The sequence below is a fragment of the Spirosoma horti genome, from assembly GCF_054776595.1.
The window spans coordinates 57,672-99,322 of sequence record NZ_BAAHBQ010000014.1; the positions used below are offsets into that span (position 1 = coordinate 57,672).

General features: G+C 49.1%; 45 protein-coding genes and 1 tRNA gene (1 of these 46 only partly in view). 4 read left to right on the forward strand and 42 right to left on the reverse strand.

The window, feature by feature from the left end; translation table 11 throughout:
- Both ACYVAM_RS30470 and ACYVAM_RS30475 read left to right on the forward strand, forming a co-directional pair.
- Positions 1–360 carry the end of a glycoside hydrolase family 18 protein gene (locus tag ACYVAM_RS30470; RefSeq protein ID WP_461073935.1) on the forward strand. It extends 780 nt beyond the left edge of the window, so only the last 360 of its 1,140 coding nucleotides appear in the window; its start codon lies off the left edge, out of view; its stop codon occupies positions 358–360.
- Positions 361–442: 82 nt separating this feature from the next.
- Positions 443–1,072, forward strand: a complete 630-nt coding sequence (locus tag ACYVAM_RS30475; RefSeq protein WP_461073936.1) for a DNA-3-methyladenine glycosylase family protein — start codon at positions 443–445, stop codon at positions 1,070–1,072.
- Positions 1,073–1,077: 5 nt separating this feature from the next.
- Here ACYVAM_RS30475 and ACYVAM_RS30480 read toward each other — a convergent pair whose 3' ends face one another.
- The 5 genes from ACYVAM_RS30480 to purL form a co-directional block, all read right to left on the reverse strand.
- Positions 1,078–2,472, reverse strand: coding sequence for a DUF4403 family protein (locus ACYVAM_RS30480; protein ID WP_461073937.1), 1,395 nt, complete (start codon positions 2,470–2,472; stop codon positions 1,078–1,080).
- A gap of 51 nt (positions 2,473–2,523) precedes the next feature.
- On the reverse strand, positions 2,524–2,679 hold the full coding sequence (locus tag ACYVAM_RS30485; RefSeq protein WP_461073938.1) for a FeoB-associated Cys-rich membrane protein: 156 nt from the start codon (positions 2,677–2,679) through the stop codon (positions 2,524–2,526).
- Positions 2,680–2,780: 101 nt separating this feature from the next.
- Positions 2,781–3,317, reverse strand: a complete 537-nt coding sequence (locus ACYVAM_RS30490; RefSeq protein ID WP_461073939.1) for a YfiT family bacillithiol transferase — start codon at positions 3,315–3,317, stop codon at positions 2,781–2,783.
- Between the two features lie 200 nt (positions 3,318–3,517).
- Positions 3,518–4,318, reverse strand: a complete 801-nt coding sequence (locus ACYVAM_RS30495) for an inositol monophosphatase family protein (protein ID WP_461073940.1) — start codon at positions 4,316–4,318, stop codon at positions 3,518–3,520.
- Positions 4,319–4,424: 106 nt separating this feature from the next.
- A complete protein-coding gene (purL, locus tag ACYVAM_RS30500) occupies positions 4,425–6,689 on the reverse strand; it encodes a phosphoribosylformylglycinamidine synthase subunit PurL (RefSeq protein ID WP_461073979.1) in 2,265 nt (754 codons plus the stop codon).
- A 178-nt stretch (positions 6,690–6,867) separates the two neighbouring features.
- On the opposite strand from purL, the gene ACYVAM_RS30505 reads away from it, so the two are divergent.
- Together ACYVAM_RS30505 and ACYVAM_RS30510 are read left to right on the forward strand one after the other, a co-directional pair.
- Positions 6,868–6,952, forward strand: a tRNA-Ser gene (locus tag ACYVAM_RS30505).
- 260 nt (positions 6,953–7,212) lie between these two features.
- Positions 7,213–8,490: a site-specific integrase gene (locus tag ACYVAM_RS30510; RefSeq protein WP_461073941.1), complete on the forward strand. Its 1,278-nt coding sequence runs from the start codon at positions 7,213–7,215 to the stop codon at positions 8,488–8,490.
- 54 nt (positions 8,491–8,544) lie between these two features.
- On the opposite strand, the gene ACYVAM_RS30515 is transcribed toward ACYVAM_RS30510, so the two are convergent.
- The 37 genes from ACYVAM_RS30515 to ACYVAM_RS30695 all read right to left on the reverse strand — a co-directional run bounded on the left by ACYVAM_RS30515 (position 8,545) and on the right by ACYVAM_RS30695 (position 41,447).
- A complete protein-coding gene (locus ACYVAM_RS30515) occupies positions 8,545–8,790 on the reverse strand; it encodes a hypothetical protein (protein ID WP_461073942.1) in 246 nt (81 codons plus the stop codon).
- A 396-nt stretch (positions 8,791–9,186) separates the two neighbouring features.
- Positions 9,187–10,692, reverse strand: coding sequence for a hypothetical protein (locus tag ACYVAM_RS30520; protein WP_461073943.1), 1,506 nt, complete (start codon positions 10,690–10,692; stop codon positions 9,187–9,189).
- Complete coding sequence (locus tag ACYVAM_RS30525) at positions 10,676–11,209, reverse strand: hypothetical protein (RefSeq protein WP_461073944.1); 534 nt, start codon at positions 11,207–11,209, stop codon at positions 10,676–10,678. The genes ACYVAM_RS30520 and ACYVAM_RS30525 overlap by 17 nt, the downstream gene beginning before the upstream one ends.
- On the reverse strand, positions 11,196–11,597 hold the full coding sequence (locus ACYVAM_RS30530; protein WP_461073945.1) for a hypothetical protein: 402 nt from the start codon (positions 11,595–11,597) through the stop codon (positions 11,196–11,198). Before ACYVAM_RS30530 ends, ACYVAM_RS30525 begins: the two co-directional genes overlap by 14 nt.
- A 47-nt stretch (positions 11,598–11,644) precedes the next feature.
- Positions 11,645–12,073 (reverse strand): hypothetical protein, encoded by a 429-nt coding sequence (locus tag ACYVAM_RS30535; RefSeq protein ID WP_461073946.1) that lies wholly within the window; start codon positions 12,071–12,073, stop codon positions 11,645–11,647.
- A gap of 63 nt (positions 12,074–12,136) precedes the next feature.
- A complete protein-coding gene (locus ACYVAM_RS30540) occupies positions 12,137–12,385 on the reverse strand; it encodes a hypothetical protein (protein ID WP_461073947.1) in 249 nt (82 codons plus the stop codon).
- 73 nt (positions 12,386–12,458) lie between these two features.
- Complete coding sequence (locus ACYVAM_RS30545) at positions 12,459–13,184, reverse strand: hypothetical protein (RefSeq protein WP_461073948.1); 726 nt, start codon at positions 13,182–13,184, stop codon at positions 12,459–12,461.
- An 88-nt stretch (positions 13,185–13,272) separates the two neighbouring features.
- Positions 13,273–14,250, reverse strand: a complete 978-nt coding sequence (locus tag ACYVAM_RS30550; RefSeq protein ID WP_461073949.1) for a hypothetical protein — start codon at positions 14,248–14,250, stop codon at positions 13,273–13,275.
- Positions 14,251–14,322: 72 nt separating this feature from the next.
- On the reverse strand, positions 14,323–14,760 hold the full coding sequence (locus tag ACYVAM_RS30555; protein ID WP_461073950.1) for a hypothetical protein: 438 nt from the start codon (positions 14,758–14,760) through the stop codon (positions 14,323–14,325).
- Between the two features lie 10 nt (positions 14,761–14,770).
- Positions 14,771–15,538 (reverse strand): S49 family peptidase, encoded by a 768-nt coding sequence (locus tag ACYVAM_RS30560; RefSeq protein ID WP_461073951.1) that lies wholly within the window; start codon positions 15,536–15,538, stop codon positions 14,771–14,773.
- Between the two features lie 185 nt (positions 15,539–15,723).
- On the reverse strand, positions 15,724–16,557 hold the full coding sequence (locus tag ACYVAM_RS30565; RefSeq protein ID WP_461073952.1) for a hypothetical protein: 834 nt from the start codon (positions 16,555–16,557) through the stop codon (positions 15,724–15,726).
- Between the two features lie 36 nt (positions 16,558–16,593).
- On the reverse strand, positions 16,594–19,095 hold the full coding sequence (locus ACYVAM_RS30570) for a hypothetical protein (protein ID WP_461073953.1): 2,502 nt from the start codon (positions 19,093–19,095) through the stop codon (positions 16,594–16,596).
- A complete protein-coding gene (locus tag ACYVAM_RS30575) occupies positions 19,092–19,646 on the reverse strand; it encodes a hypothetical protein (protein ID WP_461073954.1) in 555 nt (184 codons plus the stop codon). The genes ACYVAM_RS30570 and ACYVAM_RS30575 overlap by 4 nt, the downstream gene beginning before the upstream one ends.
- 157 nt (positions 19,647–19,803) lie before the next feature.
- Positions 19,804–20,301, reverse strand: coding sequence for a hypothetical protein (locus ACYVAM_RS30580; RefSeq protein ID WP_461073955.1), 498 nt, complete (start codon positions 20,299–20,301; stop codon positions 19,804–19,806).
- Positions 20,302–20,386: 85 nt separating this feature from the next.
- Positions 20,387–25,216: a hypothetical protein gene (locus ACYVAM_RS30585; protein ID WP_461073956.1), complete on the reverse strand. Its 4,830-nt coding sequence runs from the start codon at positions 25,214–25,216 to the stop codon at positions 20,387–20,389.
- Positions 25,216–25,779 carry a hypothetical protein gene (locus ACYVAM_RS30590; RefSeq protein ID WP_461073957.1) on the reverse strand — a complete coding sequence of 188 codons (564 nt, stop codon included), beginning with the start codon at positions 25,777–25,779 and terminating at the stop codon, positions 25,216–25,218. Before ACYVAM_RS30590 ends, ACYVAM_RS30585 begins: the two co-directional genes overlap by 1 nt.
- Positions 25,780–25,885: 106 nt before the next feature.
- Positions 25,886–27,313, reverse strand: coding sequence for a hypothetical protein (locus ACYVAM_RS30595; protein WP_461073958.1), 1,428 nt, complete (start codon positions 27,311–27,313; stop codon positions 25,886–25,888).
- A gap of 12 nt (positions 27,314–27,325) precedes the next feature.
- Complete coding sequence (locus tag ACYVAM_RS30600) at positions 27,326–29,398, reverse strand: DUF5977 domain-containing protein (RefSeq protein ID WP_461073959.1); 2,073 nt, start codon at positions 29,396–29,398, stop codon at positions 27,326–27,328.
- Between the two features lie 61 nt (positions 29,399–29,459).
- Positions 29,460–29,735 (reverse strand): hypothetical protein, encoded by a 276-nt coding sequence (locus ACYVAM_RS30605; protein ID WP_461073960.1) that lies wholly within the window; start codon positions 29,733–29,735, stop codon positions 29,460–29,462.
- A gap of 110 nt (positions 29,736–29,845) precedes the next feature.
- Complete coding sequence (locus ACYVAM_RS30610) at positions 29,846–30,247, reverse strand: hypothetical protein (RefSeq protein ID WP_461073961.1); 402 nt, start codon at positions 30,245–30,247, stop codon at positions 29,846–29,848.
- Positions 30,248–30,396: 149 nt separating this feature from the next.
- Positions 30,397–30,741 (reverse strand): hypothetical protein, encoded by a 345-nt coding sequence (locus tag ACYVAM_RS30615; RefSeq protein WP_461073962.1) that lies wholly within the window; start codon positions 30,739–30,741, stop codon positions 30,397–30,399.
- A 333-nt stretch (positions 30,742–31,074) separates the two neighbouring features.
- A complete protein-coding gene (locus ACYVAM_RS30620) occupies positions 31,075–31,539 on the reverse strand; it encodes a hypothetical protein (RefSeq protein WP_461073963.1) in 465 nt (154 codons plus the stop codon).
- Positions 31,536–32,234, reverse strand: coding sequence for a hypothetical protein (locus ACYVAM_RS30625; protein WP_461073964.1), 699 nt, complete (start codon positions 32,232–32,234; stop codon positions 31,536–31,538). Before ACYVAM_RS30625 ends, ACYVAM_RS30620 begins: the two co-directional genes overlap by 4 nt.
- Positions 32,235–32,473: 239 nt before the next feature.
- The gene (locus ACYVAM_RS30630; protein WP_461073965.1) at positions 32,474–32,770 is read right to left on the reverse strand and encodes a hypothetical protein; all 297 of its coding nucleotides are present in this window, start codon (positions 32,768–32,770) and stop codon (positions 32,474–32,476) included.
- 6 nt (positions 32,771–32,776) lie between these two features.
- Positions 32,777–33,391 (reverse strand): hypothetical protein, encoded by a 615-nt coding sequence (locus ACYVAM_RS30635; RefSeq protein ID WP_461073966.1) that lies wholly within the window; start codon positions 33,389–33,391, stop codon positions 32,777–32,779.
- On the reverse strand, positions 33,319–34,134 hold the full coding sequence (locus ACYVAM_RS30640) for a hypothetical protein (protein ID WP_461073967.1): 816 nt from the start codon (positions 34,132–34,134) through the stop codon (positions 33,319–33,321). The genes ACYVAM_RS30635 and ACYVAM_RS30640 overlap by 73 nt, the downstream gene beginning before the upstream one ends.
- Before the next feature lie 6 nt (positions 34,135–34,140).
- A complete protein-coding gene (locus ACYVAM_RS30645; protein ID WP_461073968.1) occupies positions 34,141–35,112 on the reverse strand; it encodes a DUF6712 family protein in 972 nt (323 codons plus the stop codon).
- Positions 35,113–36,396 carry a hypothetical protein gene (locus ACYVAM_RS30650; RefSeq protein WP_461073969.1) on the reverse strand — a complete coding sequence of 428 codons (1,284 nt, stop codon included), beginning with the start codon at positions 36,394–36,396 and terminating at the stop codon, positions 35,113–35,115. It abuts the gene before it with no gap.
- A gap of 2 nt (positions 36,397–36,398) precedes the next feature.
- Entirely contained in the window at positions 36,399–36,692 is a 294-nt protein-coding gene (locus ACYVAM_RS30655) for a hypothetical protein (RefSeq protein WP_461073970.1), read from the reverse strand.
- Between the two features lie 382 nt (positions 36,693–37,074).
- Entirely contained in the window at positions 37,075–37,485 is a 411-nt protein-coding gene (locus tag ACYVAM_RS30660) for a hypothetical protein (protein ID WP_461073971.1), read from the reverse strand.
- A gap of 330 nt (positions 37,486–37,815) precedes the next feature.
- A complete protein-coding gene (locus ACYVAM_RS30665) occupies positions 37,816–38,259 on the reverse strand; it encodes a M15 family metallopeptidase (protein WP_461073972.1) in 444 nt (147 codons plus the stop codon).
- Positions 38,260–38,342: 83 nt separating this feature from the next.
- A complete protein-coding gene (locus ACYVAM_RS30670) occupies positions 38,343–38,861 on the reverse strand; it encodes a hypothetical protein (RefSeq protein ID WP_461073973.1) in 519 nt (172 codons plus the stop codon).
- Entirely contained in the window at positions 38,862–39,422 is a 561-nt protein-coding gene (locus ACYVAM_RS30675) for a hypothetical protein (protein ID WP_461073974.1), read from the reverse strand.
- Between the two features lie 683 nt (positions 39,423–40,105).
- Complete coding sequence (locus ACYVAM_RS30680; RefSeq protein WP_461073975.1) at positions 40,106–40,510, reverse strand: DUF3850 domain-containing protein; 405 nt, start codon at positions 40,508–40,510, stop codon at positions 40,106–40,108.
- A 12-nt stretch (positions 40,511–40,522) separates the two neighbouring features.
- Entirely contained in the window at positions 40,523–40,762 is a 240-nt protein-coding gene (locus ACYVAM_RS30685; RefSeq protein ID WP_461073976.1) for a hypothetical protein, read from the reverse strand.
- Between the two features lie 65 nt (positions 40,763–40,827).
- Complete coding sequence (locus ACYVAM_RS30690) at positions 40,828–41,157, reverse strand: LytR/AlgR family response regulator transcription factor (protein ID WP_461073977.1); 330 nt, start codon at positions 41,155–41,157, stop codon at positions 40,828–40,830.
- Positions 41,154–41,447, reverse strand: a complete 294-nt coding sequence (locus tag ACYVAM_RS30695) for a hypothetical protein (protein WP_461073978.1) — start codon at positions 41,445–41,447, stop codon at positions 41,154–41,156. Before ACYVAM_RS30695 ends, ACYVAM_RS30690 begins: the two co-directional genes overlap by 4 nt.
- Positions 41,448–41,651: the final 204 nt, after the last annotated feature.

Genomic DNA, 41,651 nt, shown 5'->3' on the forward strand with positions numbered 1-41,651 from the left:
AAAATTGTGCTGGGATTGCCGTTCTACGGGCGCGGCTGGGCCGACACCCGCGATCAGGATAACGGCCTGTTTCAACCCGCAACGGGTAAACATTCGTTCATTAGCTACGACGAGCTGGCCGATAAGTACATTAATAAGAACGGATTTACGCGCTACTGGGATGCCGATGCCAAAGCGCCTTATCTGTGGAATCCAACGTCGCACACGTTTATCTCCTATGCTGACCCTGAATCATTTACGTACAAATTAGCGTACGTCAAATCAAACGATCTGGCCGGTGTCATGTTCTGGGAGTACATCTACGACCTTAAACAAAAGAGTGTTCTGCTGAATACCCTGGTTGAGGGACTGGGAAAATAAGACGCTGTAAACAGTGTCTGGGCTGTGCTATGGTATAGTCCGGACAGCCCCTAAATCACCCTTCTTCCGGTAAGCTATCGACATGTCTCCCGACTCCCCTGCTATCAGGCACCTGGCCTTCGATCCGGTTATGGCCCGTATCATTGCCGAAACGCCATCGCCCAAGATTTTTAATGACTACGCCGACGATCTGTATCTGGCCCTGCTGGAAAGTATTGTGTCTCAGCAGATTTCGGTAAAAGCAGCCGATGCCATTTTTGGTCGTTTTCGGGCGCTGTTTCCCGACAACTACCCGGATGCGAATGCGCTGTTGCTCAAAACCACCGAAGAGCTACGAAGCGCAGGTTTGTCTTTTCAGAAGATCAAGTACCTCCAAAGTGTGGCAACGTTCTCACTCGAAAAGTCAGGCGCGGCACTGAGTCGGGCGTATGTCGATGCCATGACCGATGAAGAAATCGTCCAGTACCTGTTGCCCATCAAAGGAGTTGGCCGCTGGACGGTGGAAATGCTGCTTATGTTTGTACTGAACCGCCCGGATGTTTTCCCGATCGATGATCTGGTGATTCGGCAACGAATGATGCGGGCCTATCCTGAACAAACGAACGGACTGACGGGTAAACCGCTTTACAACGTGTTACTTGACATCGCCGAGCCCTGGCGTCCCCATCGGACAACGGCCAGTCGCTACCTTTGGCGCTGGCAACCAAACTAGTGCAGTTATAACTTTTTAATTTTTACCGCCACCTTCGATTTTACTTTGATCAAGACCTGAACCCCGTCGGGCCGGACAACGATGCGTTGGGGAATTAGTCGGAACGTGTCCAGATTGAGGGCCGTTTTCTGCCCAACTTTGGCATTGGCAAAAGCGGTTTCAATTTTCTCGGGAATGGTAGCAATCTGCTGATTAAGTGGAATAATCATGGCCGCCTGAATCGTATCGCGCAGGTGATCATGAAGCAGCCAGTCGGCTGTTGCAAAAAGGCGCTCCTTGGTATCTACGTCAAAATCAACGTCCTGCATTCGAAGGGTATTGGTAAGCGTATCATAATGCGGATTCCCGTGGAAAAACAGCGTTCCCTTTACGCGCCCGCCTACGTCGGCTTTTAAAATAAGCTTGCGGCCACTGCCATAAACCATCGCTTTGTTTACGGTCACATTGCCCCCGGCGAGATTAAGTTTTTGTTTAATCAGCTTCTGTGCCAGTACCGTATTCACATCGGTATACGGAATAAAGGCCAGCACCTCGATACGCGCCGAATCGGGCAGGCTATTCCGGCGTAGCAACCGGGGAAGGCGCTCGAGCGAATCGACCAGTGGTTTTGGTCCCAGATGTGTTTTTACCCGGAAGGCAATCTGAATGGGCACCGTAATCTGTTTTCTATTGCCGTATACTGGCGCAACCGCAATACTGAACGGCTTGGGGAGCAGCCAGAAATTTTCGGGCACTTTGGCAATCCGCAACGGATTTTGCATATCACGCCAGACTTTCCTCACCTCCCGGTCAAGCCGGAGTCCGTTATACACAGCTTTGTCGATAGCGCCTTCAATGTCGGCCCGTCGCTTATCCAGAATTTTTTCGGCAATTTTCTTGACGTTAAACTTTATACCCAGCATCTGCACCTTTGGCTCCTGGGTCCACTGGTAATTTTCGAAACGGGATTTCGTGGCCAGCCGCCAGGACGAGCCGACACCAACGGGGCTGTTAAACGTTACAGAAAGGGCACAGAGTGGGCGGCTTTTGCGTTTTTCGGCTTTACGAAGACCGATCGGATTGGTGTACCAGACCTGGAGTGGAGCCGAGAAATATACTTTTCGATTTGCATACCGGATACGCACCGGACCGGTACGTTCTACACGCAGTTTCCAGGCTTCCCCTTTTCGGCCTTCAAAAGTTTCTTCAGGCACCAGGGTTGTCGAGAGAGACCGGTTGATTTTAGCCTCTAAGTCGCTGATATTGAAGGTTAAATTCCCGGCCATGTAGGAAACCGGGTCGGTAATAGCCGGTTCGTACTCCTCCTGAACCGGCGCGTCCGGGCGAACGCGATGGCACCCGTCCAGACTTAGAATAAAAACGAGTAGAACAACTAATCCGGTAATTCGCTGAGCATTCATTGCTACAACTAACTACAGGCTTACTAAAATGTTATAGGCCTAAACGTATATTCACTTTACGGTAGACCGGGCCGAGAGCTTAGTGTCTGTGGCACAGCCACATCCTTTACCACAACCAGCTTTTTTTGCTGAAAAATTCTGGTATGCCCGATTGCCCAAATAAGCGAGAGCGACGGCAAAAATCAGAAAAATGAGGAGTTCCTGCATGGCTTTACGTTTACAGTATTCGCGGTTCCCCGCTGGGATTTATGGTTTGAGATCGGGCCTGTAGGCTGTTGGTCGACAAACCGTAAACCATAAACGAGTAATTACGCCCAACCGTTCCGCTGAGCTAAGCGGAAAGCATGTTGATAGTGGTGTTCACCGTGCCAGGCATACATGGCAACAACTTCCCGAAGAACAAATGTTCGCTGGCTACCGGGGTGGAAATACGTCCGGCCTAGTTCGGCATCGGTAAGGGCGTTCAGGATTGTCACCCACCGCTGGTGCAGGTTTCGCAGAATAACCAGCGAGGGGGCGATGTCGAGGGTAGAATCGGGCAGTTTTGCCCATTCACCTTCTTCATAGGGCGAGATGGTTGGATTAAATTCCGTTAGCGCCAGTTTTGTGCGAACATACGCATTGATGTGGCTATCGGCCATGTGGTGTACCAGTTGGCGGATTGTCCAGCCCCCGGGTCGATACGGTGTATCCAGCCGGTCATCGCCCCATTTGCCCACCAGTTCCGTCAGTTTGATAGGCAGTTCATCGATGGCTGCAATGTGCTGCCGTGTGTGTTCGTCCGAAAAAGACTGGCCATAAACGAAGTCACCAATAGGGTATTTGAGTGCATCCAGATCCTGCATAAGACTACTTGTGTTTTATTGTTATACCAGCCTGACCTACCAGACTTATTCCACAAATATAGTTTTTGGCCAGCCTGTCAAATGCGTCCGGTTTTCAAAAAACGACCAGTCCGGCTTGCCTACGTACCAGACAGCTTCCAGTTATCTGAATGAAGCGGATTTTTTGCTAACACGCAGGCAGCTGGAAGCTGTCTGGTACTTTATCGCCAAAACTCCTGCATAACCTTCATCAGTTCAGGGTGTATGCCACAGGCCGCCACCACATCACCCCGGAACAGGAATTCATCCCCTCCTTCGAAGTCACTCACAACACCACCGGCTTCCCGCACGAGCAGTACGCCAGCGGCCATATCCCAGGAATTAAGGTTGTATTCATAAAACGCTTCGAACCGGCCGGCAGCCACATAAGCCAGGTCGATAGCGGCCGACCCCATTCGGCGCAAGCCGTGCGTTTGCTGCATCAGCGACTCCAGAATACGCAGATAGGCCTGCATCTTGTCAAAGGCGTAGTAAGGAAATCCGGTGGCAATCAGGCTCTCGCCCAGTTGGGTAGCCGGCGAAACGGACATTCGTTTACCATTGCAATAAGCCCCTCCACCCTGCCAGGCTGAAAAACATTCGTTTCGGTTGGGGTCGTAGATGACGCCGGCGATGGGCGTTTTGCCCTGCGCCAGCCCAATGCTCACCGAGAAAACGGGGAGATCATGTATGAAATTGGCCGTACCGTCGAGGGGATCGATGATCCAGTTAAGCGCCGATTGATCCGCTTCCTGCCCCGTAGTGCCTTCTTCGGTAATAAAACCGGCTTCGGGCAGTAACTGGCGCAGCTTTTCAACGAGCTGTTTTTCCGTTTCTTTGTCTACGTAAGATACCAGATTATTCAGTCCTTTGTATTCGATTGCTTCGCGCTGAAACCGACTCCGTTCCTGAAGTAAAAAAGCGCCCGCATCGGTGGCAATGGTAGCGATTTCCCGGGTAATCGCGGCTAGGTCAAGTGCCATAGAATGAGTTAAAATATAAAAAGCCGATGATCTGCCAACAAGCAGCTTGCCGGGCGCATCATCGGCCGTTCTTAATAGTTTTCAGGTCCGTTGAACACGTTAATGATTAGGCCATGATTTTACCCAGCGCATTGTCGTACAGATCCTTTGCTTCAGCCAGTGTGATGATGGGCGTTCCGTCGATCACAAACGCGGGCGATGCATCCGTTACGGTGCCCAGGAGCATAAACGGCATGACCGTATCATGCAGGTAGCCTTCCAGATGCTTCTGTTGCTCGGGCGATATCGTCACGACCACGCGGCTCTGGCTCTCCCCAAAGAGGAACGAATCCAGCCGGTGCCGGTCATCCGAAACGATGTCAAAGCCTTTGTTTCCGGCCATGGCTGACTCGGCCAGGGTAACAAATAAACCACCATCCGACACGTCATGGGCCGACTGAAGCCAGCCTTTGCGAATCATGGTTTTGATTCCTTCCTGCACGTGCCATTCATCGTCAAATTCGAAATAAGGTGCGGGTGAAGCTTTAATGTCCAGGAACGAATACAGGTACTCCGACGAAGCGATGTCGTTCGTTGACTGCCCGATCAGATAGATCAGGTCGCCTTCGTTTTTGAAATCCAGCGTCATACGGTGGGTCGGGTCTTCCATCAGGCCAAGCATACCGATGGTTGGCGTCGGGAATACAGGGCCGTCGTCGGAGCTTTGGTTGTAGAAACTAACGTTACCGCCCGTAACGGGTGTGCTGAACCGGCGGCAGGCCTCGCCCATGCCCTGAACGGCTTCCACAAAATGCCAGTATACTTCCGGTACGTAGGGATTCCCGAAGTTCAGGTTGTTGGTGACCGCCAGCGGTTCGCCCCCCGTGCAAACGATATTGCGGCAGGCTTCAGCAACGGCAATCATAGCGCCCTGACGCGGGTTTGCGTTGACGTAACGGCTGTTACAGTCAACCGTAATGACGATGGATTTGTCGGTAGCCGGAATGCCGGGCCCTTTCACCCGCACAACAGCCGCATCGGAAGGCGAGTTGGTGCTGCGATTGCCGGTACCCACCATCGAATCATATTGTTCGTATACCCACTTCCGCGAGCAGATATTCGGGTGTGCCAGCAGGTGTTCGGCAATTTCCCGAATGTCTTCCTTCTCGATGTCGTCGACATCCGTAATATCGAATTTAGCGTATTCTTTTATATAAGCCGGTTCTTTATACTCCCTGTTGTACTGGGGAGCCCCCCCACCCAAGACCAGATCGTAGGCAGGTACATCGGCAACGACTTCGCCATGACGGTAGAAATGCAGACGACCCAGGTCATTATCGCCACGGGCCGTTACTTCGCCGATTTGCGCGCAGTTCAGATCCCACTTATCGAAAATACCCTGAATGATGTGTTCTTTTCCCTTCTCGATCACGACCAGCATGCGCTCCTGCGATTCGGACAGCAGAATCTCGAAAGGGGCCATGTTGGGCTGACGGGTGGGTACTTTGTCGAGGTCGATGATCATGCCGTGCTCGCCTTTCGCACTCATCTCCGACGTTGAGCAGATAATCCCGGCGGCACCCATATCCTGAATACCAATCACATAGCCCGTCGCAATGATTTCGAGCGTGGCTTCCAGCAACAGTTTTTCCATGAATGGATCACCTACCTGCACCGCCGGTAGCTTATCCGTCGATGCGGCCGAGATGTCTTCCGAGGCAAACGTGGCCCCGTGAATACCATCTTTACCCGTGGCGGAGCCAACAATAAACACCGGGTTGCCCACGCCGAAGCTGGTGGCTTTCGCCGACTTGCCCACTTCGACAATACCCGCCGAGAACGCGTTCACCAACGGATTGGTGTTGTAACAATCATCGAAGAAGAGTTCACCGCCCACGGTTGGAATGCCGAACGCGTTGCCATAATCGCCGATGCCTTTGACAACACCTCGCAGCAACCGCTTGGTTTTGGGCAGATTCAGATCGCCAAAGCGAAGGGAGTTTAACTGAGCAATGGGCCGGGCCCCCATCGTAAATATATCGCGGTTGATACCGCCGACGCCCGTGGCAGCTCCCTGGTAAGGCTCCAGTGCCGATGGGTGGTTATGCGATTCGATCTTGAACGAGCAGGCCAGTCCATCGCCAATGTCGACCAGACCCGCGTTTTCTTCACCAGCTTTGGCCAGCATTCGATCGGAATCGCGGGGCAGGGTTTTCAGCCAGACGATGGAGTTCTTATAAGAGCAGTGTTCCGACCACATCACCGAGAAGATACTCAGTTCAGTAAAATTTGGCCGTCGGCCTAGAATTTCGGCAATTCGATCAAATTCTTCGGGAAGCAGGCCCAGTTTGCGGGCGGTCTCAAGCGAGGGTAGCGATTCGAGGGTATCCATTGTAAAGAGCGAAAGAGTGAACGAGCGAAAGAGAGCCTGAGTGAACAGAAACGGATCCGTTCCTGTACTCATTTACGCTTTCGCTCTTCAAATCATTGCCAAAATTAGCCTTTTTACCTGAAAATGGCCCGCAGTGGGTTGACAAATCTCAAAACGTTCTTATATTTGCACCCAAGAAAGAGAGATGGCAGAGTGGTCGATTGCGGTGGTCTTGAAAACCACTGACTGTAACAGGTCCGGGGGTTCGAATCCCTCTCTCTCTGCATAAGCATCTCAGTTATACCGAGCCTCCCTCCACAAAGGGAGGCTTTTTTGTTGGTTCTCAGTCTACTTACCTCTTCCTTAAGCTCTTGTCATTGTGAACGTTCGGAGGCCAATAAGGAGGCACTTATTTTCCCGAGGTGGCACGTATGTGTTTTAGTAAAAATACATACTATAATACAACTATATTATAATTTAAACTTAGTAGGTTTACGGATTCAATAACTTGAAACACCGTTGCCTTTAAATGGTCACAAAAAGAATGGAAAAACTTTTTTGGGCTCATCCCTCAAAAAAATCTCCCGATTTGATTACAATATATTTCCGTATTACAATGGATAAAACCCGCGTCGAGCTCGGCTCGACCGGAATCCAAGTCCATCGAAAACACTGGAATCAGGAAGCCCAACGAATTACGGCTCGTTCGGCAGAGGCTCAACAACAAAACCAAACGCTCGACATCTGGAAAGAACGCGTTTCGGCTATTTATAACGACTTCTTACGAAAGGAGGAGCCGTTTACCGCCAACAACATAAAAATGCTGTTCAAACAGGACGGTAAAGGGTTTTCGTTTATTGCCATCTTTGAGCGGTATTTAAAGCATATAAGTAAGGACCCTGAGATTACTCTCGGGACCTATCAAACGTATGATGCCGTTAAGAATAAAATTGAAATCTGGTTGAAGCTTAAAAAGCAGATTGATTTACCGGGAGAATCGTTCGGCTTAGCTCTCATTGAGCAGTATCGTTATTTTATGCGCGTCGAGGAGAAACGAAAACCCGCTACGATTCGTAAGCATACCCAAACGATTAAGCAAATACTGTCTTGGGCTTTCCTTAACGACTACATGAACCGAGACCCATTGCAAGGCTATCGGGTTAAAGCAGTTAAGCCGAATGACCCTGTTTTCCTTTCTACTTCTGAACTTCTAAACTTATTAACATATGACTTTGGCGATACTGATAAGGTACTTGCCGAGGTTAGGGATTATTTTTTAATCTGCTGTTTCTCGGGACTTGCCTATACGGATATAAAATCCCTGCAATCGAATCACCTTATTTATAAAGTAATGTTAACGGAGGCATCCGAGCCGGTCGGCATGGTATGGCTCGAGAAAGATCGGGTTAAAACTGACGTTAAAGCTCGACAACCTTTCCACCCAATTGCTAAGTATATCCTCGATACTCGTTATGATGGAAAACCGGAGCGAATCCACGTTCGGCCAAACCAGAAAACGAACTTGTATCTAAAAATTATAGCAATGCGTGTCGGTATAAAAAAGGTTTTAACAACTCATGTAGGCCGGAAAACCTTTGCAAACCTCTGTCTTAACGGAGGACTTTACTCGGATGTATTTTCTCCCATTTGCCCCGAAATCAAAAACTATAGCAACAAGATTTTTTCTACCGAATCAACGCTTGTTATGATGGGCAGAACATCAGCAAAAGGGCTCGAGGCTTACGCTAAGGTTGACGAACGGAGAATCCTGCTCGAGCTTAAATCTTTTCCTACTCAATCGCCTTTCACAGATAACGACTAGAATATTGAATAACCTTATACGTAAAAAAGCCGAGTAATAAACTCGGCTTTCGTTTTAAACTTCTTCGATTTGCTCCTCGTGTGGCTGGTCAAAAAGAGCAGCATCGAGCATTTCCAAGCTCCGGCTTATCTGACATCGCTCTCGTAGGTCCTCGAGCTCTTGAGGAGTCCAGTTCGCGCGACTCTGTATCTGTTCAAAGAAATACAAGACTGCGGCTTTCAGATTTTCGGCTGAGCTGCGAGTTTCCTCCCGCTCCAAGCTGTAATTTTCCAGGGCTGCAATAATGTCGTTAAGGTTCATGCTGTAGTATTTGTTGTGATTTACTTAGGCGAACGCAAAGCAACTAAGGAAAAGCTAGATTTTCGCTCTAGTGCCTCAAATGAGGTATAAAATAAGCAATAAAATGCTAGAAATCAAAAGATTAACAGAGTTTTAACCTACTCAAATTAGGTGCAAAAAAAAGTTGCACCCTCGAAACAGCTAAACGCGTTGATTATAAGGACGATTGCTCCTAAAAAAACAAAAAAACGGCCTCTTTTCTCTCTCTCGACCCCGCCCTTTAGCATTTTGGAAATTTCCAAAAAGCCAAATTTCCGAAAATATGAAAGGCCGGTCGAGCTCCCGAGCTTGACCGGCCTTTCGATTTTTTGATTTTCCGAACTCGTTTACTTTCCAAAAGCGAGCGAGCGGAGATCGTTAAAGGAGTGAAACGTCGAAATCGTTGTAGTTAACCGAGGAGCCTCCTTTCCGTTTCCAAATGATATAATAATCGACCGTATCGCTTAAGTGTGTCGCTCGCTCCTGCTCCATGCCTGAGCTCTCGCTCCCCTTGTCCTTACTGTAGTCGGACTTAAGCGGACTGTTCTCTATACTTATGATGGTCGCCTTGCACTTGTTACCATCTATCCTTACTCGAAAGAGGCTCGGGTCTCGCTCTGATAGTACATCGTTTATCAATACGAACTTGTCCTTATGAGGAGGGTTATAGTTGAGAGGGCTCACGGTAACGAGCCAACCCTCGGGCCGTAAAAGCTTCGCTACCTGGTCAAACATACTGTCGGTAGAACCCGCGCTTTTATTCTTCCCGTTTCTATCTCCGGTAAGAGTGACGTTTTTTTTACGATGGTTAAAATACTCGACTTTAAACCGAGCCGCTAAAGTCTGCGCCATAGTAAGGCCTTCGTCGGATTCCTTAACGAATAGATTATCGACTTGCCTCGAGAGCCCCTCCTCGGACTGCCATATCGTACAAGATGTAAAGTGAGCATTAAAGTCGAGGCTTACCTCGAGTTCCTGGTTACTATCATAGAACGGCTCTCCGTTATAGACGGTAGCCTCGAGCTCCTCGATGTCGGTCTCATCTTTTACGGCGTGTAAAGTATACTGGAAACTCGGATAAAATCCGTTAGGTAATTTTGAGATCCGTTTTCCCTCAACCTCGACTTGAAATTCGAGCCTGGTTAATTGCTTGCGTAAACGAGGTATATAATTTGGAGGTAAAAAGGCCTGGTTGTCCTTCGTCATTACCTCGAGGTAAAAGTAATTTTTTGGCTCCTTTTTGGAGAGGTCCTCAATTTCGTGAATCCATGCACCTTCAGGAGTCCAGGGAGGAGACGAAAAAACCGCTAACATTTGATGCAAACAGGAATCGAATTTCCCAACGTTTGCGCGTAATGTGGGTAAAACCACCTTTAACCAGGCCTTTTTAAAATTCAGGCCTTCGTCAATTACGTATAGGTCAAAGTTCGAGCCCCGGTTTTCGTCGGCCGAGAGCTTAAAACTTTCCATCTCGATAACGAATCCGTTCGGAAAGGAGATGCAGTTCTCCCAATTGTCAGGAGATTGGTAAGGCCGCTCAAAATGAGCAGGAGGCTCCCGCCAAAGGCAAAAGCAGCCGAGGCCGGTTTTGAAATCATACTCGACAATCCCCCACCGTAACCAGGCCGCTTTAATCCCGGCCGTAAGTTTCGACTTTGCTTTCGCTACGGTCTTAACGCCCCAACCACATCGAGCCCTCGGGAGCTCCTCAACGGCGTACATGAGAAAGTCTCCGAGGGTAACGGATTTCCCGCTCCCCCGGCCTCCGACCATTGCAGCGACCTCGTATTTATGAGTCGTTACGGCGTTTAGAAAAATGGCTTGTTTTTCGTTTACCTCGAGCTCGAGTTCGACCTCCTCGGCTGGCTTATTTGTCGAGTTCATACGTCGCGTTTTCAATTTCCCGAGGAGCCTCGGCAACCGAGCCGACATTCATCGTTTTTACTTTAATGGTGATTTTGGTCGGCCGTTTGTACTGGTCGGAGTTGAGCGTCGTTTCGCTGTTATAAGCTCCGTCGATTTTTGCGGCCTCTTTTAAGAGCAGAGCAGCCGCTCGAAAGTCCTCGGCCTCGATAGCCTTTCTATAGGCATCTCTGAACATTTCAGAATAGAGGTATTTTATACCGTCCTTATCCCTGGTCGAACGAACCTCGGCAAAAACGGCATAAGCGAGAGCGAGAATCTCCCGAGCGCGTCGGTCTTGGATGTGCTCCGACCGCTTAAGCATCGTTAAGACCTGCGAATCAGAATAGCCCTCCCGTAACCAAGTCCGGGTTAATTCGATTCGGTCGAAAACGTCTAGCTGAGCCTGTGTAAGCTCGGTTTTTTCGTCAATTAAATACTGTTGATAGATACTAAGCTCATCCTGTACCTTTTGCAAGTATTTGTTATGCTGTCTCATATTTCAAGCGGATAAGTTCAGTCTCGTATTCGTTATTTATGGCCTCGAGCCGAGCGAGATCGGCCTCCCAGGTTGGCCGGTTTTTGTGCTCGGGAGAGTCTTCGATTTTCTTTCGGTTTTTGGAGATGTTGACTCGGTTTTTTTGGAGCTCGACCTTAACCTCGGCCTCTGACATCCCGAGCCGAGCCTCGGTCGGCTTTTGGTCCCGCTCGAGCGGAGCTCTCCGAGGCTTTCCGTTTTCGAGCTCGAACCGAACATCTTTCCAGGCCTCCCGAAGCTCGAGGATAGCATCGACAATATTTTTACGGCCTTCGACATCCTCCTCGGCAAAATCCGAGAGGGTATTCGACAAAAGAGCGACCTCCTTATGCAAAGACTCTGCTCGCATAGAAAGCCGCTCTTTACGGTCCTCCTCGACTACTTGAGTCGGTTTACTTAGCTCGGAATCTCGTTTTTTTTTGAGTCCTCGGGCTCTTTTTCGGCCTTGTCTTTCGCTGCCAATGTAGCGGCCTCGGTCGCGTCTTTGGCTGCTTTCTGCTCGGTTTCGGCCTTTGTTTTCTTGTCTGCTTTGTCTGCTTTGTCTGCTTTGTCTGCTTTTTTAGCTTTTAGCAATGCCTCGAGTTGCTCGATGGATAAATCCTCGGCATCCTCTTTCGGAGCCTCGTCTTTGTTGGTGGAACCCGTTTCGGCTTTCTGGTTAACCTCCGGCTCGGCCTCCTCGGAAAGCACTCGCTCGGCCTCGGCCGCTTGTTCGTACTCCGATTGCGCATTCTCGAATGCGTGTTTTTTGCTCTCGCTTTTTGGGTCGGCTTTATAGTGCATTTCAGCTAATTGAGCCGCCGCTTTTAAGTGTTTTACTTCCATGTTGGTACTGAAAAAATGAGTCTGTTAGAAAAAAAATTAGAGTGAATTATCGGCCTAGCTGTTTTACTCTGCGTTGCCGGTCTTTTTCTTGGTTTGCTTGGTCGAGGCCTCCTCGGTAGTCGCTTTAGCCTCGCTTTCGCTCTCGGCTGGCGTTTCGGGCTCCTCGGTAATGGTCAGGTATTGGCCGGGATATTGCTTTGCAATGAGCTCGGCATCCTGCATCGGCATCGTTTTGGAAACGATAATATCTCGGCCTTTAAATCCAAAAACGAGCCGCTCGTCCGGGTGATGTAATTTGATAGTCTTTGCCATAGTTTTAAAAAAAGCCTCCTCCCATCGGAGGAGGCTTTCGAGTAAAATGGTGAATTTTTAGAGCCCTCCTCGATTAAGCGACCGAAACGCCTGGTAGTGTAACATCGTCTTTCAACGGCATATAGTTGTGCATATACCCGTCGTTTTTGGCCTTAAGCGTCCATTCCCGACGGTCTGAGCCTTTCGCTCCGGTTGTGTGCGTTACCTCGAATTGCAGACCTAAGAACGAAGTCCCGGAGATCGTAATTACTCCGTCGTTTAGGATGGATGCGGCAACGACCTCGGTATTAATGAGCTTTTCGATTGCGGCACATTGTTCTTTGTTGTAACCTGCGATTTTAACCTCGAGCGATTGCTCCCAGGATTGATAACCCGTTGCGCCTTTCAGAGCTCCGTCAAGCTTAAGCGAGTTGTCCGAAACCTGAACCTCGATAAAAGCCGTTGCTGGACTGTTAGCAGGAGCAGCAACCAATGTAGGAGCGACCGTAATTTCGCCCTCTACGATTTCGGTCTTTTTAGGCCACTCGGCCGAGAAATTGTCGGTAGCAATTAAGAACAGTCTCCGACCGCCCCCAGGGTTAATAGTTTGCTGTTTGGTACGTGGAATAGCGGCCAACGTAACGAAAGCGATTGCCTTCGTATCAAACAACTGAACACCCGTAACGTGGGTAAAGCCCATCGAAACGGCTGGAATCGAGGCAACCCCGAACAATACGCTGTCCGTTTCTACGGCAACCGCCGAGCCGATAAACAGCAACACAAAAGCGGCAATAATCGAATAAACCCCTTTAATCTTCATTTGTCTTTGTTGTAAAAATGGATTGATTGAGAAAATAGATACTACTAAAAGCGGAGAGCTCCGACCGAGCGGCCGGAGCTCGACTCGCTTAAACTTTGTCGTTAAGGAAAGTCAACTTTCCGAAACCGTAATCGAAACCGACCGACATACGGATGTTAATATCCCAGCCTTTTACGGTCTCAACGACTTTGAGCCGGTAAGCTGCGACATCCTCGTTACACACAAAAAACAGGTTCGAGGCCGGAGTAATAACCATCGTTTGCTTACCAGACAAACCGACATCGGCCTTAAGCGTAATATTGTCGTAACCGTCAACGGCTTTCATTACATCGTCAGGCCGGAGAACGCTCGAGAATTTCGCCTGTCTGCGACGGTTAACAGCGCGAACTAAGCCCGGAGCCAATCGCAGTTGCAAGGGAACATTCAAAAGAGCCTCGTTCGCGTTTTCGACAACCTTACACATTGCGAGAACCTGCTCGTAAGCATTGGTGTCGTCAATTGCGCCCGTAACGGCAAGCACGTTAGCGGATGGAATGTCTCCCTGAGCAGCGCGTCCGGCTGTCATTTTAGCCAATAGGCCGGTAATGGCGTAGATAGAGCCCCGGTTCGCTCCGTTCTTAACGGCTTTCCAGGAGGCAAGCGTCCGCAGGTTGCCCCGAGCGGTTTTAATAATCTCCGTAAGGAAAAAGACCTGAAACGGATTTGCTAAAACGTCTTTCTCCGAGCTCAATCCCTTAACGTACTGCAAATACGAGCGGTACATCGTTTGGATTTCACCAATGGTAAAATGCAAGTCGATGTCTACATCCTCAAAGGATGGAGTCCGAGCTCCAAACTTGAGCGCACCCTCGGCCGGGTCGAAATCATCCGAGGCCGCTTTCAAAACGTCCATTACCTCGAGGTTGATTAACGGGCTTTTGTTGTCCGTTACGAGCATCTCGAAATCTGACCGGAGCGAGGCCTCTCCGTCGATTAGAACGTCCGTAATGATGTCTTTACGGCCGTCAAAAACTTGCATTAACTCGGAGGGCAATTTGCTGAAATCGTACCCTTTAATTGCTGGCATTGTCGATAAAAATTAAAGTTGAAAAATGTTGTTTACTGATTTAAAAAGTCTTTGGTCGGCTCTCTCGGGTTGTTACTTGCCTCCTTTTTCTTTACGATATGTTTCCAGAGCATCGGCGTTGTAGTCCGACAAAGCCTCCGGCTCTCCATTTCGGTTAGATGCGTCCTCGGCCGGCAAATTCTTCCCGGCTGCTTTCTTGTCCTCAAACCATCCTTTGTACTGGTCCCGGTCGGCCTCCATCGTAAAGAGTTGGCCCTCGAGCTCCGTAATCCGGCCGGTATGCGTCTCGACTAGTCCCTCGGCTGTTTCGGCCCGAGTCGTTAAGGTTGAGACCGTTGTCTCGAAACCTGTAACCTGTCCCTCGAGCTCCGTAATCCGCTCGGCTGCTGCCTGAGCATCCTGCGAGAACTGGTTAAACTCCTCGGTTGAGAGCTTCTCCGAAATTGCCTGTTCGGACTTTCCGAATAGGGTTGCCACCATTGCGACAATTGTTGTTTTAACTGCACCCATAGAAAAAAATTTAAGTTGTTTTTGCTAGTTGAAGGGCTCTCGTAACGGCCGTTTGCAGGGAGCCCTTTCCATCGGCAAGGCCCATATTTAGCGCGTCCTTAACGCCGAACATATCGCCCGATGTCCATTCGTCGGAGGTTAGAACTCCGGCTCGGCCGCGTCTTACGGCTCCGTGAAACTCCTTTTTTGCGTTGTTAAGGCTGCTTTGAATTTTAGCGACCGTCTCCTCCGAGAGCGGCTCGATGCCGTTAAGCGGAGCTTTTTTCTCTGAACCATCGGAGCGGAAAATCCGAACGTCAATCCCGGCTTTCTCGAGGGCTCGAGCCTGGTTCGCGTAAATCATAATTACGCCAATGGAGCCAATCTCCGTAACCGATTGGTCCTCGAGGATAATGCCTCCCCTTGCTTGTGAGGCAATGTAAACCCCGGCCGAGGCACAAAATGGAGTCCAAACGACAACCGGCTTACTCATCGTGCGAACAGTCTCGGCAAATGCCCGGAGACCATCGACTCCACCTCCCGGCGTGTTCATCTCTAAAACGACCGCTTTAGAGCTCGGCATCCGGTCGGCTGCTTGCATAAGGCCGGTTAAATCCTCGTACCCCCACGAACAAGCTCCGTAACGGCTTAACGGCCCGATAATGGGAATAATGGGAACCTCTCCTCCGGTTCGTTTGGCGTAAGCATCGACATAATACTCGTAATAGCCGGAGGTCCCTGCTTGCGGCCGGTTATCCTCACGGCCACCCATAAACGCCGAGGGATGTTCTCCTCTCATCGAGGGAGGTATCGCGTCTCTCCCGGCTCGCAAACGTGGGACTATCACCTCCTGTAAGCGAGACGCGAAATTCTCCTCGAGCATCCAAAGGCCGGAAAGATTATTAAAAGATAAGCCTCTCATTTAAGTATCTGTTGTGATACAAAAATGAGAGGCTTACCTCCTGCTATAAAGGACTTGTTTGCTTAAGCGATTGCGGCATTAAAGGCCGTAATCATTGCGTTTAGTGCGGTTTCGTCGGCATCTGTCCAGGTAGAAAAGCCGTACCCCAAAAAGCGGAAAGTACAAGCCGTATAAACGGTTGCGACTGTCCGGTCGATGCTCCCCTCGAGCATTATCGTTGCTCCGCTTGTGCTCCAGGTATTTGATTGAACCGAACTATTAATTATAGCCGCGTTATCATAGAGCTTGTAAATGCCGCCCGATTGCCGGGAGGCACTCAACAAGCCGGTTTTGTTGGGGTCGTAACCATTCGGAGCCGAGATGCTGGAAATGCCCGTGTACGGCGTTATTTGGCCTCGGGTTTGGGTTTGGTTTTTCCGGCTTAACGTAGTCGAGAAATTGTTCCCGGTCGCGTTTGCGTTTGCGGCTAGTAAATATCGAGTCGTATCGGCCTCCGGCGTTGTATTCCAGGCATGAAGGTGAAACCCGTTAATATCTCCGTTAACCGGAAAATTACTAACGGCGCAATGCAAAGCGGCTGCATTAGGACTCCATCCGGCCGAGGTGTGAAACGTCGGACTATCGTTTAAATAAGTCGCCTGGTAAGCGGCCGTACTTAATTGAGGGTTAACCAGATTGAGCGAGTCGGCTAAAGCGGTCCCGGCGTAAAACAGCCGAGCGACTCCGAACTTTGTTATAAATCCGGCTTGTCTGAATGAAGCATAAAACGCCCGGATTGCGGCCTTATGCGTTGCGCTCGTAATGCCAGAGTTAGTAATGTACATCTCGGCTAGGTTAATATTTCCCAGGCCTAAAGCCGAGAAGTCGGCTCCTTTAACAACGATTGAAAGTCCCATTATACTGATTTTGCTTTTTTGTAGGTGATATAAAAATTAAAGAATCTGTTCAAAAATTGGAGTCCAGTTGTGGAGCGGGAGGTTAAGGCCGCTCGGTTGATAAATAACCGTATTCCCTTGAGAGTCCCGGAGACATCCTCTCGAGCCTTGCGTCCGGCCGGATTTTCCGAGCGTTCCATTAATGGCATAGGTTAATTTTGCCCCCTTAACGATTGCGGTCGAGCAAACGATTTTAACCGTATCCGGCCGGATAATTTCGACCGATGTGAGGGCTTGCTCGGCCGAGCCGATAAAGAGCCGAAAGCCATAGTTGCCCGGATTCGTTACCGTTACCGTGTCGAAAACGAGCGGGAGAACAGGCACATTAAACCGGAGCTCGAGGATGTTGCCCTCGATGATGTAATCCCGTAAATGGATAGGTTTCCAGTTAACCCCATCGACAACGATTCTCTTTTCGATGTATCCGGCTAAAGCTCCTACTTTAACATACTCGAGGCCGTTTGCGAGGTGTGTATCGTCTCCGTAATCATAGGGATACATCGTCGGCCCCATGTAGAAATTTTTCTCCGTAAGGCCGAGCTCGAGGAGGCCGAGGGCAATGTTTGGATACGCTCCGGCATTGTTATTGGCTTTATTGTGAAACGCCAACTGATACGTAAGGCATTTAAGCTCGTTTTTCTGGTTTGGGTTAACTGCGCTTAGCTCGGCCCAAAAGTCTTTTCTAAGCTGAATTAACGAGGCCTTGTAACTGGCTTTGTCGGAGTTGACGTTTTGCTCGCCTTGCATATATAAAAAGATCGGCATATTATACGTTTTCCCTTGCGCGGTAGCGAGTCGCTTTGCGTTGGAGATTCCGTCGATAAAGCGTTGATAGTTGGCCGTTCCTTTGGAGAGCTCTGCGATAGTCGCTCCCGAGAATCCGGGAGCCGAGGAGAGAATCTCGAGCCGCCTATCGGTCGCGTTGATAATAAACCCATCCGTTTGTAATTGCTGCTTAAACATCCGAGCGAGAGCCGAGACCGGAGCCTCTTGGATTGCGGCAACCAACGGAGCAAAAGAGTCGTATTTCGTTGCGTCGGCATCATAGCTCGCCATGTTCGGCCCTTTGTTAAAGCCGATAACATAGGCCTCGGGAGTCGTTGAAATTAACGGCGTTCCCAGGGCTCCGACCGACAAGCTTTGCCCGTAATCCGGTATGTGTAAAATGTCTGCCGAAATTCCCCCTTGTGTCTGTGCCGAGCTTGCGCTTACCATGCCGAGCGCGGTCCCTTTGCGGTCGAATCCTTGCCCGATGTTGCCCGATTCATCGACATAGTTAAAGGGATACAAGTCCAGTAAATCTGAGAAAATCGAGAGGTTATTCGCTTGGAGCGAACCGTCCGCTTTAACGCGAAAGGCCTCGACATTCCCGGCTTTTATAACGAGATCGTTTCCGGCTTGCTCAATCGAAAAGCCGCCGATTGCAATTTTGTTCGGCGTAATTTTATTGAGAAACAACTCCCCGAGCCGGTTCCAATAGGAGGCCACGTTCCCGGCTTCGTCAACAATCGGGAGGATATACTTTTCCGTTGGATTTGAAAATGTAGTCTGGGTGTCCGATTGGAGCTCCCCATCTTGACCGAGCCGGAAAGCCGAGAGCCCGTTTACTTTGATTGTAAGCTGTTGGGTTGCCTGGTTAACATCGAACGTGTATTGTTGAACGCCGATTTTTGAGCTAAGCAGTTGAAAGAATTGGACAACGTTGTCCCGGCGAACCTTAAACAAAACGTTTCCTTTATCATCGGCAAACGAAAGCAAATGATCGAAAAGAGCGTCCTCGGTCGTGGTTGTTGCTTGCGAAAAGCTTGTCTTTTCCGGCGTTACTGCCGAGGCTGCGATTTTGTCTCTCGTAGCGGCTCCGTCTCCTAGTTGGAGAGTCTTAATGCCTCCATCGGGAATACTGCCCCAAATGCCGACAACATCCCAAAGAGAGGCATCGAACGAGGCTCCCGATTTACCGTCGATTTTTCTCCGGTAAGTATTGCCGCCGATGAATACTCCATCCCGTTTTTTGTAGTCGGTGTTTGGTTGCCATGCTCCCCGCCAAATTAACCACTCCGGCCCTACTTCCCCCACGATAGCCGGGACAACCTCCTCGATTGTTGTTGAGTTGCTGAGGTAACGGATTAGAATATCGGGAGCCCCTTGCGAGGAGTGACTTAAGGAGGGCTCAATCCCAACAAAGACTAAAACGCCGTTAAGCTCCGTCCGGTCGAGCGTCGTGTTTACGAGCGTGTAACTATACCGTTTTCTCGATAGGGAGCCTTTGTCGGCATCGGTAAGCAAAATCTCGAGCTCGTTAACGTTCGTCCGGGTAATGTCCTGGTTAAGTTTCTTAACGACTGTAATCCCGGCATACGAAAGCTTAAGCTCGAATTGTTGGCCCGAAACATCGAGCGGATTGTCTCCGGCGTAAAAAAGAACTCGGAGCTTGCAAACATCCTCTTTAATTCGCTCGGCCACTGCGTAAGGTGTTAACGGCCTACTGATTGCGCTCATTGATAGTTGTTAAAATCTGCTTGGTAAGTAATCATTGAATACGGGAGCAAGGTCTCGAGGTCTGAGTCCTCGAGCATAAAGGCCGGATGCCAGTTCCGGCCGTAAAGGGAAAGCTTAACGGCGTTGATTGCGGCAATAGATCGACTAAGGAAAAGGTCGAGGCCTCGCTCGGGTTCTCCCGAAACGAACGTCTCTCCGTTAACGTCGGTGAAAATGGCAAGCCACCGCCGAGCCTGGTTTCGGTGCAAAAAGTCGAGGAGCTCGAGCTCGTTTTTGGGGAGGGTTGCCTCGATGGTCATTCCGTAAGCCGGTCCCTCCTCGCTCCGGGTTTGAATCTCCTCAAAGGAGGCTTGCCCGTTGGGAAATTTAATCCGGGTAATCTCGACATCCTCGGCAACCGGCAACCCATAGGCCGGAATCGTGAATGCTCTCCCCTGCGAGAAAAGCTCCGGGTCGAGAACGCCGAGAACCTGGTCGATTGGAATAAGCCAAAGTTGAGCAAGCCAACCGCCATTAACCCCGTTCGAGCATCCTAAAACTTTCGTGTCCATAGTACGAAAGTAGGCCGAGCCGACTCGAGCGAAAGGACGCAAATACGAGGGTTTTTGCTGATGTCCTAAGACGCAAAAAGCGGCCCTACTAGATGTAGAGCCGCTTTTTGGGGTAAATATTGGCCGGACTTTACCGGCCTAAACCGGACCTTTCACGTTAAGCCCGGACATAAGCCTCATTTGCCGGACTTTTTACGCTTAAATTCTTTTTATTTTTTTTGTCAACTCTCGACAAATAATCCCGGTAGATTTTGCGAACCGTCTCCCATTCGAGCTCGATGTCGGGAGAAATATCGTACCGAGCTAAAAAGTTTCGGATATACTGAGAGTAATCTCCTCCGGCTAAATAGTGAACGCTTCTCACTTCGCAAATGAGCGAGCGTCTGAAAATCTCATCTAATTGCCGAACTAAATCCGGGTATTTCTCGACTGGAACCTCATACGCTTTTTCGCGGCAATAGTAGGTAATTACGAGGGTTGTCCCGGTTGGTTTTTCGACCGGCATCGTAAAGGGAATTGACCGGCTTACTAGGTGAATCATTCGCCCGATTTCGTTCCACTTCTCAATGTGGACAACTCCGTCTTGACCGTCGAACTCGCCCTCGATAAACTTCTTTAAATACTTTGGAACGGATAAGGTTAATTTTTTGAGCATTGTAATGGTTAGGTGAAATCATCTTTCTAGCTCGGTAATGGGAGGAGCCTAAATATACGGCCCCTCCCTTACTTTTGCAACTAATTTATTTGCCTCCGAAACTGGAAATTGAACTTATTAAGGCATCCAATCGACCGGCGTTATTTGTCCCGTAAACGGCTCCGGTTGTCCCATTGGCCGCGTCCCTCACTTGATAAACCGCTCCCTCAACGGCGTTAATCGAGCCGCGTAAACCGCTTACCTGGTTAGCCATATTATCGAGGCCTCGTTTGGTCTCGGTCGATAGATGCTCGAGGCTCCGCTCGGTTGTAGTCGAGAGCGTATCGAGCGAGCGGGTAACGGCTTTCGAGAGCGTGTCGAGACTCCCGGTCGTATCGTCGGAGAGGTCTCCGAGCGACTTTGTAACGCTCCGGTCGAGCTTAACGAGGTTCTCCTCCGTATTCTCGGAGAGTTTGTCGAGCGACTTAGTAACAGCTTTCGAGAGGTCCTCGAGGCTTTTATTGGTGTCTTTCGACTGCTTCTCGATAACGGTAACGACATCTTTCGAGAGCGTCTCAATATTGAGTTTGGTATCGTCCGAGAGCGTCTCGATTGCATTAACGACATCTTTCGACATTCCCTCGAATCCCTGCTTTGTGTCGAGCGTTAAGCCCGTAAAGCCTCGGGTTAGACTGTTAGCCAAAGAGGTGAACGAGTTTCGTTGTTGTAACGATAGAGCCTCGAGGCCCTTGCCGTTATCGGAGCTCGTAACCTTGAGCCCTTTAATGATGTCCTCCGAGGCCGTTCTAATGGCTTTCGTTAGATCATTATTGAGCGTTAAGAATCCGGCTCGATTGGTCCGCTCAAGGTCCGTTAATAAGCTTTGTTGTTGCTTGTCAAGGCTCATTAGTTGACTCTCGAGCAATTTAAGCCGGTCGGTCGTGTGGGTGTCGCTTAGGGTAATCGCTTTCAGGATTTCGCCCAAAAGCCGGAGTTGCTCCTTTCCCTGAGCCTGAGCGATTGCGACCTCACTATCGGCCGAGGCTGTATCGAGAGCCGGGTCGGTCGCTCCTTCGTACATTCCTCCATCCTCGTAATAGCCGAGCTTTGGCTTATTGGTTATCTTTTTGGCCGGTTTGATGCCTCCGTATAAAAACATCCCTTTCGACCAATAATCCGCGTCTAGCATCCCGCCGTTACGGAGAGCCGGTCCTCGGTCTACGGGTTTGTGTCGGCTCCCAGGTGTGCGAGCGTTCGAGAACATTTGCTCGATAAGCGGCCGGTTTGCGGCCGTTTGCTCCCGGCTAATAATTGCCTCGTCTCCCTCCATTTCTCCGGTCTCCCGGCCGGTTTGCCGGTCAATGAGCGCAATACCTCCCCGGCCGTATTCCGAACCGTGTCGGCCTCCCTGAGCCACAAAGCCCCCATGCCGAAACTGCGGAGCCGGTTGGCTTTTAATCATAGCCACTTGCACCCCGGTCATAATTGCCGACATAGCCGCAAAGACAAGGTTCGCGGGCCAAAAGCTCGAGGCTAAGGCCTTAAGGGTTGCCAGAGCTCCGGTAATCAAAGCGGAGGCAACGTCGGCTTTTTTCTGTGCCTCCCATTGCTTACGCTTTGCAGCGGCCTCCATTGCTCGAGCCTTCACGTTCTCGGCCTCGATTTGCCGGTTTAACTCCTTTTGGTTTTGAATCCGGGTTTGTTTCTCGGCCTCTACCTTTTTGAGTTTTTCCCGCTTCTCTTTCTCGGCCTCCTCGATAGCCTTATCCGCTTGCTCCTTAGCGAGTCGAATCTTTTCTTTCTGGTCCTCTTTGGCTTTGGCGAGGATTTCCTTTGCTGCTTTTTCGTCGCCTTTCTGTACGGCCCCGATTGCCTTAAGCTCGGCCTCGGCTTGGTCCTTAGCGAGTTCAGTTTTAGTTTTCGCGGTTTCCTTAGCGAGCTCGGTTTGTGTTTTGGCCGTGTCTTTGGCTTGCTCAATTTTTACCGTTGCCTCATCCTCTGCGAGCTTTTTCTCCTGGTCGAACTTATCCTTTGCCTCTGCGAGCAGTTGCTTTCGGGTTGCCTGGTCTACGTCTTTCCGCTTTTCGATGGCTGCGATTTCCGCGTCCCGAGTAGCCTCGGCCGCGTCGATTCGCTCGAGCTTGGCATTAGTAGCGGCTTTAATGGCCTCTTTCTCGGCCAACTGAGCGGCCGAAATCGTTTGCTTTGCTTCGTCCTGAGCGGCCGAGATTGTCTCCTCGGCTGCTTGTTTTGCGGCCGAGGTTTTACCGTCTGCATTTTCCCTGTAGCCTTGTAGCTGTTCGTCTAACTTGCGCTTTTCCTCCGAGCTCGATAGTTGCCGGTATTGGCTTTCGAGGTCCGAAATAGCTTTCTGCGAGGAGTCTTTTATCGTCTGGATTTTGTCGTTACTCTCCTGCGTAATCTTCTGTTTCTCGAACTCGGCCGCGTCCTGAGCAACTTTCTCGAGTTGGATTTGATCGTTAAGGAGCTTAACCTTTGCGTCCCGTTCCTTCGTAGCTTCAGCGATTGCCCGTTCTGCTTTTTGCTGCTCGAGTTGGTTTAAAAAGCTTACGGCTGCGGTTGCCATTTGAGCAACGGCCGCGTATTTTTCCACGTTCTGAGCAAGCCGTTTTTGCCATGCCGATTTTTCGCCCTCGAAAATCTTGTCGGCATAGTCCACAAACGAGGAGAGGTCTCCCTTAAGCAAGGCCGAGAACGCGTTCGAGGCCGCGTTCCATTGCTCTTTTTTCTTGTCCTGTAGCTCCTTATTTATCTTCTCGATTGCGTCGGAGTGCTTTTTCTCTGCGAGTTGCCGCTCGTTATCATAGCGGCCCTCGATTGCCTCGAGTGCTCTCCGTAACTGCTCTTTATCGGTAATCTCCCGAGCCGCTTTCGCTTTCTCGGCCGACTCCTCGGCGTTCAACTTCTCGACCGTTAAACGGTATTGTGTGTTTTCCCGCTCCCGATGGATGTCGTTAAGCTTTTTTGCATTGCCTTTGGCGTTGAGCTCCCGCCAATCGAGGAGCGCGTTTTCGGCTTGCTTTTGCTGCTCAATAATGGCTTTCTCGGCCTCGAGTCGCTGCTTATCGAGCTCCTCGGCTTTCTTACGCCGTTTCTCTCCATACTCGGCCGAAACCTTTGTTATTTTGGTTTGGAGCTCCAAGTCGAGCGCGGCAATCTGCGCGTTTTTGTTTTTCTCATCGGCAACCGTTTTCCCGATTGCTGCGACCTTTTGGTCCCGCTCGACCATGAGCTTAACGAACTCCCTTTGCATCTCATCTTTGATAGATGTGATATGCGTCTCGGCCTCAATTTTGGCGAGGTCCTCGAGAGCCTTTTCGTTGGCTTTGCGGACATCCTCGAGGTGTTTTTGTTCGTCTTTCTCCTCTTTTTTGCGAGCTTTCTCGGCCGCTTTTTCGCGGTCCTTAATGGCTTTCTCCTGTTCTTTGGTTAGTTCCTTTTGGAACTTACCTCCTTGGTCTTTCCCGGCAAACTGAGCAGCAACTCCGGCGTTCGGGTCTTTCCAGGTGTTAACGATTTGGGTAACGCCGATTTTGACATTTTCCCCCATCGAGGTAAGAGCTGCTTTCCCGTAAGCTTTGGTTTGGTCCCAAGTCTTTTTAGCTCCCTCGACATTTCCCTGAGCGAGCTCAATCGCTGCTTTGGTGAAATTGAAAAGCATTTGCCCCGTGTTGGTAATGGTCTCGGCAACCCCAACGATTAGGCTTTTACTTATCAATAAAGCCGTTCCGATTGCTTTGCCGAGCAGACTAAGCGCGGGAATGGATTTGCTGATTAAGTCCAGAATAGCGGTAAAAATCGGCCGTAAGCCGGTCCCGAGCTCGACCATTAACGCGTCGAACGAATCGCCTAAATTGCTCGACTTTCCGGCGAGCGTTTCCATCATTTCGGCGTTTTGACCGCCTACGCCCTTCATTGTGCCTAGGGCTGTTAATACGCCGAGGGTTGCATCCTCCTGATTTTTAAAGGTATTGACAACCTTGCCCGTTACTTTGTCGAGGACCTCGAAACCCTCTCCCGTATTTTTGATAACGAGTTGAGCGTCTTTAAACTTAAACGAGACTTGCTCTCCGGCTTTGGAGGCCCTTGTCCCAAACTCCTTTAACCGCTCAAATTCGCCCGTTGCGGCATCGAGCAGGCCCTCGACCAATTGATCGAACGTCTTACCCTGCGATGCCGCTAAGTCAGTGAGGGCAACCATTTCTTTCTGAGTCGGTCGGAGCCCCCGGTTAACCATTTTGACGTAACCGTCGGTCAACTCATCGACCGAGAAAGCGGTCGTTGCTCCGAGTTGCTTAAGCGCGGCCATTGACTCCCTGGCGAGCTTAACGTTACCCCCGAAAGCGGTCGTTAAAACTTTCTCGTACTTCTCGAATTTGGCCGTTGTTTCAAAAATGGCCTTGCCGATGTCAACGACATAGCCGATAATTTGCAGGGCAACAAACGCTTGAAACGCCTTTGCCATGATGCCAACCCCGGAGCCGATTTTTTGCCAAAGGGTAGGCTTAGCGAGCTCCTCTCCTGAGTCCTTAATTTTATCGACCTCCTGTCCTACTTTCTTGAACTGCTTCTCGGCCTCTCCGAGATTCTTTGCGGCTTTGTTAAAATCGTCCGTTCCCGGCTTGAGGCTTTTAAGCTCCCGGTTAAGGTCCTTAATTCGGCTCCCTAATTGGCCGTAAGTGAGCGTCGTTATATCGACCTCTTTCTTAAGGTTTTTCGTTTCGACCTGTACGTCCTTGAGCTCGGCCTTGTACTTTTTCCACTCCTCGGAGCCCTTTCCTCCGTTTTTCTCAATGTCTTTTAAGGTTGTTCGGAGGTCCTTCGCTTTGGTGTCGAGTTGGGTTAACTCATTGGCTAAGTCTCTCCCATCGGCCCGTAAAGTGAGTGTTGCTGTTTCGTTTAGATTTACGGCCATTATTCAGAAAAAAGTAGTTTAATACCTCGCATTGCGGTTATATTGGATTGGTCGGTTAGGTCCCGAAAGAGATAGGGAAGTACGTCGGAGAGGAGCGGGTCGGAGTATATGCCTCGATAGCCCCGGCTTACGTTCGGGTGTCGCTGCTTATTCATTTTGATGCCCCAGGCAATGCGCTCGATTGCTGCCATTTCGGTAGCCGGTTTGATGCCTTGCGGGTAGCCGGGAATAAAAGCGAACTTGTTAAGACCGAGAGCCTCGACAAAAGCCTCCATTGCGGCAAGCGGAGGAGTCCGGGTGTACTTCATTGACCGGAGGTCCTTTAGTCGGAAGTAATCGACCATCTCGAGCCGAGCCTCTACGTAGCCGTTTCCCTCAACGGCTGCGTAACGTCGGAAGGAGTCGAGCATCTCTCCCGTTAGCGGTAGACCGGCCGCAATTGCCCTCGCTTTAAATGCCTCCTCTGCTTTGAGGATGTAACCCTCGAGGATTTTGCCCGTATCTCGGTTGGTTGTTAACCAGACCGCTCGAGCGTCTCCCCGTACTCCTGTTGCGCTTTCCATGCTTATTTTTTTGGAAAGCTAAACCCGAGGATAGATGCCAAAAAGGACATAAAAAAGCCTCGACCGTTTGGCCGAGGCTTTGCGTTGTAGCCGGTTTTTAGGCCGCTCAAGCCCGTAAAAGTGTAACCTGTGCCGGTTTGTTGATCGGGATAGAAACGAGCACCTTAACGACTAAATAATTAACGCCGTTTATATGGACCTTCTCGGCAAAGTCGAGCGTTGCGAGATCGAACTCGTTTAGATTGATGTCCCGAGTAACATAGAACCATTGCTGGCGTAATGCCTCGTTAACGCTCCAAAAAGTAGCCGCTAAGCCATTAACTCCATTCCAGTAAAGCGAGAGGTCATTTAAGGAGCTCGAGGCCGTAGGAATTGAATTAACGAGCTCGTTTTCGATAAAGAACAAAACTCGGGGAGAGAACTTGTTCGTTAGTTGGCCGAACTGCTCGGTAATGCCGGTTTGTTGGCATTTGGCCGTATCGAGCTCCGAGTCCATAAGCAGCGTCGAAAACTTACTCTTAAGCGGAGCAATGCCGGTCGGTTCGGCAAGCTCCGGCGTAAGGTAGTCCTCGAGCTCGAGCGGTTTGTCCTTAACGAGCGCGTCTCCCGAGTCGAGCTCCGAGCCGAGTTGCATCCGTCGAGCGGTTTCGGGTTGCTTTTTGAATAGCTTAACGGCCTTATCGCTCCAATCCTTTACGGCCGCTTTAGAAAGGATTTTGCTTGTAAAGCCAATAGTAAGCCTTTTCTCGGCCGGTCGAATGGTAAAGGAAAGGTTTAGGAGTTTGCGAAACTCGAGCAGAAATTGAGCGAGGGTAAGCTCGGGCAAATGCCTCGAGAGGGTAACGGCCGAGGCTCCGTCGAGAGCCCTGGTATTAAAGAGAATCAACTTTCGGAGCTCCGGCTTATCGAAGTATTCTCCGTCGAGCGTCGTTCCGGTTAAGGCTGCAATCTGAGCGAGCACGTAATCCACAAACGGCATCGGGACTCGAGGCCCGTTGTTTGTATAGGCTCCGTTCCCGCTTGGATTGGCCGAGTAATCGTTCATTTTCCCGGCGTAACCGATTGAGGCTCCGTTGGTCGAATAAAAGTTTGGGTTTACAATTGTGGGAAAACAAACCGCGTTAAGCTCTCCCTTTTTAACAATTGGTGTAAGGGTTGCCGGTAAAGCAATAGCCTCGAACTCAATCTCTGAGAGCGGTTTATTTTGATAATCTCCAAAAAATTCGCCCAGGGCTTGCACAACTGTAAACGAGTAGTCGCTCCCGGCCTCGGTCAAAACAGCAATGCCCGATTGCAAAAGTTGCCCATTGTAATACTTTTCACAATTGAAACGGTAAGAAACGACATCGGTTTGAAGCAAGTCCGGGTAGCCTAAAACGGCCCGATTTCGAGCCGTTGTCGGGAGGTTCGGAATGGTTGCTTTGTTGGAAAGGATGTCCTCGTAAACCAGGTGAGGACTAACGAGCTCGAGCTCGGCTCGGCTATCGAGAGCGAGGTCCATTGCCTCCCCGCTCATTCGGATTTGTAATTGCATGGTTTTGAGCGGTTAGATGGTTGTTACCTTGAAGTAATATTTATCTCCGGCCGAGGGTTGGACCGGAAAATCCTGGTATTGATAGCCGTCAATGTTTAGCCCGATGGTTGCGTTAAAAATGATCACTCCGTTTTTGTAAATCTTTACGTTAACGTTGCCCGATTTTGGTCCGTAACAGAGGTAACGCCAATCGGCCGACCTCGGAGGGAAATTCATATCGTTTGTGCCGACCGGATAAACATACGGGAGGTTTCGCCCCTGCAAATTCCACGTATTGCCCATGTCAGGCACAAAATAGCCGAGATGGTTTAGGATGCCCGTTGCCGGGTCTCCTCCCCAATAATGGAGCGCAATTCGGCTCGCGTCGGCTGCTCGGCAATGCCATTGGTCGGCCGGAAAAGCAACATCGTAAAGCTCCGGCGCGGCCGTACAAGTCCCGTTTGCGGTCGCGTAAGCCTGTGTATTTTTAGACTTATACTCGGCCTCGGCCAATGCGTCCCCATCTCCGGGAGCCTCTCCTCCGTACTTTCCGGCCGGTATCGAGATCGTTATCGTACCTCCGACCATATCGTTACCGCAATTGTTACGGGTAAAGGTTAGGTCTCGGCTAAAGGCTTTGTTTGGATAAGGAGTCGAGCCGGGAGTCGAGCCGGGAATATAAAGCGAGTCGATAAAATCCGGGTCTCCCTGAATGTTCGGCTTTTCGCTCCTCGGCTTATAAATCAAGTTGTCATCGGTGTAATACCGTTGGAGCTTGAGCGGTCGGCCTCTGCCGGTCCGTTTGCCGTTTGCGTCGAGGAGTTGCATGATGCCCAGGCCTCGCCAACCTGTCGGCCGTGATGCCGTAAGCGGAGCGACCGGCAAACTCGAGTAGTTTTGTACGGGAGTCGTTCGCTTAAAGGTAAATGTCCGGCTTATGAGGTCGGCCGAGTCGCTCGAATCGAGGAGGCTATTGGTAACGAGCTCAATCGGAAAATGACCTTTGTCGGTAACGACATAAAGCTCCTCGGAAAGTAGGAGCTCATCCAAGTAGCGGAGCGTCTGCTTTGCGTTCCGCTCAATCCATCCGGTTGAAACAGAGATTTCCCGCTCCCCTACCAGGTTAACGACTCGAATCTCGGGAAAGTCGGCAACCGCTCCGAGCGGCCGTTCGACCTCGGCCGAGGTACGGCTCGTTTTGAGCGTCTCGGAGCCCTCGCCAACGAGCCGGAGCGTGTCCCAGCCTCCCCGAGAGTTCGAGAACAAAATTAACCGCTCCTGTTGCCTGAAACGTGGGTCGATTCTAAACGAGCGGACCTCGCTTAAACGCTGCTTGTTCTCATTCGATAGCCAAACCTTATACGAAATAACTCGTTTCCCGAGCGTATCGAGGCCGAGGGCTTTAGGTCCGACCGGCATACAAACAACCTGATAGAGACTAACGCCCGTTAAGGAGCCTTTGTCGAGTGTTTGGATAGAGTTGTCCTCGAACATAACCTCGACTCTCCGAATCAGGGAGGCCGGAGTCGGTTTCTGATTGGCGAGAAAATACAAATACTCCTCCTGAGTCGAGCCGATAACCTTTCCGTCCGGCTGAGCCGTTAGAAAGGAGCGGTTCTCGGTAAGGTACTGGTCGAAAAACGCGTCTCCCCATCCGGCGAAATCCTCCTCCGTAAGTCCCGCTTTGATAACCCATTGTTTCGGCCTGGTTATCTCGGAGCCGGGAATTAATACCCCTTTGTTTTCAATGGACTCCCGGAGCTCGAACGGCATCGTTAGGGAAACAATAACGCTCATGTTCGATTGAGCAAACTCGGGCTTTGTGCGTTCGAGCGCGTCGTTAAGGAGCTCATCGAGCCGAAAGAACGCTCCCTCGAAAATGCTCGCTCCTCCCTTGAGTTGGGGAGGCTTCTCGGAGCCTGGTAACTTGAGCAGCCGCTCGAGCTCGGGACTTTGCCGGTAAGCCGGAATATAAATATCGAGGTAATACCGGAGGCCGGAGCGGTCCTCGAGCTCGGTGTCTACTGGTTCGATATTGTGCTCGATACGGTTTCGAGCAAACAAAAGCGGGAGGAAAGTAATGTCGGTTTTAAGTGTATCAATCATAAGAGGCCTAATCTTTCCCTAAAGATTAGGCCTCTTAACGATGCCAGAAAGGACCGTTTCGTTAAGGTAGATCCTCGAGCTCATCGAAATCCATCGTTACCCGATAAACGTCCGGCCGTGTCAGAGTGAGCGTAAAGAAAACCGGGAGGTTTCTCCGGGTTGCAAAGTAGTTGAACCGCTCCTCGATGTCGATTGCCGAGGCCTCGCTCAAGGCTGCAATCTCGACAACTATCTCCCCATCTTCGAGCCGTTTAAATACCTGGTCGGTAAGCCCTAAAAAGTCGCCTTTAATTTTGCTGTAATCAATCGGGTTAATCGGAGTCGTTAAGCGTATCATTTCGGAAGTTTTTCCGAATGATTGAGCCGCGAGGTAAGTCCCAAAAGGACATAAAAAAGCCCACTCCGTAGCTTAGAGTGAGCTTTTTTATGTCTAAATAGTTATTTTTCTTAATATGCCAAAAGCACAAACCAACCGGCTGCTAGCTCAATACGTCGATAAACATCATCAGGGTTTGTTGCCTCATTTGCCATACTAGCAAATATCTCATGCTCAAGTCGGTTTGCATCAAAAAGTGGAAAATTCTTATTATGGTCTAAGTTTTCAGTAAAAAATTTTCTGAGCTGAGACTCTTGTGAACCAAACTTTTGGATATACAATCCCTGTAATCTACCAGCATGAGCTCGTAGTGTGTGAGCATCTGACCTAAAAGCACTCAAAGTTTTCAATGCTAGTCGCTGTTGAGCAATAAAGTCAATAACGTCTTTAGTAAACTTGTCTGCCGCTTTTTTGTGGATTGAAATTTCATCCCCATTCTCGTCTGGTGCGGTTGCCTGTACTTGATCTTCCATAAATTATAAATTTTATCAGTTTAATAGTAAACCCTTCTCATAAGAATATAAATCCACTTATTAACATGATTTACTATTTGGCATATCTATCTCATAGTGTGTACAATATGATAATCCAGATTATGTCTGGAGAAAACTAAATAATTACCTTAGTTTTCAATTCCAAGAATTTCAGATATTTCTAGTTCTTTGTATTCCCTTTTTGTAAACATCACATCTAGACCTCTAAACCATTTAAAGTATTCCTCATATGTGATAACACCTTTTATAGTTAATTCAACGATATAAGGCTCTTCGCTTTTTACTGTACTATCGATACATAAGAAAGATACTTTTAAGGCATTACTATGAGCTAAAAAAAAATGTGTACCTATAGGTTTATATCGAGTTAGGTCTCCTCCTTTTTCTTCGAAATACATATCTAAAACTCTTCCGTCAGATGTGTCTGCCGCCGATGTTCCTAGATAATCATCATAATGTGCTTTTGCTTTCATGTTTAATAGATATTAGTTAAGATTGATACACTTTTTCATATTAAACACTGGTAAGCAAAAAATAGTCCGCTTAATTATACCGTTTCCGGGTTGTATAGGGATTCTCCCAGATAAAGTTCTTAACGCGTTTGTCGGCAAGGAGCTCGGCCGCTCTCTCCGGCTTTCGGGTAACGAACCGCTCCCAAACGGAGTACCTAACGAGGCCGGTCTTTGTTGCCGCAATATTGCTTAGATAATAGGCCTTTGATCTTTTCCCGGATAGGTAGTAAATAAACACTATCGGAGCGGCCGGAATACAAACCAACCAAAAGAGAATAGCTCGTAAAATCATCGTTATGAGTATAAAACTGAATTAACCGGGAGTGCAAACTTAACCTTAACCTCGTAGCCATAAACGGCATCTATCGTAATCCACGAAACCGGCTCCATTAAGAGCGGCTTGCCTTCATCGAACAGAATCTCTTTTCCGTCCTGAGCCTCGAGGAGCTTGTAAATATCGAGAGCGATTCGCTCGGCCTCATCGAAAGCCGCGTCCTCGGCCTCATAATCTCCGAGCCGTTTGCAATGGCAAAATATGAAAAAAGTAACGTCGAACCATCCGAGGACCTGCTCGGCTCCGTTGTTAACGAGCTTATATTTAGGCCGGAGGCAAAAAACGCCCGGATAAACGTCGGTGCTCCGGCTGTCTGCGAGCACTCGCTCCCATCGGTTGCCATCGGAGAGCATCGTATATACTACGCCCTCGACCTGTTCGCACGTTGGCTTTAAATAGTCCCAAAGTTCTTTTGTTGCGCTCATTGCTCTGCTTTGTTACGCTCGGCCTCTGCGAGCAAGTCCTTAGAATTTTCCTCGAGGAAAAGTAAAACCTCATGTACGTTTGCCGACTTGGTTTCCTGCAACGTTCCGAAAATGCCCTTTTGGGCAAGTAAGTGTTGATTTTTAACGAATCCTTGAGCGGGATACTCCTCCGGCTCCGAGGAGCCTCCCTCGCTAAATGCCTGGTATTGGTCCAAGATGCTTTTCAAGTTCCCGGCGAAATAAAGCAGGATGGTCATTTTTACGCCCTCATCGAGCGTAGAAACGAGGCTTGCTCGCTCTTTGGCGATAAACTCGTTATAGGCCTCCCGAGCGTCTCCGTTCCAATCTTTCGCGGCTTTTTCGAGCTCCGGCCGCTCTGGTCGGCATAGGGTAGCAATCAATAAATTTAGATGCTCGCTCCCTGGTACTAGTTGCCGGATGTAGGTTAAAAAATGGATATAAGCATCGGTAAGCTCCCCGTAAGTCATGGTATAAAACCGCTCCTCCGGGAGTAGGAGTCGGAGCGTTTCGTCCGGCCGGATAAACCGCTCGAGCTTAATGTCGATGTGAGTAAAGGGCTGTTTCTGGATTGGTTCGGTCTCCATCCAACGGAGCGAGCGGGAAAGGTCGTACAAAACGATTGCGTTCGCTTTTCGGGCTTTATGACCAAGCTTAGGCGAAAAGTGTTTTTGCATTAACGCTTTCCATTTCTTAGGCCTCATATTGAGAGCGAGCCGAATTATCTCGAGATAACTGTCTCCGGTCTCCGGCATAAAATAAACTTGCCTCAATAGGTCCGGTAAACGTTCGTTGTCTACGTCGGCCCAACATTGAGGCAAGTTTTCTGGCTGATTATCGAGTGTAATCTTAATCATTCTCGGGTTTCTGATTTGCTTGTCACAAAACAAGCGAGCAGACCGCCGAGCGAAAGGACTTAAACGTTATCGAGTTCGTGCTCTTTGGCGTAAGCCTCGAAATCGACCGAGAGTTGAGAAACGCCAATCGCGGTTGCTCCGATTGCGCTCGCAATAATGCCGGAGATAAAAGCCGCCTGGTTGCCGATAAACGAAACGAGGCCGGGAATCTCGATGCCCTTTTGTTCGGCCGCTAGTATCGCGGCTCCCAGGATGCCGAGCACAACTCCGATTTTCTGAATGAGCTTAAAAATGCCCGAGTTTGGAGCGGTCAATCGTTGAATAAACGAGAGCTCATTTTGTACTGTTGTTTGCATGGTTGTCTACTGTTTGAACTGGTTTAAAGTTGGTGTTATCCAATTAGCAATAAGCTTAATCTCCGACATCCTCCTCCGGTTGACGTAACAGCCTCCCTTTGTGCCTCTCCCTCCGGTCGTATTAAAGCCGATACATTTAACGAAATCCGCTTCCGGGTCCCATTTATCCTCGGCTAAACCTTCGATGTGTGAGGCATAAAGCGAAACGGCATCCATTTTTTGCGGTTGGATGCCGCTCCGTTGGTTTCCCCGTTGGTTCTTTCGGTAGATTATTTTCTTTTGGTCCGAAAAGTAACTCCGAACCGCTCCGGCCGCCCGGACCTGAATCCAAAGGCCATTAACCCGATGCACGTAACTGAACGCCGATGCACAATAAAACGCTCTATCCGAAAGGCCGTTAAAACGGTTAATTTTTGAGATCCATTTCGCGTCGTTATTGTTGGTTTTTTCGGTCATGCCGAGATACGTTGCCGCCGTATCGTAAATGGCTTGCCGGAGAATAGCCTCGTCAAAGGAGACCGGCCGAGTTGGGACCGGCCGGTCTCTTTTTAGGGTTTGACCAAATGCGAAAGAGCAGAATGTAAGAGAAATAAGGCAACTAAAGAAAGGGTTAAAACGCATCGCTGGAAAGGTGTTAAATCTTCGTAAAACTCAGTTATGAAATCTTTCTTAGTACGGAAAAAAGGGAGCACGTAGAACAGCACAAACGGCGCAAAAATGAGGAGCTTAACCAGAGCGAGCGGCAAATCAAAGAACTCGACAAACTTCTCGAGGAAAAACTTTTGTATCGAGGTCGCGTCGTAAGGCTGCATCTTGAGCTCCGGCGTTTCGTCCGAAATCGTTGTGTTTACCTTTTGGATGTGCTCTCCGTAACTGACAAAAAAGCGATAGGAGAAAAAGATAACGCCAATTAAAAGAGCCATTTGCAAAAAGACCTGTACTCGCTTGCCGCCGAGCCGCTCGGTTGCTGCTTTGGGCTCCGAGGCCTCCTCGAGCTCCTTCGGAATCTCGAGGCCTAATTGAGCAGCCATGCCGACCGCGTTCTTTTCGCTCTCAATTGCCCAACGGAGGTACGTCATTTTGGAGGCTTCGTCGGTCTCCTTAGCGGCCGAGGCTCGGAAGTTCTGAGCGTCTTGTCGTAGTAGGTTATACATATCGACCTGCGCGTTATACTCCTCCTCCTGAACTTTGCGCCGTTTGTCCTCGAGCTCCTGTCGTTTGTTTGCGAGCCGCTCGGCCTCTTTTGTGAGCTCCTCCTCCTCGGCCAAAATGTCGTTTGCCTCATTGACCGGCTCGGGCTCGGGCTCGTTCCGGGTGATTTTAAGCGGAGCTTGCCGGATTGTGGTTTGTTTGTTCGTTTGCATTGTTGTTTAAAGGATAACCGTTGGTGAATTTGTAAAGTCGTCTGGTAAAGTCGTTTGGCCCTTATTGGCCTCGTAGTAGCCGGAAAACAGTTCGGCCGTTGCTGTCTTATCGAGGTACTTTTTGGCTCGGTTTAGATAGACCGTTGCGTCGGTTAGAGCCTGTCGGCGTAGATCGTCCCGAACTCCGGCTCCGGGAGCAACCTGCTCGACTAAACCGTCTTTCGAGCGTTGCTCGGAGGTCCCGGTTAGAGAGATGTTAAGCTTTAGGTAAGGCAAGGCCTCGTAAATGGCTAAGTGAGCCAATGCCGGGAGCACTTCGTCAAGGAGTCGCTTTTCGGCTGTCGTTAAGGTTAAGCTCCCCGAGTTTTGCCATTTGCTTTTAAGCTCATCGAAAACCGAGTCCGTTAAGGCCGGTCGGATGTAGAGATTTTCCGACCGTTCAACGTAAGTGACTAACTGGTCAAACATCCGGCTTTGTCGGCCCATCGTTGGAACCCATCGAGCGAGCTCCGATGCCGAGCGGATAAAGACCGATTGCCGTTGCTTATAGGCTTCGGAGGTTTTCCAGGCATCCGGCCGGAGATGTTCGAGCGTCGTAAAAAAGTCCTCGAGCGAAAGGTCCAACATTTGGAGGTTGGCCTCCTTCGTGTCGATGTACTCCCATTTCGTTACCGCAATTGTATTGTTCGGATTTGACTTGGTGAGGCCTAAATCTCCGACTCTGATTTTAAGATGTGGAAAAGCTAAATCGTAGCTATTCCAACAAATGCACGATTGAGCAAGCTCGAGGAGCTCCTTTTCGTCCTCATCCGGGAGCTCGGTTAAGTCCTCTAAATACTCGAGCATCTCCGGCCCAACGAGCCGCCGAAACCAACGGAGCGAGGTTTTAATGAAGGGCTCGACCGTCTCGATACTAATCTTTGCTTGGATGCCGCCGAGGTGTAGCTTAAGCGTCTCGGCATTTATAAAGTCGCTCATTTATTCCGCTTGGTTTTGATTAACTACGGCCTGTTTGCCGTTGGGATTTGCGTCGAGAGTCGTTAGCTGAACTCCTTTAAAGGCCGGGAAAACATCCGTATAGCCGAGCAACCGGAGCGCGTAAATAGTCGGCTCCAAAATGATGTGCCGATGTATGGGCGTTCTGTAGTGCTGTTGATAGTCGGCAACGACTCGAATCTGAGCTCCTGAGTCTCCGCTCTTGGAGCCGGGAGTTACGCCCCCGAGGACCGGCAACAACCCTACTGCGTTTGTAATGGCAACGTTAGACATCTCGGAGACTTTCGAGTAAGCATCGTCGGATTGCTCATTTTTGAGCGGAACAACGTCTACGCTATCGAGGGCCTTTCCATCCTCCCCGCGTAGGTAGCGGACCAAAAGCGATTTATTGACGTTATCGACTCCCGAAAGCCAACTCTTAAGGCTATCGCCAAACTGAGACCATTTCTCGGCTACCTTTTTGCTGTCGAGCTCTTTGTCTCCCTCCTTATCGAAATAATCCCGAGGCATCTTAATGAGATACTTAAGGTTATAGCCGTTTTTGATGCCGCTCTTATGGAAAAGCGGGATAAGGTTTGCGAGCTCAATCCACTCCTTAGCGAGCCACCAACTCGGGTAATCATAGAAAGGATTCCCCGAGATTATCTCCCGGCAATGTAGAATCGAGACAATGTTCGCTTTCGGATTTCGCTTATCAAAAGCCGGGATTTTCTCGGATTCTTTCGGGTTAAAATATTGCCGGTCTCCAAAGTTTGGATTAAGAAAAAAGTCGCTTATCGGCTTTCCTTTCCCGGCTGGCTTGCCGATACGGGTCGAGAAAGAATCGGAAACGCTAAGCAATGGCATCCCGCCCGGAGTGAACTCGAACCGCGTAAACGGATTGGCGTTCGTTACCCGCTCGTTAATTGTGCCGATTATATAATTTTGGAGCTCCGTCTCGAAAGCCCAGTCCTCGAGCTTAGCGTCGGTATAAGGCTCGAGCGTCTGCTTTCCGTCCTTGATTATCCGCTTAAAAAAGCCCAGGCCGGAGCCGTAGATCATGTCGCGCATAGCCTCGAGGAGCGGCTCGACCTGGTTGTTTTGCTCCTTAATCCGGTTCATCTCGTTAGGCTTATTATCGTTGACTCCCCAGGGTACATGGTCGAAATTGTTACCTCCCTGAGCCGATGCCGCTCCGAAACTTTGGTCCCTGGTCCCGGTCAACTGAACGACCGCTCCGAAATTCTTGCTTTCGATAACGAAAGCCTCGTTATTAATCCACTGCATTGCTAAACGGTGTGATTGACCTTACGGCCGTTATACTCGAGAATGAGGTCGATAAGGATGTTAGAGGGCTGATTTGTCGCAAGGTCCTCGACTAAAAGCACATGGTTAAGGTTGACGTTTCCCCGATATTTGCCCTCTCCCGGATTGTTTTTCGCGCTTTTACGGCATCGAGGTTTAAAGCCGATTGTCCCGTCTTTCCGGGTGTATTTGAGCGAGAACTCATGCGGTTTACCCTCTCCCCTGGTGTCTTGGTGAATCTCGGCAAACATTACCCTCCGGCTTATTGTGTTACTCATTCGGTTGCCTGTTCTGGTTTGTTGTCTTTGTCAAATTTCGAGCAGGAATCGACCTCGGGAAAGGACCGTTTTGCAATGGGAGTAGGCTGCTAAATGCCGTTTTGTTGCGGCTTATCGGGAGTCGATTTCGGCCGAGGAGGTCCCGAGAAAGGGCAATCGGAATAGCTTAACGCTCCGCACTCCTGAGCTCGGCAACTGCATCGGCTTTCCCGAGCCGGAGGGAAAGAGCTCCGGTCGAGCTTTATCGGCATCGGATGAGGTAACGAATGGATTTTCTCCGGTGACTCCCTAATAATTAAAAACGCTAGTCCAATGACTAGGAAAAGAAAACCAACCAGTATAACCAGTAGAGGAGCGTAAGCGGGTATTGTGATTTGAAACGTCATAATCCTTTGAGTTTAGCGTAAACAGTTAGTACGAACAGGAGTCGCCAACCCCAATTTTCAAGCTTAGCGACTCGCTTTTTATTGGTTTCCTCTCCGAGCTTTTTCTCGACCGTTGCTAGATTCCCGGCCGTTGCTTTGCCTACCTTTTGGCAGTCCTGAAGCTCGAGCGTTACCCCGCCGATTGTCTTGTCCTTTTCGGTAATGGACGCTTTATAACCCTCCTCCCGTTCTTTGGCAAAATCTCCCTTAAGGAGATCGGCGTTTATTTTTTTGGCGTTACGAACGAACTCGGCTCGAGCACTATCGAGCGACTCTGTAACGCTGATTGATTGAGCGCAAAGTCTCGAGCTCAGACATACGAGCAGCAGAATCGAGAGCCATTTGCTCCCGGAGTTTATTGTTTTCATTTTCTAAGGTTTTGACTTTTGAGGTTTGAACAGCGACTCGGCCGCTCCATTTCAGAGAGTCGGCAACGGCCTGGTTATCGGCGTTTAGCTTAAGGAGCTCGGTTCGTTCGTCTTGACAGAGCTCGAGCGTCGCTCGGTTGAGAAAGTAGGAAACGCCGAAACCGATAGCGGCCGAGATTGCGACCGATACGGCCTCCCAAAAAAAGCGGTTGTAGTTGCTCCGAATGAAGCTCGAGAGGTTAATAATTGCTTGTTTCATTCTCAAAACTGCAACCTTAACGACCTCCCGGAAAGGACGAAAAAGAGCCCTCCGGCCGGAGGGCTCCCTCGCTATTTCTTAACCATCTTCTCCCATCCGGTCAACTCAAAATGAGGCTTATCTTTGATCGATTTAAAATTTCCTCCCCAGGTGATGCCGGGAGTTTTGAGCACAAACGGAGCAAACAGGTCGAACAGAGCCTCGGTATATAGAACCTTACCGTTACCGTTTTTAAACGCGACATCGAACGCAAAGGAGGGATTAAAGTTGTGAGCAGATTGTCCGGCTTTCGCGTTGGTAACGCGTTCGTCGGCTTCGTCAATTTTACCGTCTCCGTCGTTATCCTTTTTGTCGGTCGGCTGCTTAAAGAGCGCGTCTTGCTCCTCATTGCTCCGAAAGGTTGCCGTTAAGAACGGCATCGGAGAGCTGGGAAATTTAAGTTTGAACTCGGCCTCGGCTTTGCCAAAAGCGTAAGCTAAGAGCGGATGTAAGTCGTTAATCGAACGTGATGCCATTATCGTATTTTGTTTCTACGAAGGTGCAAGCAGCTCGACCAACTGTAAAGGACACAAAAAAGCCCTCCGTTTCGGGAGGGCCTTTAGGTTATTGCTATATCAAATTCAGCTTCTATCTTATTGGGTAATGTACTATCCTCCATTGCCCTTTCTTTATTTATTAAGAAGTAAGCTGCATCAGAGGTGGATTGTGAATGAATGAATTTAGTTGGAGGAAAAACATTACCAAAAATGTTACTATATATCCTAAAGCGTTTATTTTCATCCTTTTTCTTATCTACCTTAAGGAGATTTGCTCCTACTATACCAAAAGATACAGTTGGGTCCCTTTGATACAGATACACCATTATTTTTAAGCAAGTAGCAAAAATTCGGCTACCTCCTCCTAGGCCAGTCAGAAAATTGTATCTGTTTTCAGAGAGTCTGTGGGCTTTCAAGAAATACTTAATTGCATATACATTATTAGGATAGAGTTCTGCTCGAACTATATAAGCATGTCCCAATTTGTCATTAAAACGAAAAAGGTGCGTCTTAACTAAGTTAGGACGCACCTTATATCTATCAACTCCGCAGTAATGATACGGATAAGAATCTCTGAACATTTAAAGAATGTATTCGTAGGCCTTGCATCTGTTCTGCCACAGGGTATCAGCATCTAAAGTAACAAATTTAGACGATGAAGCTGAAATTGCTATATCAGCTTTACGTAAAATTTCGCCTACCTTACATTTTTGGCGTTTTACTGCTTTCATTAATTTTTTTCGCGTTGAATAAGCTTGACTTGATGATAGGAAATAAATGATAGTCCACCATCTAGAAGCGCCTTTACTGTGCTGATTATGATTCTTGTGGTCATGCCAAAGAAGGTCATAGTACACTTCTAGTGTGTCCTTAAAATGACGTAACGCCGCGTAAGCCTCTGAATTTACAGTTATCTCATTTGAGAATGATACACTATCTAAAGTCAGAGCGAAGTCATTAAGCCTCTCATGTGCATTTTTTTGTAAAACGATTAATTCCGAAAAAGAATTCTTTATGTCAATGAAAGTTGACATGCTCAGTTTAAACGGAGCGGCTATCTTCTGCCAGTATGCCGTAATGTCATCGAATTCCCTATCAAAGGAGATAACAGTACTCTGGCTCATTACTATTGAGGTGTTCATAACTCAGCTTTATTGAGTTTCTAATGCAAAAATAACTAAAAATGCACTGGGTTTGTTGACCGCTTATAAAATTTTAATTTGCACTATCCATTACATATCAACGTGTTACATTGTCGTAATATTGCATTTTTCCGGGATAAACAGAATATAACTTGACAAGGTATTGCATTTGTCCGGGCGTTGTGTTATATAATACATACGCGCGCGAGAAGCTCTAATCGAGTATTGTAATTTTCGACTATCGTATCAGTGATGCATCACTGATACGATAGTCGAAATCATAACCTTAAAGACTAAAGTATTCTCTTAAGTTACGAGATAAAGGTATCAACCGGTCTCGAAACTCGCTTGTCTTACCCATCAGGCAGACAGTTCTAAGCTTACTCAAAGGGCCTTCGACTAGTTCTGAATTAATCAAATGCACACAACAACGCCCCTTTCGTTACCGCTTGGAATGCTGACATCTACGTAACAGGTCTTAAACGTTATTACGGGATACATGAGCCGGAGCTTTGCAATCTTCTTAAAGTGACAATTGCCGGAGCTCTGTCGTTAAGGTTAAATTTTCGAGCAAACGAGTTCTGTAGGTTGAGACCTCTCTCGTAACCATCCGTTTTAAGCGGATGGTACGGCGAAAAAAGCAAGCTCTTTCCAGTCGATTTATAACGGTGTGTCTCATCGTCTTAGGCCTGGTTAGTGCTCCGAAAGGAGTTTTGTATTAACTGGATTCCCATAACGACAAAGCCCTTTTTGATGCCGTAGTTACCTCCCTGGAGGACATACGTAACGGTTGCGAAAATTACTCGGCCGGTATAGGCGTTGTTTTTATACTCAGAGAGCCGGAGCGTGTCTCCTGTCTTAAATTCCCGGTCGTTAAGCCGAGCCTCGAACGGCTTGGAACCATCGACTAAGGAGTCGAAAAACGTGTCGGCTACTTTGAGGTAATGGGTTTGCGGTCCCTCGGTTCGCTTAACGGGTACTTTCCGAAAGCCTTCGATTGCTTTCTTAAGGGAGAGAGCGTCGGCTTGAATTTTATTGATAACGGCCGGAGTTAATACGAGGCCGGAAAGGATTGTTGCAAGTTTCATCGGTCGGAGAGATTAAAGGGTTTGGAAAAGCGAGGGTTGTTGTTTGATAGCGAGCTCGGCCTTAAGCTTTTCGTTTTCTTTCTCGAGCTTGTCGGCTTGCTCGGCTCGGTCGATAACCTCGTTAAGCGTCCTTTTTAGTCCTTCCTGGTTAACCTTGTTAAATACTGCGTGAGTAAATCCTATGTCTAGTAAGGTGTGCAATTTGCCGCCGTAAGCGAGGCTTAATCGGAGTAGTTTGATTTTCTCTTTCATGGTCTTTTTATTTTTGGAAATTTGTTTGCTTTGGCCGACCTCGAGTGAGATCGTCCGGTATTGTCTTAAATGCCTAGTCGTTCTTTTACTGCTTGATTTCTCCGGCGTGAGCTCGGCACTACTACGCCGTTAAGGAGTGTGATTTCTCCGGGATGCTTTCCCTTTTGGTATAGGCCCTTGATATAGGCCGGATTAATCAAATAACTTTTATGCGTCCTGATAAGCGAGGGGAGCAATGCCTCGTAATGCTTGAGATGTTTCGAGGACATTACGAGCCTTCCGTCTTTGAGGAAAAACCTCGAGTAATTACAGTCTCCCTCAACATAAAGGATGTTTGCGGCCGAGAACAATTGCCGAGCCCTCCCCTGTCCAACTTCTATTATTTCGGCGTTCATTGGTTTGGTTGCTCAACGGCCGTTAACTCCTGAATCCGGGTAAGAGCTTTTGAGACTTGCTCCAAGTTGGTAGCGTTGGCGAGGGTTCGAGCGAACTCGAGCAGAACGTCCCGGCTTGCGAGATAAAGCTCCCGATTCTCAGGCTTTAGCCTGTAAATTATCTCTCCCCGGAGCGAAGTCGTTCTCCGCTTAACGGCCGATTTAATCGGCGTTTCTGCGAGAATAAGCAAAGCGAGTTCATGGAGAAACGCATCCTTAATGGCTTTCTCGGCCTTTTGGTCATTTGGCATAATCATAAAATTTAGAGGGTAATTGAGCAAGTTCTTTCGATGCCAATAGAGGGCTGAAAAAGGCAACGACTATTAAATGTACGTCGTCAAATGAAAGTGGACAAAAGGGGTGAAAATGAGAAGAGACAATTTCCTAAATTGTTTCACTCAAATCACCTTGGTTATGTCCAATTCAGCCAAAAAATCCCCTTCTAGTCGTTCCAA

Excerpts from the sequence above, each read along its gene's own strand:
- ACYVAM_RS30475 (WP_461073936.1), top strand. The coding sequence starts at position 443 with ATGTCTCCCGACTCCCCTGCTATCAGGCACCTGGCCTTCGATCCGGTT.
- ACYVAM_RS30480 (WP_461073937.1), bottom strand. The coding sequence starts at position 2,472 with ATGAATGCTCAGCGAATTACCGGATTAGTTGTTCTACTCGTTTTTATT.
- ACYVAM_RS30485 (WP_461073938.1), bottom strand. The coding sequence starts at position 2,679 with ATGCAGGAACTCCTCATTTTTCTGATTTTTGCCGTCGCTCTCGCTTAT.
- ACYVAM_RS30490 (WP_461073939.1), bottom strand. The coding sequence starts at position 3,317 with ATGCAGGATCTGGATGCACTCAAATACCCTATTGGTGACTTCGTTTAT.
- ACYVAM_RS30495 (WP_461073940.1), bottom strand. The coding sequence starts at position 4,318 with ATGGCACTTGACCTAGCCGCGATTACCCGGGAAATCGCTACCATTGCC.
- purL (WP_461073979.1), bottom strand. The coding sequence starts at position 6,689 with ATGGATACCCTCGAATCGCTACCCTCGCTTGAGACCGCCCGCAAACTG.
- ACYVAM_RS30510 (WP_461073941.1), top strand. The coding sequence starts at position 7,213 with ATGGAAAAACTTTTTTGGGCTCATCCCTCAAAAAAATCTCCCGATTTG.
- ACYVAM_RS30515 (WP_461073942.1), bottom strand. The coding sequence starts at position 8,790 with ATGAACCTTAACGACATTATTGCAGCCCTGGAAAATTACAGCTTGGAG.
- ACYVAM_RS30520 (WP_461073943.1), bottom strand. The coding sequence starts at position 10,692 with ATGAACTCGACAAATAAGCCAGCCGAGGAGGTCGAACTCGAGCTCGAG.
- ACYVAM_RS30525 (WP_461073944.1), bottom strand. The coding sequence starts at position 11,209 with ATGAGACAGCATAACAAATACTTGCAAAAGGTACAGGATGAGCTTAGT.
- ACYVAM_RS30530 (WP_461073945.1), bottom strand. The coding sequence starts at position 11,597 with ATGCGAGCAGAGTCTTTGCATAAGGAGGTCGCTCTTTTGTCGAATACC.
- ACYVAM_RS30535 (WP_461073946.1), bottom strand. The coding sequence starts at position 12,073 with ATGGAAGTAAAACACTTAAAAGCGGCGGCTCAATTAGCTGAAATGCAC.
- ACYVAM_RS30540 (WP_461073947.1), bottom strand. The coding sequence starts at position 12,385 with ATGGCAAAGACTATCAAATTACATCACCCGGACGAGCGGCTCGTTTTT.
- ACYVAM_RS30545 (WP_461073948.1), bottom strand. The coding sequence starts at position 13,184 with ATGAAGATTAAAGGGGTTTATTCGATTATTGCCGCTTTTGTGTTGCTG.
- ACYVAM_RS30550 (WP_461073949.1), bottom strand. The coding sequence starts at position 14,250 with ATGCCAGCAATTAAAGGGTACGATTTCAGCAAATTGCCCTCCGAGTTA.
- ACYVAM_RS30555 (WP_461073950.1), bottom strand. The coding sequence starts at position 14,760 with ATGGGTGCAGTTAAAACAACAATTGTCGCAATGGTGGCAACCCTATTC.
- ACYVAM_RS30560 (WP_461073951.1), bottom strand. The coding sequence starts at position 15,538 with ATGAGAGGAGAACATCCCTCGGCGTTTATGGGTGGCCGTGAGGATAAC.
- ACYVAM_RS30565 (WP_461073952.1), bottom strand. The coding sequence starts at position 16,557 with ATGGGACTTTCAATCGTTGTTAAAGGAGCCGACTTCTCGGCTTTAGGC.
- ACYVAM_RS30570 (WP_461073953.1), bottom strand. The coding sequence starts at position 19,095 with ATGAGCGCAATCAGTAGGCCGTTAACACCTTACGCAGTGGCCGAGCGA.
- ACYVAM_RS30575 (WP_461073954.1), bottom strand. The coding sequence starts at position 19,646 with ATGGACACGAAAGTTTTAGGATGCTCGAACGGGGTTAATGGCGGTTGG.
- ACYVAM_RS30580 (WP_461073955.1), bottom strand. The coding sequence starts at position 20,301 with ATGCTCAAAAAATTAACCTTATCCGTTCCAAAGTATTTAAAGAAGTTT.
- ACYVAM_RS30585 (WP_461073956.1), bottom strand. The coding sequence starts at position 25,216 with ATGGCCGTAAATCTAAACGAAACAGCAACACTCACTTTACGGGCCGAT.
- ACYVAM_RS30590 (WP_461073957.1), bottom strand. The coding sequence starts at position 25,779 with ATGGAAAGCGCAACAGGAGTACGGGGAGACGCTCGAGCGGTCTGGTTA.
- ACYVAM_RS30595 (WP_461073958.1), bottom strand. The coding sequence starts at position 27,313 with ATGCAATTACAAATCCGAATGAGCGGGGAGGCAATGGACCTCGCTCTC.
- ACYVAM_RS30600 (WP_461073959.1), bottom strand. The coding sequence starts at position 29,398 with ATGATTGATACACTTAAAACCGACATTACTTTCCTCCCGCTTTTGTTT.
- ACYVAM_RS30605 (WP_461073960.1), bottom strand. The coding sequence starts at position 29,735 with ATGATACGCTTAACGACTCCGATTAACCCGATTGATTACAGCAAAATT.
- ACYVAM_RS30610 (WP_461073961.1), bottom strand. The coding sequence starts at position 30,247 with ATGGAAGATCAAGTACAGGCAACCGCACCAGACGAGAATGGGGATGAA.
- ACYVAM_RS30615 (WP_461073962.1), bottom strand. The coding sequence starts at position 30,741 with ATGAAAGCAAAAGCACATTATGATGATTATCTAGGAACATCGGCGGCA.
- ACYVAM_RS30620 (WP_461073963.1), bottom strand. The coding sequence starts at position 31,539 with ATGAGCGCAACAAAAGAACTTTGGGACTATTTAAAGCCAACGTGCGAA.
- ACYVAM_RS30625 (WP_461073964.1), bottom strand. The coding sequence starts at position 32,234 with ATGCAAAAACACTTTTCGCCTAAGCTTGGTCATAAAGCCCGAAAAGCG.
- ACYVAM_RS30630 (WP_461073965.1), bottom strand. The coding sequence starts at position 32,770 with ATGCAAACAACAGTACAAAATGAGCTCTCGTTTATTCAACGATTGACC.
- ACYVAM_RS30635 (WP_461073966.1), bottom strand. The coding sequence starts at position 33,391 with ATGCGTTTTAACCCTTTCTTTAGTTGCCTTATTTCTCTTACATTCTGC.
- ACYVAM_RS30640 (WP_461073967.1), bottom strand. The coding sequence starts at position 34,134 with ATGCAAACGAACAAACAAACCACAATCCGGCAAGCTCCGCTTAAAATC.
- ACYVAM_RS30645 (WP_461073968.1), bottom strand. The coding sequence starts at position 35,112 with ATGAGCGACTTTATAAATGCCGAGACGCTTAAGCTACACCTCGGCGGC.
- ACYVAM_RS30650 (WP_461073969.1), bottom strand. The coding sequence starts at position 36,396 with ATGCAGTGGATTAATAACGAGGCTTTCGTTATCGAAAGCAAGAATTTC.
- ACYVAM_RS30655 (WP_461073970.1), bottom strand. The coding sequence starts at position 36,692 with ATGAGTAACACAATAAGCCGGAGGGTAATGTTTGCCGAGATTCACCAA.
- ACYVAM_RS30660 (WP_461073971.1), bottom strand. The coding sequence starts at position 37,485 with ATGAAAACAATAAACTCCGGGAGCAAATGGCTCTCGATTCTGCTGCTC.
- ACYVAM_RS30665 (WP_461073972.1), bottom strand. The coding sequence starts at position 38,259 with ATGGCATCACGTTCGATTAACGACTTACATCCGCTCTTAGCTTACGCT.
- ACYVAM_RS30670 (WP_461073973.1), bottom strand. The coding sequence starts at position 38,861 with ATGTTCAGAGATTCTTATCCGTATCATTACTGCGGAGTTGATAGATAT.
- ACYVAM_RS30675 (WP_461073974.1), bottom strand. The coding sequence starts at position 39,422 with ATGAACACCTCAATAGTAATGAGCCAGAGTACTGTTATCTCCTTTGAT.
- ACYVAM_RS30680 (WP_461073975.1), bottom strand. The coding sequence starts at position 40,510 with ATGAAACTTGCAACAATCCTTTCCGGCCTCGTATTAACTCCGGCCGTT.
- ACYVAM_RS30685 (WP_461073976.1), bottom strand. The coding sequence starts at position 40,762 with ATGAAAGAGAAAATCAAACTACTCCGATTAAGCCTCGCTTACGGCGGC.
- ACYVAM_RS30690 (WP_461073977.1), bottom strand. The coding sequence starts at position 41,157 with ATGAACGCCGAAATAATAGAAGTTGGACAGGGGAGGGCTCGGCAATTG.
- ACYVAM_RS30695 (WP_461073978.1), bottom strand. The coding sequence starts at position 41,447 with ATGCCAAATGACCAAAAGGCCGAGAAAGCCATTAAGGATGCGTTTCTC.